Source organism: Plantactinospora sp. KLBMP9567 (assembly GCF_033446045.1).
Lineage (GTDB): Bacteria > Actinomycetota > Actinomycetes > Mycobacteriales > Micromonosporaceae > Plantactinospora.
Map to the genome: position 1 here is coordinate 1 of NZ_JAWQRR010000052.1, position 57,671 is coordinate 57,671.

At 70.4% G+C, this 57,671-nt stretch carries 46 protein-coding genes and 6 pseudogenes (1 of these 52 running past the window's edge); 28 read left to right on the forward strand and 24 right to left on the reverse strand.

Annotated elements, in window-relative coordinates; all coding sequences use genetic code 11:
• The coding region (locus R6Y94_RS38065; RefSeq protein WP_318401506.1) for a response regulator transcription factor at positions 1–625 on the reverse strand (625 nt) is incomplete at its 3' end.
• A gap of 516 nt (positions 626–1,141) precedes the next feature.
• On the opposite strand from R6Y94_RS38065, the pseudogene R6Y94_RS38070 reads away from it, so the two are divergent.
• The 3 genes and pseudogenes from R6Y94_RS38070 to R6Y94_RS38080 all read left to right on the forward strand — a co-directional run.
• Positions 1,142–1,372 (forward strand): annotated as a pseudogene (locus R6Y94_RS38070) (hypothetical protein); the annotation flags it as partial.
• An 840-nt stretch (positions 1,373–2,212) separates the two neighbouring features.
• On the forward strand, positions 2,213–3,934 hold the full coding sequence (locus R6Y94_RS38075; RefSeq protein WP_318401507.1) for an NAD(P)H-dependent oxidoreductase subunit E: 1,722 nt from the start codon (positions 2,213–2,215) through the stop codon (positions 3,932–3,934).
• Positions 3,935–3,942: 8 nt separating this feature from the next.
• The gene (locus R6Y94_RS38080) at positions 3,943–6,297 is read left to right on the forward strand and encodes a molybdopterin-dependent oxidoreductase (protein WP_318401509.1); all 2,355 of its coding nucleotides are present in this window, start codon (positions 3,943–3,945) and stop codon (positions 6,295–6,297) included.
• On the opposite strand, the pseudogene R6Y94_RS38085 reads toward R6Y94_RS38080, so the two are convergent.
• Positions 6,269–8,165 (reverse strand): annotated as a pseudogene (locus tag R6Y94_RS38085) (heavy metal translocating P-type ATPase). The gene R6Y94_RS38080 and the pseudogene R6Y94_RS38085 overlap by 29 nt on opposite strands.
• Positions 8,166–8,638: 473 nt before the next feature.
• On the opposite strand from R6Y94_RS38085, the pseudogene R6Y94_RS38090 reads away from it, so the two are divergent.
• Positions 8,639–8,895: pseudogene (locus tag R6Y94_RS38090) on the forward strand (hypothetical protein); the annotation flags it as partial.
• 153 nt (positions 8,896–9,048) lie between these two features.
• Here R6Y94_RS38090 and R6Y94_RS45455 read toward each other — a convergent pair.
• Positions 9,049–9,150 carry an FAD-dependent monooxygenase gene (locus R6Y94_RS45455; RefSeq protein WP_412102977.1) on the reverse strand — a complete coding sequence of 34 codons (102 nt, stop codon included), beginning with the start codon at positions 9,148–9,150 and terminating at the stop codon, positions 9,049–9,051.
• A 64-nt stretch (positions 9,151–9,214) separates the two neighbouring features.
• Positions 9,215–9,259 (reverse strand): annotated as a pseudogene (locus R6Y94_RS45460) (hypothetical protein); the annotation flags it as partial.
• Between the two features lie 305 nt (positions 9,260–9,564).
• Between R6Y94_RS45460 and R6Y94_RS38100 the strand changes: the two are divergent.
• The 8 genes from R6Y94_RS38100 to R6Y94_RS38135 all read left to right on the forward strand — a co-directional run bounded on the left by R6Y94_RS38100 (position 9,565) and on the right by R6Y94_RS38135 (position 16,235).
• Positions 9,565–10,254 (forward strand): MarR family transcriptional regulator, encoded by a 690-nt coding sequence (locus tag R6Y94_RS38100; protein ID WP_318401510.1) that lies wholly within the window; start codon positions 9,565–9,567, stop codon positions 10,252–10,254.
• A complete protein-coding gene (locus R6Y94_RS38105; RefSeq protein ID WP_318401512.1) occupies positions 10,247–10,909 on the forward strand; it encodes an arsenate reductase ArsC in 663 nt (220 codons plus the stop codon). The genes R6Y94_RS38100 and R6Y94_RS38105 overlap by 8 nt, the downstream gene beginning before the upstream one ends.
• A gap of 364 nt (positions 10,910–11,273) precedes the next feature.
• Complete coding sequence (locus tag R6Y94_RS38110; RefSeq protein WP_318401514.1) at positions 11,274–12,236, forward strand: PstS family phosphate ABC transporter substrate-binding protein; 963 nt, start codon at positions 11,274–11,276, stop codon at positions 12,234–12,236.
• 5 nt (positions 12,237–12,241) lie between these two features.
• Positions 12,242–13,183: a phosphate ABC transporter permease subunit PstC gene (pstC, locus tag R6Y94_RS38115; RefSeq protein WP_318401516.1), complete on the forward strand. Its 942-nt coding sequence runs from the start codon at positions 12,242–12,244 to the stop codon at positions 13,181–13,183.
• A complete protein-coding gene (gene pstA / locus R6Y94_RS38120; RefSeq protein ID WP_412102974.1) occupies positions 13,180–14,112 on the forward strand; it encodes a phosphate ABC transporter permease PstA in 933 nt (310 codons plus the stop codon). The genes pstC and pstA overlap by 4 nt, the downstream gene beginning before the upstream one ends.
• Positions 14,113–14,118: 6 nt before the next feature.
• On the forward strand, positions 14,119–15,015 hold the full coding sequence (gene pstB, locus R6Y94_RS38125) for a phosphate ABC transporter ATP-binding protein PstB (RefSeq protein WP_318401517.1): 897 nt from the start codon (positions 14,119–14,121) through the stop codon (positions 15,013–15,015).
• Positions 15,015–15,800, forward strand: coding sequence for a response regulator transcription factor (locus tag R6Y94_RS38130; protein ID WP_318401519.1), 786 nt, complete (start codon positions 15,015–15,017; stop codon positions 15,798–15,800). Before pstB ends, R6Y94_RS38130 begins: the two co-directional genes overlap by 1 nt.
• A gap of 66 nt (positions 15,801–15,866) precedes the next feature.
• Entirely contained in the window at positions 15,867–16,235 is a 369-nt protein-coding gene (locus R6Y94_RS38135) for a metalloregulator ArsR/SmtB family transcription factor (RefSeq protein ID WP_318401521.1), read from the forward strand.
• An 87-nt stretch (positions 16,236–16,322) separates the two neighbouring features.
• Here R6Y94_RS38135 and R6Y94_RS38140 read toward each other — a convergent pair whose 3' ends face one another.
• The 3 genes from R6Y94_RS38140 to R6Y94_RS38150 are packed head-to-tail and all read right to left on the reverse strand — an operon-like array spanning position 16,323 to position 20,075.
• A complete protein-coding gene (locus tag R6Y94_RS38140) occupies positions 16,323–16,982 on the reverse strand; it encodes a response regulator transcription factor (RefSeq protein WP_318401522.1) in 660 nt (219 codons plus the stop codon).
• Positions 16,979–18,070 (reverse strand): sensor histidine kinase, encoded by a 1,092-nt coding sequence (locus R6Y94_RS38145; RefSeq protein WP_318401524.1) that lies wholly within the window; start codon positions 18,068–18,070, stop codon positions 16,979–16,981. Before R6Y94_RS38145 ends, R6Y94_RS38140 begins: the two co-directional genes overlap by 4 nt.
• Before the next feature lie 4 nt (positions 18,071–18,074).
• Positions 18,075–20,075 (reverse strand): alpha/beta hydrolase, encoded by a 2,001-nt coding sequence (locus tag R6Y94_RS38150; RefSeq protein WP_318401526.1) that lies wholly within the window; start codon positions 20,073–20,075, stop codon positions 18,075–18,077.
• A 495-nt stretch (positions 20,076–20,570) separates the two neighbouring features.
• Here R6Y94_RS38150 and R6Y94_RS38155 point away from each other — a divergent pair, with 495 nt between their 5' ends.
• The 4 genes from R6Y94_RS38155 to R6Y94_RS38170 all read left to right on the forward strand — a co-directional run bounded on the left by R6Y94_RS38155 (position 20,571) and on the right by R6Y94_RS38170 (position 22,123).
• Positions 20,571–20,681: a hypothetical protein gene (locus R6Y94_RS38155; RefSeq protein ID WP_318401709.1), complete on the forward strand. Its 111-nt coding sequence runs from the start codon at positions 20,571–20,573 to the stop codon at positions 20,679–20,681.
• A gap of 111 nt (positions 20,682–20,792) precedes the next feature.
• Positions 20,793–21,101: a hypothetical protein gene (locus R6Y94_RS38160; protein ID WP_318401528.1), complete on the forward strand. Its 309-nt coding sequence runs from the start codon at positions 20,793–20,795 to the stop codon at positions 21,099–21,101.
• 5 nt (positions 21,102–21,106) lie between these two features.
• The gene (locus R6Y94_RS38165) at positions 21,107–21,709 is read left to right on the forward strand and encodes a reverse transcriptase/maturase family protein (protein WP_318401711.1); all 603 of its coding nucleotides are present in this window, start codon (positions 21,107–21,109) and stop codon (positions 21,707–21,709) included.
• A 90-nt stretch (positions 21,710–21,799) separates the two neighbouring features.
• Complete coding sequence (locus R6Y94_RS38170; RefSeq protein ID WP_318401530.1) at positions 21,800–22,123, forward strand: group II intron maturase-specific domain-containing protein; 324 nt, start codon at positions 21,800–21,802, stop codon at positions 22,121–22,123.
• A gap of 554 nt (positions 22,124–22,677) precedes the next feature.
• Here R6Y94_RS38170 and R6Y94_RS38175 read toward each other — a convergent pair.
• Together R6Y94_RS38175 and R6Y94_RS45465 are read right to left on the reverse strand one after the other, a co-directional pair.
• Complete coding sequence (locus R6Y94_RS38175) at positions 22,678–22,830, reverse strand: hypothetical protein (protein WP_318401532.1); 153 nt, start codon at positions 22,828–22,830, stop codon at positions 22,678–22,680.
• Positions 22,831–22,885: 55 nt separating this feature from the next.
• Entirely contained in the window at positions 22,886–23,344 is a 459-nt protein-coding gene (locus R6Y94_RS45465; RefSeq protein ID WP_412102975.1) for a hypothetical protein, read from the reverse strand.
• An 823-nt stretch (positions 23,345–24,167) separates the two neighbouring features.
• Between R6Y94_RS45465 and R6Y94_RS38185 the strand changes: the two genes are divergently transcribed.
• A complete protein-coding gene (locus tag R6Y94_RS38185; RefSeq protein WP_318401534.1) occupies positions 24,168–25,673 on the forward strand; it encodes an alpha/beta hydrolase in 1,506 nt (501 codons plus the stop codon).
• Between the two features lie 515 nt (positions 25,674–26,188).
• Here R6Y94_RS38185 and R6Y94_RS38190 read toward each other — a convergent pair.
• Entirely contained in the window at positions 26,189–26,794 is a 606-nt protein-coding gene (locus R6Y94_RS38190; protein WP_318401536.1) for a TetR/AcrR family transcriptional regulator, read from the reverse strand.
• Between the two features lie 160 nt (positions 26,795–26,954).
• Here R6Y94_RS38190 and R6Y94_RS38195 point away from each other — a divergent pair, with 160 nt between their 5' ends.
• Both R6Y94_RS38195 and R6Y94_RS38200 read left to right on the forward strand, forming a co-directional pair.
• On the forward strand, positions 26,955–27,923 hold the full coding sequence (locus tag R6Y94_RS38195; RefSeq protein WP_318401538.1) for an aldo/keto reductase: 969 nt from the start codon (positions 26,955–26,957) through the stop codon (positions 27,921–27,923).
• A gap of 253 nt (positions 27,924–28,176) precedes the next feature.
• On the forward strand, positions 28,177–28,917 hold the full coding sequence (locus R6Y94_RS38200; protein WP_318401540.1) for a GOLPH3/VPS74 family protein: 741 nt from the start codon (positions 28,177–28,179) through the stop codon (positions 28,915–28,917).
• A 165-nt stretch (positions 28,918–29,082) separates the two neighbouring features.
• Here the strand turns inward: R6Y94_RS38200 and R6Y94_RS38205 are convergent, their stop codons facing one another.
• The 3 genes from R6Y94_RS38205 to R6Y94_RS38215 all read right to left on the reverse strand — a co-directional run bounded on the left by R6Y94_RS38205 (position 29,083) and on the right by R6Y94_RS38215 (position 31,127).
• A complete protein-coding gene (locus R6Y94_RS38205; protein ID WP_318401542.1) occupies positions 29,083–29,253 on the reverse strand; it encodes a hypothetical protein in 171 nt (56 codons plus the stop codon).
• 123 nt (positions 29,254–29,376) lie between these two features.
• Positions 29,377–29,979, reverse strand: a complete 603-nt coding sequence (locus R6Y94_RS38210; RefSeq protein ID WP_318401544.1) for a response regulator transcription factor — start codon at positions 29,977–29,979, stop codon at positions 29,377–29,379.
• Positions 29,976–31,127 (reverse strand): sensor histidine kinase, encoded by a 1,152-nt coding sequence (locus R6Y94_RS38215; RefSeq protein WP_318401546.1) that lies wholly within the window; start codon positions 31,125–31,127, stop codon positions 29,976–29,978. The genes R6Y94_RS38210 and R6Y94_RS38215 overlap by 4 nt, the downstream gene beginning before the upstream one ends.
• Before the next feature lie 170 nt (positions 31,128–31,297).
• Between R6Y94_RS38215 and R6Y94_RS38220 the strand changes: the two genes are divergently transcribed.
• The 5 genes and pseudogenes from R6Y94_RS38220 to R6Y94_RS38240 all read left to right on the forward strand — a co-directional run.
• Positions 31,298–32,116, forward strand: coding sequence for an ABC transporter ATP-binding protein (locus tag R6Y94_RS38220; protein ID WP_318401547.1), 819 nt, complete (start codon positions 31,298–31,300; stop codon positions 32,114–32,116).
• A 26-nt stretch (positions 32,117–32,142) separates the two neighbouring features.
• Positions 32,143–32,862 carry an ABC transporter permease gene (locus R6Y94_RS38225; protein WP_318401549.1) on the forward strand — a complete coding sequence of 240 codons (720 nt, stop codon included), beginning with the start codon at positions 32,143–32,145 and terminating at the stop codon, positions 32,860–32,862.
• 326 nt (positions 32,863–33,188) lie between these two features.
• Positions 33,189–33,353 carry a hypothetical protein gene (locus tag R6Y94_RS38230; RefSeq protein ID WP_318401551.1) on the forward strand — a complete coding sequence of 55 codons (165 nt, stop codon included), beginning with the start codon at positions 33,189–33,191 and terminating at the stop codon, positions 33,351–33,353.
• A gap of 167 nt (positions 33,354–33,520) precedes the next feature.
• Entirely contained in the window at positions 33,521–33,706 is a 186-nt protein-coding gene (locus R6Y94_RS38235; RefSeq protein ID WP_318401553.1) for a hypothetical protein, read from the forward strand.
• 122 nt (positions 33,707–33,828) lie between these two features.
• Positions 33,829–34,717, forward strand: a pseudogene (locus tag R6Y94_RS38240) (IS1380 family transposase); the annotation flags it as partial.
• Between the two features lie 116 nt (positions 34,718–34,833).
• On the opposite strand, the gene R6Y94_RS38245 reads toward R6Y94_RS38240, so the two are convergent.
• A complete protein-coding gene (locus R6Y94_RS38245) occupies positions 34,834–35,391 on the reverse strand; it encodes a GNAT family N-acetyltransferase (protein WP_318401555.1) in 558 nt (185 codons plus the stop codon).
• Positions 35,392–35,541: 150 nt separating this feature from the next.
• Here R6Y94_RS38245 and bla point away from each other — a divergent pair, with 150 nt between their 5' ends.
• Together bla and R6Y94_RS38255 are read left to right on the forward strand one after the other, a co-directional pair.
• Positions 35,542–36,447 (forward strand): class A beta-lactamase, encoded by a 906-nt coding sequence (gene bla / locus R6Y94_RS38250; protein WP_412102976.1) that lies wholly within the window; start codon positions 35,542–35,544, stop codon positions 36,445–36,447.
• Between the two features lie 330 nt (positions 36,448–36,777).
• Positions 36,778–37,830, forward strand: coding sequence for an SDR family oxidoreductase (locus R6Y94_RS38255; RefSeq protein WP_318401559.1), 1,053 nt, complete (start codon positions 36,778–36,780; stop codon positions 37,828–37,830).
• A gap of 366 nt (positions 37,831–38,196) precedes the next feature.
• Here the strand turns inward: R6Y94_RS38255 and R6Y94_RS38260 are convergent, their stop codons facing one another.
• Together R6Y94_RS38260 and R6Y94_RS38265 are read right to left on the reverse strand one after the other, a co-directional pair.
• Entirely contained in the window at positions 38,197–38,589 is a 393-nt protein-coding gene (locus tag R6Y94_RS38260) for an ester cyclase (protein ID WP_318401561.1), read from the reverse strand.
• Between the two features lie 274 nt (positions 38,590–38,863).
• Positions 38,864–39,220 (reverse strand): annotated as a pseudogene (locus R6Y94_RS38265) (transposase); the annotation flags it as partial.
• A gap of 384 nt (positions 39,221–39,604) precedes the next feature.
• Here R6Y94_RS38265 and R6Y94_RS38270 point away from each other — a divergent pair.
• On the forward strand, positions 39,605–40,189 hold the full coding sequence (locus tag R6Y94_RS38270; protein ID WP_318401563.1) for a dihydrofolate reductase family protein: 585 nt from the start codon (positions 39,605–39,607) through the stop codon (positions 40,187–40,189).
• A 334-nt stretch (positions 40,190–40,523) separates the two neighbouring features.
• Here the strand turns inward: R6Y94_RS38270 and R6Y94_RS38275 are convergent, their stop codons facing one another.
• The 4 genes from R6Y94_RS38275 to R6Y94_RS38290 form a co-directional block, all read right to left on the reverse strand.
• The gene (locus R6Y94_RS38275) at positions 40,524–41,531 is read right to left on the reverse strand and encodes an RNA polymerase subunit sigma-70 (protein ID WP_318401565.1); all 1,008 of its coding nucleotides are present in this window, start codon (positions 41,529–41,531) and stop codon (positions 40,524–40,526) included.
• A 96-nt stretch (positions 41,532–41,627) separates the two neighbouring features.
• Positions 41,628–41,879, reverse strand: a complete 252-nt coding sequence (locus tag R6Y94_RS38280; RefSeq protein ID WP_318401567.1) for a hypothetical protein — start codon at positions 41,877–41,879, stop codon at positions 41,628–41,630.
• Between the two features lie 183 nt (positions 41,880–42,062).
• Positions 42,063–42,851 (reverse strand): transposase, encoded by a 789-nt coding sequence (locus R6Y94_RS38285; protein ID WP_318401569.1) that lies wholly within the window; start codon positions 42,849–42,851, stop codon positions 42,063–42,065.
• A gap of 117 nt (positions 42,852–42,968) precedes the next feature.
• On the reverse strand, positions 42,969–44,900 hold the full coding sequence (locus R6Y94_RS38290) for a sigma-70 family RNA polymerase sigma factor (protein WP_318401571.1): 1,932 nt from the start codon (positions 44,898–44,900) through the stop codon (positions 42,969–42,971).
• A 129-nt stretch (positions 44,901–45,029) separates the two neighbouring features.
• On the opposite strand from R6Y94_RS38290, the gene R6Y94_RS38295 reads away from it, so the two are divergent.
• Entirely contained in the window at positions 45,030–47,540 is a 2,511-nt protein-coding gene (locus tag R6Y94_RS38295) for a S8 family peptidase (RefSeq protein WP_318401573.1), read from the forward strand.
• A 178-nt stretch (positions 47,541–47,718) separates the two neighbouring features.
• Here R6Y94_RS38295 and R6Y94_RS38300 read toward each other — a convergent pair whose 3' ends face one another.
• The 4 genes from R6Y94_RS38300 to R6Y94_RS38315 all read right to left on the reverse strand — a co-directional run.
• Positions 47,719–49,659, reverse strand: coding sequence for a hypothetical protein (locus tag R6Y94_RS38300; protein WP_318401576.1), 1,941 nt, complete (start codon positions 49,657–49,659; stop codon positions 47,719–47,721).
• Positions 49,656–53,663: a DUF5682 family protein gene (locus R6Y94_RS38305; RefSeq protein WP_318401578.1), complete on the reverse strand. Its 4,008-nt coding sequence runs from the start codon at positions 53,661–53,663 to the stop codon at positions 49,656–49,658. Before R6Y94_RS38305 ends, R6Y94_RS38300 begins: the two co-directional genes overlap by 4 nt.
• Positions 53,660–54,850 (reverse strand): AAA family ATPase, encoded by a 1,191-nt coding sequence (locus tag R6Y94_RS38310; RefSeq protein ID WP_318401579.1) that lies wholly within the window; start codon positions 54,848–54,850, stop codon positions 53,660–53,662. Before R6Y94_RS38310 ends, R6Y94_RS38305 begins: the two co-directional genes overlap by 4 nt.
• Positions 54,851–54,954: 104 nt before the next feature.
• Positions 54,955–57,671, reverse strand: the 3' portion of a protein-coding gene (locus R6Y94_RS38315; RefSeq protein ID WP_318401581.1) for a hypothetical protein. Its footprint extends 2,320 nt past the window's final position; the window shows 2,717 of its 5,037 coding nt (coding positions 2,321–5,037); the start codon falls outside the window, past its right edge; it ends in the stop codon at positions 54,955–54,957.

The window sequence follows — 57,671 nt, forward strand, 5'->3', positions numbered from 1 at the left end:
CGAGCAGCCGGGTGGCCAGCACCGCAGCCTGGGTGCGCCGCTCCAGGCCGAGCTTGGCGAGCAGGCTGGAGACGTAGTTCTTCACGGTCTTCTCGGCCAGGAACATCCTGCCGGCGATCTCCCGGTTGGTGAGCCCCTCCGCCACGTACTCCAGGATCCGGCGCTCCTGCTCGGTCAACGACTGGAACTCCCGCGGCTGTTCGACCCCGCTGCGAATGCGTTCGAGGACCCGGGCGGTGACCGCCGGGTCCAGCAGCGACTGGCCGGCGGCCACCCGGCGGACCGCGTCGACCAGGTCGGTGCCGCGGATCTGCTTGAGGACGTACCCGGCGGCACCGGCCATGATCGCCGCGAACAGCGCCTCGTCGTCCTCATAGGAGGTCAGGATGAGGCCCTTGATCGTGGAGTCGATCGCCCGGACGTCCCGGCACACGTCGATGCCGTTGCCGTCCGGCAGCCGTGCGTCCAGGATCGCCACGTCCGGGCGGAGTGCTGGAATCCGGCGCGCCGCCTCCTGCGCCGAGCCGGACTCGCCGACCACCTCGATATCACCGTCGCTCTGCAGCAGTTGGGCCAGGCCACGCCGGACCACCTCATGATCGTCGAGCAGAAAGACACGGATCATCCCTCCTTCCTACCCGATCCATCTCCTGGGCCGACAGGGCCGAAGGTCCCGGACGGGCGAGGACCGTCGCAGGGGACTGCGGCCCGTCAGGAAGGGACCTGCGGCCCTGACGGCACCCGGTGGCCCGGACACACCGTTGGGCAGACAACCGTAGCCGACGGCCTCGCCACCGCACCGCCGAGCGATCCGATCGAGCTGGAATGGCCCCGCTGGCTGCTACGCAACCTGCTCGCCGACATCGGCGAGCCGTACCTGGTAATCCGGCTCGGCTTCGCCGCCGCCGCCGATCCGCCCCCGCAGGTACCGCGCAGGGATCCAGCCGAAGTGATCGACTTCGCCGACTGAAGTGCTCCCGAGTCCCGCGAACAGTGGCGATGGATCCGCTCGGCGACGGCAACAACCGGGCTCAGGCCAGCCACAGCCATGACCCGAATCGACGGCAGCGCACACGGGACCTCGGGCACGCCGCCGACCACGACCCACGGTCACGCCAGTAGTGATGATGAGACTGCAGTCGCCCTGCTGGCCGGGATCGGCCTGCGCATCACCGCCGTGGCCGGCGGCATCCTGTACGTCATGATGTGGACCGTCGTCCTACCTCCCGAGAACAACCCGTTCCTGGACGACCACCTCATCAACGCCGCGGTGCTGGCCGGTCTCGCACTGCTCGGAGCCGGTAGGATCTGGGGACTTGGCAAGGCATGGGAGAAGCTGCCGATCGTGCGACGCCAGCCCTGGCTCAAGTGACGATGCTTCTCGACTTCGGCGGGTACCACCGGCAGGTGGTACCCGCCGAAGTCCGTGGAGGGGCCTCATCCCCCCATCCGCACCACGTCCCTGACCACCGGTCAGGTGGAGTACTTCATCAACCCCGGCGCTGGGCAGTTAGTGCCCTCGCCAAAGGCGAACAGCGACACGGTGTATCTGACCGGCACCCAGGGCCGTGGCCATCGACGTTCCGGCCAATGATCAGGCGACCACTGGCGCCGTGGTGACCATTGCGACCGCGCCGAGGTGCGGCCGGCGCGGATCACCAGCAGTCGCACGATCATCTACACCCCGCGAGCCGACCATGGGTCAGTGATCCGTTCACCTAGTCAATTCACCGAGGGCATCCGGCGCTCCAACGCGACGGTCTATCTACGGAGGGATTCCTCTACGTAATTCTCCGCGTGGCGGGAATGCCAGCGAAGATCTGCCAGCAGCTCCACGACCAGGTGGGTACGGTCCTGGCCACCTGCGTTCGTCGCGCCACCGGCCGCGTCCGCCATCGCCGTTCTCCCGTTCGAGCAGGTCATGCCAGCAGGGCCGGTGCCGCATCTGTCGGCCCAGCCTCGCCCTGGGTCATCGCCATCGCTCATCTCCGTCCGCTGATTCGGAGCAGACCGGGTTTGTGTCATTTTCTCAGAGGATGGGCCTGTAGTACCAAGAGTCCACTAGTTGGCCGTAGGCATGAGACGGGCGTTTCGGTTCGGGACCGGACGTCGTGAGGGTCGGATCTCTTTCGGGGAGTTGCCGCTGGGTATCCCTCCTCGGCCGCCCTGGAGTCGTAACTTCGAGCCGGGGCGACGTGACGCGGGGGATATGGTGGCCGAACCGAGGGAGGCGTTCGTCGGCCTGCAGGCGCGTCTGGGCCGACCGGGCACCTCGCTGCTGGAGCGGCTGCGCAGGGTTCAGCGCGAGCGGGGCGGCATCGACGCCGGTGAACTGACACGGCTCGCGGGCGAGTTCGGGTTGCCGGTCGCGGCGGTAACCGGGACGGTGTCCTTCTACGCCGACTTCGCCGAGGGCTGCCGTGGCCGGCGGCACGTGCGGGTGTGCGAGGGTGCGTCGTGTTTTGCCAGCACGGGAGGGCAGCACATTCGGGACCTGGAGCGGGTGCTGGGCGTGCGCCGGGGGACGTGTGCCTCAGATGGGTCGGTGTCGTTGCAGGCGGTGCGCTGCCTGGGGTATTGCTACGACTCCCCGGCGGTGCTTGACGGCGAAAGGCCGGGCACCGGCGGGGACCTGGGCGGTCTACTCGACGGGCCATCCGGTGCCGGTAGCGGACCCGACGCGCCGGTCCGCACCCCACCGCCGATTCCGTACGAGAGCCGGGTCGACCCGCCGGTCGTGCTGGCGGGGCTGCTTGGCGCCGAGGGCGAGTGGCAGGTGTGGCCGGAGGTGGTGACCAGCGGTTCACCGGAGCGGGTGAAGCACGAGGTCGCGGCGTCTGGGCTGCGGGGCCGGGGCGGGGCCGGTTTCCCGACGGCGAAGAAGTGGTCGATGGCTGCAGGCGAGCCCGGGCCCCGGTATGTGATCGCGAACGGTGACGAGGGCGACCCCGGTTCGTACTGTGACCGGTTGCTGATGGAGCGGGATCCGCATCGGATCCTGGAGGGGCTGGCGTTGGCGGCCTTCGCAGTCGAGGCGCATCACGGGCTGGTGCTGGTCCGTTCGGAGTACCCGGCCGCCATCGCCCGGATGTGCGCCGCGGTGGCCGAGGCGCGGGAGGCAGGGCACCTGGGCCGGCAGATCTACGGCTCGGGATTCGACTTCGACGTGGAGGTCGTCGAGGGCGCCGGATCGTACGTTGCCGGGGAGGAAACGGCGTTGATGCACGCCGTTTCCGGGCTGCGTGGCGACGCTCGCCCCCGGCCCCCGTACCCGACCAGCAAAGGGTTCCTCGCCCGGCCGACTGCGTTGAACAACGTGGAGACGCTGGCCGCCGTTCCATGGGTGGTGCAGCACGGCGGGGACGCGTACGCCCGGCTCGGGCATCCTGACGAGCCGGGCACGAAACTGGTCTGCCTGAGTCAGTTGTTCCGTCGGCCTGGGGTGTACGAGGTCGAGTACGGGGTGCCGCTGCGCCATCTGGTGGAGGAACTCGGTGGCGGTCTGCGTGACGGCCACATGCTGCGGGCGGTGCAGGTCGGTGGACCGCTGGGCGGGTTCCTCACCCCGGATCAGCTCGACCTGCCGCTGCTGACCAAACCGCTGGCCCAGGCCGGCGTGCCGCTGGGACACGCCAGTCTGATCGCGTTCGACACGGAGATGCCGGCTGCGGCGATTCTGCGGCACGAGTGGGCGTTCGGCGCTGCGGAGAGCTGCGGCGCATGCACCCCATGCCGGGTCGGCACCCGTCGGGGCCTCGAACTTGCCGAGCGGATCGGCGAGCCGGGCCAGGCAGCGGGAGTGCTGGCACGGCAGGAGCCACTGCTGGAGGTGCTCGACGCTGCCAGTCTCTGCGCGTTCGGGCGTGGGGTGGCGTGCGCCGTGCGCAGCGTGAGCCGGGCCTACTCCGACGAGCTCTCCCGGTCGGCGCCATGATCCGACTCATGGTCGACGGCAGCCCCGTCGAGGCGACCGAGGGGAGCAGTGTGCTGGGCGCCGTTCGGGCGGCCGGGACGGGCCTGCCCGGGTTGTGCTTCGACGATCGGACCTCGCCGCAGGGCTCGTGCCGGGTTTGCCTGGTCAGCGTGGACGGCGGCCCGCCGGTGACCTCCTGCACCATGCCCGTCCGGGAGGGCATGGCTGTGCGGACCGGCGACCTGCGGGCGGCCAGCGCGGCGCGGCTCGCGCTGGAACTGCTCGTCTCCGAGCAGCCGGCACGGGCGTTCCAGACCCCGGCCGACCGCAGCGAGCTGGTTCGCGCCTGCCAACACTTCGGGGTCACCGAGAGCCAGTTCCACGGTTCCGGCCACGCCCGGGGCGTCGACCACTCACACCCGTACGTGAAACTCGACCGCGACCTGTGCATCGCCTGCGGCCGGTGTGTGCGGATGTGCGCGGAGGTGCAGGGCACCTTCGCGCTCTCCCTGGCCGGGCGGGGCTTCGACACCGTTGTCGTGGCCGGCACCGGCGAGGAGTGGATCTCCTCGCCCTGCGTGGCCTGCGGCGGCTGCGTCGACACCTGTCCGACCGGGGCGCTGGCCGAGCCGGGGCTGCTCGATCCGGCGCCGATCGACCACACCACCACCACGACCTGCGGTTACTGCGGCGTCGGCTGCTCGCTGCGGGTGCACGTACGCGACGAACAGGTCGCCGCGATCACCCCGGTCCACGGTGCCCCGGTCAACCGCGGCCACGCCTGCGTCAAGGGCCGCTTCGCGCACGCCTTCACCCGCTCCCGCGACCGGCTCACCACGCCGCTGGTCAGGGAAGCCGGACGCGGCTCGCCGCTGCGACCTGCCACCTGGGAGGAGGCTCTCGGCACGGTGGCGGCACGGCTGACCGCAGTCCGTGACCGGTACGGCGGCGAGGCGATCGGAGTGATCTCCTCGGCGCGGGCCCGACCGGGGTCCAACGTGGCCGTCTTCAACGGCATCGCCCGGGCCCTGCTCGATCACGGCCACGTCGACCAGACCTTCGTCAACGACCGGGCCAGCGGGTTCGCCGAACTCACCGAACTGCTACGCGACTACCCGCTCGACCGCGCCGCACAACTCGCTGGCGTCGACCCCGAAACACTGGACGGGGCCGCCCGTCTCTACGGCGGCGCCGAGCGGCCGACGATCGTCTACGGCCTCGGGATCACCGAACACGCCCACGGCACCGACGGCGTCCGCACCCTCGCCAACCTGGCCATCCTCAAAGGCGCGGTTGGCACCCCCGGCGGCTGCGGGGTACTCACCCTGCGCGGCCAGAACAACGTCCAGGGTGCCTCCGACATGGGCGCCCTACCAGACCTGCTCCCCGGCTACCAGCCCGTCACCGACCCGGGGGTGCGGGCCCGCTTCTCGCACGCCTGGGACGCCGAATTGCCCGACCGGCCCGGGCTGCGAATCCTGGACATGTTCGACGCCGCCACCACCGGCCGGCTCCGGGCGCTGTACGTTATCGGCGAGGACATCGCCCAGACCGACCCCGACACCCGACGCTTTCAGGCGGCGCTGGCCGCCTGCGACCTGGTCGTCTGCCACGACCTGTTCCTGTCCCGCACCACCGAGCGCGCCGACGTGGTCTTCCCGGCCGTTTGCTTCCTGGAGAAGGGAGGCACCTTCGTCAACTTCGAACGCCGCATCCAGCGAGTCCACCCGGCCCTGCCACCACCCGGACAGGCCAAGACTGACTTCGAGATCCTCCACCTACTCGCTGCCGCGCTGGGCGCCGATCTCGGCTGCCCGACCCCGGCCGACGCGATGGTCGAGTGCGCCAGCCTGACCCCGACCTTCGCCGGGATCTCCCACGCTCGGCTCGATCGAGACGGGCCGCTGCACTGGCCCTGCCGCGGACCGGACCAGCCCGGGGAGGCGAGGCTCTACCTCGACCGGTTCGCCACCCCGGACGGCCGGGCGGCACTGGCCGCCCGCCCATACCTCCCGCCAGGGGAGCAACCCGACGAGAGGTTCCCGTTCGTGCTGGTCACCGGCCGCCGCCTGCCGCACTACAACAGCGGGTCGATGAGCCGCCGCACCCCCAACCTCGACCTGTTTCCCCGGGAGGTACTGGACCTGCATCCGGACGACGCGGCCCGGCTCGGGCTCGCCGACGGCGACCTGGTCGACGTGACCAGCCGCCGCGCCCGGGTGACCTTTCCGGTCAGCCTCACCGACACCGTCGCCCCCGGCCAGGTCTTCACCACCTTCGCCTTCCCCGACCGGCCCACCAACGCCCTCACCTCGGACTGCGCCGACACCACCACGGGCTGCCCGGAGTACAAGGTCACCGCCGTGTCCCTGCGCCCCCGGTAGCCGGCGCGCCTACCCGACCCAGCGCCCGGGCGAGCCGGGTACCGCCGCCGAGGGCACGCAGCGCGTTGAGGATCACGACCACGTCGATACCCTCCTGCAGAAACGCCCCGGCCACCGGAGGAAGCAGCCCGAACGCGGCGGCGACCATCGCCACCACCGCCATCCCCATCCCCGCACCGGCGGATTGCACCGCGATTGTGCGGGACCGGCGGGCGATCTCCACTGCGTCGGCCAGCCGGTCCAGCCGGTCCACCGACAACACCGCGTCCGCCACGTCCGCAGAGGCGGTCGCCCCGGTCGCCCCCAGCGCCACCCCGACACCGGCGGTCGCCAACGCGGGCGCGTCGTTGATCCCGTCGCCGACCATCACCGTCACCGCCTGCTCGGACTCGGCTCGCACCCGGGCGACCTTCTCCTGCGGTGAGCAGCGGGCCACCACGTCGTCCACCCCCACCGTCCGGGCCACCCGCTCGGCGACCTCTGGCCGGTCCCCAGTCACCATGATCAACCGTTGGAAACCGGCCTGCCGCAGCCGCCGTACGGTGTCGCCCGCGTCTGGCCGTATCGGGTCACGGAGGAGCACCGCCCCGGCGAGCGCGCCGTCCAGGCTCACCCACACCGTCGAGAGGCCGTCTGACTCCGCGCGCCGCCGCTCGGGTACGGCCCAGTCCGGCAGGTCACCCGAGTGCTGTCCGACCCGTACCAGCCGTCCGTCGACCCGGCCACAAACCCCCTGTCCCGGTTCCTCCGTCGCCGCCTCGGGCGCCACCAGCCGCATGCCCCGATCACTTGCCGCCCGCACGATCGCGCTGGCCAGCACGTGGGAGGAGAGCTGTTCGACCGAGGCGGCCAACCGCAGCACCTCGTCGGGGTCACCACCCGGCATGGCCGCCACCCTGGCCGTCTGCGGGCGCCCGGCGGTCAACGTCCCGGTCTTGTCCACCAGCAGGGTCCGGGCCCGGCCCAGCAGTTCCAGTGCACCACCGTTGCGGACCAGCACCCCGCATCGCGCCGCGCGGGACAACCCGGCCACGATCGCGATCGGGGTGGCCAGCAGCAGCGGGCACGGAGTCGCCACCACCAGCACCGCCACCGCCCGCACGAACTGTCCGGAGACACCCCACGCGATACCGGCCAGGGCCAGGGTGAACGGCACGAACGCCGCCGCGTACCGGTCGGCCAGCCGTACCATCGGCGCCTTCTCCGCATTCGCCTCCTCCGCCAGCCGGACGATCCCCGCGTACGTGCTCTCGGTCGCCGTGGCAGCGGCTCGCAGTCCGAATGCCGCACCCGCGTTGACCACCCCGCTAGCCAACCTTTCCCCGGCCCGGCGCTCGACCGCCTGGGACTCGCCGGTCACCGCAGACTCGTCCAGCGTCGCCGCGTCCTCGGCGAAGCCGTCCACCGGCACGACCTCACCCGGACCGACCAGCAACCGGTCGCCCTCGAGTACCTCGTCCACGTCAATGTCCTGGATCCCGCCGCCGGGGGCGCGGCGCCGCGCCCGGCGGGGTGCTCGGGCCAGCAGTTCGTGCAGGTCCCGGGTCGCCCGCCCCTGGGCGTAAGGTCTCCAGCGTGTGCCCGCTGGCCAGCATCAGCGCCACCACCGCCCCGGCCAGGTACTCGCCCACCAGAAGGGAGGTGACCAGAGCCAGGGTCGCGATCACGTCCACGCCGATCCGATGCCGCCGCAGAGACTGGATCAACCAGCGCAGCGTCACCAGTAGCGTGGCTAGCGCGGCCGACGCCCAACACACGTTGGCGGGTCCGCGGAGGTCGGCGAGCCACAAACCCGCGCCCAGTAACACCACCACCGTCAAGGTGGCCAGTGGCGCGAACTCCCGCTCCCGGTGCCAGCGTCCCTTCATCGACTTCCCGTTCGCGCTTTCCACGTTTCCCCCAGTTGAGGCACCCGACGGCAGCCTTCGTGGTGTCGGTAGGACGGCAGGAACCGGGCAAGAGGCCGGACCGAGCGGGCCTCGCTGCTTCGCGCACGGCATATCCAGCATCTCAACCAGGGGGACCCGACTCGGGCAAACAGCCGAACCGCGCGACGAACCTGCCGCACCTCGGCAGCACGGATCTGGTGTCCAGTAGAGCGGCCGGACGCCACCACTGCGGCAGGTCGCCGATGTGGCGGTGACTGGCGAGCAGGACGTTCGCGATGGCGACGCCGTTGCGCTTGCGGTCATGTTCCACGGCAGGCGATGTCGTTGCGGGTGCGCCGGAGGGCTCTGTTGGAAGCCTCCGCCTGCCTTACGGCGTCGTGACGATCGCGCCGCTGCTCGGGCAGCCGATCGCGCCGGAGGACGTCGCCGGCGTCCGACGCTGTCGGTGAAGCCCGGTCCGGGGTGGCGGACCGAGTGAGGCGGCGTCGCTGCTGCTGGACCGCACGGTCGTGGCGCGCGGCGGTCGCCGGTCCGGGCCGGCGGAAGCGACCGACCTGCAGCGGGGGTGGCCCGGCTCGATGGTCTGCCGCTTGCGATCGAGCTGGCTGCGGCCCGGCCTCGGGTGCTGTCGGCCAGCCAGCTTGCCGAGCGCCTCGACGACGTGCTGGGGACCCTAGACGCGTCTTGGGGAAGGAATCTGCAGCCAGCTACGTTGGTGATGGCCGCTCGATAGCTATCCAGCACCCCACCATTGAGCTGCCCGTCACTGGTCGCCGGACCGAAGTGGCGCGGGGGCGACCCACCGGCACGCGACGATCCAGGCGACGGTGACCTGGTCATACCCGCCCTACCGGGGGTGCGTTCAGTCTCGTAGATGGTTCAGCAGGTCCGGCACCGCCACGCTGCGGACCGCAAAGGCGAGTTTCCAGCCGAGATTGACCGCGTCCTGGATCCCAGTGTTCATGCCCTGCGCGCCGGCGGGGGCTGTGGATGTGCGCGGCGTCGCCGGCCAGGAACAGACGTCCGGAGCGGTACTTGGCAACGTCTCGCTTGTGCAGCCGGAAGTTGGCCATCCACAGTGGATCACGCAGCCTGAGTCAGCCAGCGGTGTACGTGTCGCTGAGGGCCTGCACCTGGCCGAGGGTGACCGGCTGATCGGGTGGGCTGGAATCTGCGTGGGGCCGCGTCGCCAGCATCCGCCAGCTTGCTGGTGCGTCACCAGGGCCAGACAGGTGGGCCAGTGCCCACGACCAGCACGTCGATATCCGACCCAACGTGACCCGGGTCACGGTTGTCCACGTCCACCACGCTACCGCTCCCGCACCACACCGGCTGCCACGCCATTGACAGGCAAAATCGCTCAACTATCATTGACTCAATGAACGCTGATGAATCTTCCTTGGAGTTGCGGGCCCGGGTGCACGCCGCGTTGGGCGACCCAGCCCGGCTGGCGATCGTCGACACACTCATGCTCGGCGACGCCTCACCCGGCGAGGTCGGCGAGGCTCTGCGGATGCCGACGAACCTTGTCGCCCACCACCTGAAGGTGTTACAGGACAGTGGCCTCGTTGTCCGTTCCCGGTCCGAGGGCGACCGGCGACGCAGCTACCTCCGACTCGTCCCGGAAACCCTGTCGGCGGTCACGGCGCCGCCCGCCCCGGAGGCCGTTCGGGTGGTGTTCGTCTGCACGCACAACTCCGCTCGCTCGCAGCTGGCCGCCGCCCTGTGGGCCAGCCGTAGCCGGGTGCCGGCGGCGTCGGCGGGCACCGAGCCCGCCGACCGGGTCCATCCCCGGGCGCTGCGGGTCGCCCGCCGCCACGGCCTCCGTTTGGACCCCGCCCGCACCACCCACGTCAACGATGTGGTCCGCGACGACGACCTCGTCATTGCGGTGTGCGACAACGCGCACGAGCACCTGCCCGCCCGCGCCCGGCCACGGCTGCACTGGTCGGTGCCGGATCCCGCCCGGGCCGACACCGACGACGCGTTCGAGGCCGCGTTCGCCGACATCGCCACCCGTGTCGAGCGGCTGGCCCCCATCCTGCTTCCTGGAGGCGACCATGACTGACCTCACCGCCCACCGCCGCTCCGACGTGTCGATCGACCAGCAACTCGCCCTGCACACCGCCGCCGTGCGGCTCGGCGACGAGTTCAGCGGCGTCTACGGCACCGAGACGATCGAGCGGTTCCTGTACGCCAGCTACGACCAGTTCGCGCTGGCCAGCACGGTTCCGCACTTCCTGCCGCTGCTCGCCGAACGGTTCGCCCGGCAGCGGCTGCACGCCCTGGCCCGGGTCGAGGGCCTGCGCCAGGATGGCCGGCCCGTCGTGTTGTTCCTCTGCGTCCACAACGCCGGCCGCAGCCAGATGGCCCTCGGCTTCTTCCAGCACCTGGCCGGCGACCGCGCGGTCGCCTGGTCCGGCGGCTCCGAGCCGGGCACCGAGGTCAATCCCGCCGCCGTCGCTGCGATGGTCGAGCGCGGCATCGACATCTCTACCGAGTACCCGAAGCCGTGGACCGACGAGGTGGTCCGGGCCGCCGACGTCGTGGTCACCATGGGCTGCGGTGACGCCTGCCCGATCTTCCCCGGCACCCGGTACGAGAACTGGGACCTCGACGACCCCGCCGGCAAGACCGCCGAGCAGATCCGCCCCGTCCGCGACGAGATCGAGCGCCGCGTCCGCCGTCTGCTCGACCAGCTCGGCGTACCGGCCAACTGCTGAGCCGTCCCGCGACCCGCACCGACGCTCGGTGCCGGGTCCACGACCAGAGCGGGCCGACGCGCCTCGATCCACACCGGATGGTGCCCGCACCCTCTTCGCGTCGGGCTCCGGCGGGCGGGTTCAGATGTGGGCGCCCACGGGTCGGCGAAGAGTGAACTGAGAATGAACGAATAACGACATCAAGTGAAGTCGCATGCCATCTGACCTGGTGATATAAACGGGTCTTTATGTTCATGTGCCGTTCACCTAGCAGCCGAACCCGGATCACATAAACAGCTTCTTATGGGCTGTGTCGGCGGGTTGCCGCCGGCCACGTGGGAGCGTCCGGCAGGGACACTGCCGGGCCGTCTGAAGAGGACGAATTGTGATCAAGACAGTGCGTGGACTGGGCGTCGCGTCAGCCGCGCTGGTCCTGACGGTGGGATTGGCCGCCTGCGGTGGCGGCGACAACGACACAGCGGGCGGGGACACCGCGGCCGAGTTGTCCGGTGAGGTGAAGGTCGACGGCTCCAGCACGGTGGGCCCGCTGAGCAAGGCGGCGGCGGACCTGTACGCCGAGGAGCAGGCGAAGGTGAACGTCACCGTCGGCATCTCCGGCACCGGTGGCGGATTCAAGAAGTTCTGCAACGCGGAGACCGACATCTCCGACGCCTCCCGGCCGATCAAGGACGAGGAGAAGAAGGAGTGTGACGCCAAGGGCGTCAAGTACGTCGAACTGATCGTCGCCAACGACGCCCTGTCGGTCGTGGTGTCGAAGGAGAACACCTGGACCGACTGCCTGACCGTGGCGCAGTTGAAGAAGATCTGGGAGCCCGGGTCGAAGGTCAACAACTGGAACCAGGTCGACCCGAAGTTCCCCAACGAGCCGCTGAAGCTGTTCGGCGCCGGTACCGACTCCGGCACCTTCGACTACTGGACCGACGCGATCAACGGCGAGGAGGGCGCGCACCGCACCGACTACACCCCCTCGGAGGACGACAACGTCATCGTCCAAGGGGTAAGCGGCTCCAAGGGCGGGTTGGGCTACTTCGGGTTCACCTACTACGAGGAGAACGCGGACAAGCTGAAGGTCCTCAAGGTCGACGGCGGGGCCGGGTGCGTCGAGCCCAGCATCGCCACCGCCCAGGACAACTCCTACAAGCCGCTGTCCCGGCCGCTGTTCATCTACGTCTCCGACAAGGGTGTCGCCAAGCCGCAGGTCAAGGGCTTCATCGACTTCTACATCGAGAACATCGACGAGGTGGTCAAGGAGGCCAAGTTCGTGCCGCTGACCGAGGCGCAGAAGACGACGCTGAAGTCCGAGTACGACTCGCTGCCGAAGGCCTGAGACCTGTGGTCACCATCCCCGGTCCCCGCGTCCCCGCCGCCGCCGTGCGGCGGGGGCGCCGCCACCCCGGTGAGCGGATCATCGAGACCCTCCTCGTCGTCGCGGCGGCCGTGTCGATCGCGACCACGATCGGCATCGTCGTGTCCCTGGCGGTGCCGACGGTCGAGTTCTTCGGCGAGGTCAGCCTCGTCGAGTTCGTCACCAGCACCCAGTGGACCCCACTGTTCGCCGACAAGAACTACGGCGTCGCCCCGCTGCTGGTCGCGACCCTGTGGGTGACCGCGATCGCCACGGTGATCGCCGTCCCGCTCGGGATCGGCGCGGCGATCTACCTGTCCGAGTACGCCCGCCCGGGAACCCGCAAGGTCCTCAAGCCGGTCCTGGAGATCCTCGCCGGCATCCCGACCGTGGTGTACGGGTTCTTCGCCCTCACCTTCCTCAACCCCGGCCTGATCGACCTGTGGCCCGGCGCCAGCAAACCCGAGTTCCAGAACCTCCTCGTCGCCGGGATCGCGATGGGCATCATGATCGTCCCCACCGTGGCCAGCCTGTCCGAGGACGCGATGAGCGCGGTACCGCACAGCCTGCGGGAGGGCGCCTACGCCCTCGCCTCGTCGAAGATGCAGGTCGCCACGAGGGTCGTCGTCCCGGCCGCGTTGTCCGGGATCGTCGCCGCGATCGTCCTCGGGGTGTCCCGGGCGCTGGGCGAGACGATGATCGTCACCATCGCCGCCGGGTTGAAGACCGCCGGCATCCCCGGCTCGCCGATCGAGGGCGCGGCGACGATGACCGGCTACATCGCCGGCGCCGGCCAGGGTGACCTACCGGTCGACTCCCTCGACTACCTGACCATTTTCGCCGTCGGCGCCACCCTGTTCGCGTTCACGTTCGTCCTCAACGCCATCTCCATCCGCCTGGTCCGCCGCTTCCGGGAGGTGTACGAGTGAGCACCAAGACCGCCCCACCGCCCCTGCACCGGACCGGCACACGGGACGCCGCCGAAGTCGCCGCCGAACTGACCGGCCGGCGTACCCGACCCGGCGAGGTCCTGTTCAAGCTCACGTTGCAGCTCTGCCTGCTGATCGCGTTCGCGTTCCTGATCGCACTGATCACCTTCGCCGTCTACAAGGGCTGGAACCGTCTCGACCCACGACTGTGGGAGAACATGCCAACCGGCCGCGCCTCCCGGGCCGCGCAGGCCGGTGTCCAGTCCGCGATCACCGGCACCCTGTGGGTGATCGGCCTGACCGCCGCGATCTGCCTGCCCGTCGGCATCGCCTCCGCGATCTACCTGGAGGAGTACGCCGACAACACCCGCTGGTACAACCGACTCCTGGAATTGAACATCCAGAACCTCGCCGGCGTGCCGTCGATCGTGTTCGGCATCCTCGGCCTCGGCCTCATCGCCCGGGTCATCGGCCTCGGCTTCACCGTCATCACCGCCGCGATCGTGCTGTCCCTGCTCGTCCTGCCCACCGTGATCATCGCCTCCCGGGAGGCCCTACGGGCGGTGCCGCAGTCGATCCGGCACGCCTCCTACGCCCTCGGCGCCACCCGATGGCAGACCACCTGGCGACAGGTTCTACCCGCCGGCATCCCCGGAATGGCGACCGGCGCGATCCTCGCCCTGTCCCGCGCCCTCGGCGAAGCCGCCCCACTGATCCTGCTCGGCGCGGTCACCTTCATCCGGTTCAACCCCGACAGCCCGCTGTCGAGCTACACCACCCTGCCGATCCAGATCTACAACCTGATCAAGGAACCGCAGGCCGAGTTCCAGGAACTCGCCGCCGCCGCGATCGTGCTGCTGCTGGTCATCCTCCTGCTGATGAACTCCGCCGCGATCGGAATCCGCAACCGCTTCCAGAAGCGCTGGTAGCCCGCGATGAGCAGCCCCAACCCGAAGGATCCCGCTGTGAACGACGCCTCCGCCAACACCCGCCCGCCGGCCGGGCCGGTGACCCTGACCATCCCCGACCCCAGCCCCCGCAAGCGGGACAAGGGCGAGCCGGTGCTGGACCTGCAGGACGTGTCCGTCTTCTACGGCGACTACCAGGCCGTCCGTGGCGTGGACATGACCATCGCCCGCCACGAGATCACCGCCCTGATCGGCCCGTCCGGCTGCGGCAAATCCACGGTGCTCCGGTCACTGAACCGGATGAACGACCTGATCCCCGGCGCCCGCGTCGCCGGCCGGATCGCCTACCACGGCCAGGACCTCTACTCCCGAGACGTCAACCCGATCGACGTCCGCCGGCTCATCGGCATGGTCTTCCAGAAACCGAATCCGTTCCCCAAGTCGATCTACGACAACATCGCCTACGGACCCCGAATCCTCGGCTGGAAAGTCCCCAACATGGACGCCCTCGTCCAGCAGGCCCTGACCCGCGCCGCCCTGTGGGACGAAGTCAAAGACAAACTGAAGACGTCCGCTCTCGCACTGTCCGGCGGACAGCAACAGCGACTCTGCATCGCCCGCACCATTGCCGTCAGCCCCGAAGTGATCCTGATGGACGAGCCCTGCTCCGCGCTCGACCCGATCGCCACCGGCAAGATCGAAGACCTGATGCACGAGCTGTCGTACAGCTACACCATCGTCATCGTCACCCACAACATGCAACAGGCCGCCCGCGTCTCGCACCGCACCGCGTTCTTCACCGCCGAAGTCGACCAGGCCGGTGTCCGGCACGGCCGGCTCGTCGAGTACGACGACACCAACAAGATCTTCACCAACCCCGTCGACAAGCGCACCGAGGACTACATCACCGGACGATTCGGCTGATGCCCGACACCAACCACCGGGACGACATCCCCGTCCAGCCCCAGGCCGGCACCCCGCCGGCCTGCCAGCCGCTGACCCCACGCACCGTCCGGGCCCGGTTCCTCCTACTCGTCGTCGACCCCGACACGGCCGCCTCGAAAGCTGTCGCCGCCGCTCTGCAAGACCGGCAGATCGACGTCGTCTGCACCGATGACCCCGCCGACGCGATGCTGCAAGCCGGCGCGCTGCTGCCCGACGCCGTCCTCACCGCCGCCCAGGTACCCCCCATGCGCGGCTCCGCGATCGCCCGCGCCCTACACACCCGCGGCTGCATCCCCACCCTCGTCGGCGTTGGTGAGGACGACGGTCCGGAGGCCAGCCTCGCGCTCGCCAACGGCGCCACCGCCTGCGTCCCTCGCCCCTACCGCATCACCGATATCCTGCCGATCCTCCGCGCGATCAGCCCCGACACCGCCGCCGACTTCCACGCCGCGATCCAGGTCGGCGCCCTCCGGCTCGACCCCGCCGCCGTCGAAGTCCGCTTCCACGGCCGACGCATCGAACTACCGCTACGCGAGTTCCAACTCCTGCACCTGCTCATGCTGCACGCCGGCCGCGTCGTCACCCGCGCCCAGATCAACCAACTCGTCTGGAGCCGCGACGACGAACCCTCCAACACCCTCAACGTCCACATCCGCCGCCTACGCACCCGCCTCGGCGACGACCTTCGAGACCCGAAAATCATCATCTCCGTCCGCGGCCTCGGCTACCGCCTCGACATCCCCGACACCCCAACCCACCCTTGATCGACGTCACTCGCTGTTCACTCTCCGGTCATCCGGCACCGGTCGGCGGCTCCATAAACTCGCTCCATGCCCGCTGCTGACCAGGCCACACACGCGCACACCTGCGCACCCGAACCGATCCACCCACCACTGGCCCGCGCGGACGCCGAACACATCGCCCGCCTCCTCAAAGCCCTCTCCGACCCCACCCGCCTACAAATCCTCTCCATCATCGAAGCCGCACCCGCCGGCGAAGCCTGCGTCTGCGACCTCACCGAACCGTTCACCATGACCCAGCCCGCGATCAGCCACCACCTCAAGGTCCTCGTCGACGCCGGCATCCTCTGCCGCGACAAACGGGGCAGCTGGGCCTGGTACTCCCTCAACCCCACCCAACTCGAACCCATCCGGCACCTGCTGCCCGGACCCCACTTCCTGCAACCCACCGGCGTCTAAGCCCCGGGCCAAAGGGGCAGATGTGGCGAGGACCGGCTGGTCCTGACCGTCGTACCCGACAACGGATTCGGCCCTGAAAGTCCGAGGTTAGGGGGCTACCAGGCCGGCCCGGTAGGCGAAGACCACCGCCTGGGCGCGGTCCCGAGCACCGATCTTGGCAAGTGTCCGCTTCACGTGGGTCTTCGTGGTCGACTCGGCGATCCCGAGCAGATCGGCGATCTCCTCGTTCGAGTACCCCTCCGCCACCAGGCACAGGACCTGGATCTCCCGCGAGGTCAGCCCGGACAACCGGCCGGCCGCTGCGGCGGCCGGGCCGACGGGGGACTGCCGGACGAAGTGCTCTACCAGGTCGCGGGTGACCGATGGGTCCAACAGCGTGTCCCCGGCCGCCACCGTCCGCACCGCGTCCACCAGCCGCTCGGGGGAGGCCCGCTTGAGCAGGAACCCGCTGGCACCGGCGCGCAGCGCGCCCCACACGTATTCGTCGTGGCGGAACGTGGACAGCACCAGCACCCGGGTCGGCACGCCGGCCGCGACGATCCGGCGAGTGGCCTCGATGCCGTCGACGCCCGGCATCCGGACGTCCATGAGCACGACGTCCGGGGTCAACGACCGGCACCGTTCGACCGCCTGCAGACCGTCAGCCGCCTGGTCGACCACCTCGATGTCGTCTGCGGCGGCGAGCACTACCTCGACGCCCGCCCGCAGCAGTGCGTCGTCGTCGGCCAGCAGCACCCGTATGGTCATCGCAGGGGGAGTACCGCCCGCACCCGGAAGCCACCCGTGGAACCCCGTCCGTGCTCCAGCGAGCCCCCGAACATCGCGGCACGTTCGGCGATCCCCAGCAATCCGCGCCCCGGCTGGTAGCCCGGATCCGGGCCGCGTCCGTCGTCGCAGATCTCCAGCTCCAGGCGTCGACCGTCCTGGCCGACCCGGACCCGAGCCGCACTCGCCTGCCCGTGCCGCAGCGCGTTCGTGAGCGCCTCCTGCACGATCCGGTACGCCGACAGGTCGAGGCTGCCCGGCAGCGGCGAACCGGCCAGGTCGACCTGCAGCGACACCTCCATACCCGCCTGGGTCATCCGCTGGGCGAGGCGCGGCAGCTCGGCGAGCCCGGGCCGGCTGGATGCCGCCTCGTCACCGTCCCGGAGGGCGCCGAGCACCAGATCCAGCTCGTCGAGGGCCTCTCGGCCGATCTGCTCCACGCCCCGCAGTATCTCCCGGGCCTGGTTCGGCGCGCGGTCCAGCACCACCCGTGCCGCGCCGACCCGGACCAACATGACGTTGACCGTGTGGCCGACCAGGTCGTGCAGCTCCCGGGCGATCCGGGTCCGCTCGCTGGTGACCGCTGACCGGCGCATCCGCCGCCGCGCCGCCGCCTGCCGCTCCCGGCGCCGGGCACCGCCGTAGCCGGCACCCCACGCCAGTAGCCACACGAACACCACCCCGGCCGGCGCGGACCATGGTGCCTCCACGCTGGTGAAGTACAGCAGCACTGCCGGTAGGACCAGCACCGGGCCCCACAGTGCCCGCCGCCGGGTTCCGTACAGGCCCAGGGAGTAGAGACCGATCAGGTTCACGTAGGGTGCCAGCGGGTCGGCCTGCACCCACAGCGCCTCGGCCGACAGGGCCGCCGACCCCAGCAGGTACGCGGCCAGCGGCACCCGGCGCCGGACGGCAAGGCACCCGGCAATCGCCACTGACAGCGCCAGCGCGGTCGGCAGCTTCTCGCCGAGCGCCGGCGCCACGGTGATCCGCTGGACGACCAGCGCCGCCAACGCGGCGCCTGCCAACGCGACGTCGACCGCCGGCACCCGCGGCAGGGAGACGGCCATGCAACTACCTCGGCACAGCCGGGGACTGACTCTCCCGGCGTATGTCGATGAGGATAAGCGCGAGGTTGGCGGTGATGGTCGCACCGACCACCGTGGTCACCAGGGCGGCGAGTCCCGCTACGGCGTGGAACCCGAGCCAGGCGCCAAGCAGCGACCCGGCCAGTGCCGCCGCCAGGCCCGCCGACCGGGTCCGGCGGGTCCGGTCCCGGTCGACCCAGGCTCCGAAGGTGGCGAGCCCGGCGGCGATGCCGATGGAGACCACCGCCAGCCACTGGCCGCCGACAAACAGCCCCGGGCACAGGCTGGAGCCGACCAGCACCGCGAGGGACCAGCCACCGATGCCCACGACCATCGGGGCGAGGCCGCGCAACCAGGCGCTCGCCCGGGATCCCAGGCGCCCCCGGCGGTGCACCCGCAGCGCCATCCCACCTAGCAGTGTGAGGGCAACCAGTGCGAGGCAAGCCAGGGTACCGAACAGGACCCATGCGATGGTGGACAGGCTGACGGTCCCGGCCTCGAACTCGGCCGGGCGGGTCTCGTACCGCGAGTCGTCCACCTCGCCGCGCTGGAAGTAGGCGCTCAGCAGCTGCGTGCTGGCGTCGGGCTGGTAGCTCCAGAAGTCGACTGTGTGCCCGAGCTCGGCCAGAATGACCTGCCGGCCGTTCGGCAGCGCGGGCAGCAGCTCGTCGGTGGCGAACTGTGGTGGCGTCGAAAAGTCGACCGTGCCGCCGACCAGGAGGGTCTCGACCTTGCTCGGCCGCACTTGCTGATAGTCCACATAGTCCGGGCTCGCCGGCCATCCGTCGGTGAGCCGGCCACCCGCCCACAGGAATTCGTTGGCGGCGTTGGCGAGAATCGAGTCGGCGGCGCCGCCGGTCGCGTAGTGCCCGTCGACCACCTCGGCGTCGATGACTCCGGAGGCGGCGAACTCGCCCCAGACGAACGTCCCCGGGAAGACCACGCTGGTCAGCATCGAGATGGCCCAGAACCCACTCGGGTCGCCGCTGGCCGCAGCCAGCCAGGCGTCGAACATGGTCGGCGCGTTCAGCGGAGCTGCCGCCTCGGTGGTGTGGTAAAGGCCGAACTGCGTCCCCGCCCGGACGTTGCCCTTCTTGATCGGAAGAAACATCCAGCGGTCGGGCAGGTCCGCCGAGACGGCGGCCATGGTGGCGGCGAGGTCATCCGTACGGGCGGCGCACCCGTCGTCGCGGGCACACAGCGCGGCGTAGTGGCCGAGCTGGTCGTCGGTGACCGCCGGATCCCACCAGAAGTGGCCCGGCGGGTTGACCGCGATCATCACCGACCGGTGGATCGACTCCGGATACCGCCAAGCGTAGATCATCGCGGCCCGGGTCCCTGCGCTCTGGCTCAGCAGGTGGATCCGCTGGTAGCCGAGGGCCTGCCGCGCCGCCTCGAAATCGTCGACCCGCTGTGGCAACGAGTAGCCATCGAGATCGACTCCCTCGCCGGTCAGTCGCCGCGCGCAGTCGGCGAACGCCTTCGCGTACCGGCGCATCGACTCCTCGCCCGTGAAGTCCGCTGACCGTTGCACCGCCGACTCGACCTCGGGGCAGTCGAGCACCGTCGACCCGTCGACGCCGCGATACCCGACCAGGACCACGTCGTGGCCGTCGGTCAGGCGGCTCGCCTCCGGAAACGACATGTTCGTTCCGCCGGGACCGCCCGCGAACCGGAAGATCGGCTCCGCGGGATCCCCACTCGTGGCCCGGATCCGAACCACCGGCAGCGCGATCAGGTCAGATCCGGGATCCCGCCGGTTCTCTGGGACCACCAGGGTGCCGCACTCGGCGTCCAGGCTCCCCGCCTCGGTGTCGAAACTGCACGGCTCCAGGGCGAGATCGCCGGCCCGGGCGCCATCGGGGACGGTCAGTCCGGAGCCGTCCGGCAGAGCGAGATATCCGAGGGCGAGCGCCGTCAGCCCGATTGCGACCAGGGCAGCCACCCTGGTCCGGGTGAAGACCTGCAACTGTGACCTGTGCACCATGGGCGGCACGCTACGGTGGAATCGCCCGCCCGGCGTCCCTCCACCGGGGTGGCTCCGGCTACCCCTCAGGGGGTAGCCGGCCCTCGCACCGGTCGGGGTGCCCCCTTGTCGGGCGGCGCAGCCCGCCCAGCACCATCGCCTCGACCACAGCCCGGTACGTGCAACGCCGCGAGCAGGGCGTGCACCCTCACGCCCCGGCAGGCACGTCGACCGTCTGGTCGACACCCTTGAAGCGCTTCCCGCCAGGATCGGCGCATCGATTCTCGCCGCGTGGAATGCCAAGGAAGACCTGCTCGACCTGCTCGCGACCGCCCGCACCCAACCCGACGGGAACACGTCCACCGACTGCTGCACCGCTTCTACACCCGCTGCGCCGCCGCCGACCTGCCCGAACTACACCGGCTCGCCACCACGATCGAAACCTGGTAGCCACAGGTCCACGCATTCCTACATACGGGGATCACGATCGCCGGGTCGGAAGGCACCAACCGCGTTATCAGGACCATCGCCCGAGACGCCTACGGCTTCCGCAACCCAGAAAACCAGCGCCTACGCACCTGCACCGCGACCACCCGACGCCACCGCGGACACCTCAGCCCCGCTTGACTTCGAACGGCCCGCATCATCAAACCAGGCGAGATACACCTGTACGCGGGCCCCGGCTCAAATCTGGTGGATATGGGCCGGGATGCAGTGCACGACCCCTCGTCGTTGTGGGTGGTCGACTCCGAAGCCGGTTTTGACGATTTGTTCAACCTTGTCACCGATCCCGGGTTCCTCGTGGTGGCCTGGGATCGGGTGCGGCACAACAAGGGAGCACGCACCGCCGGAGTGGACGAGGAGACAGCCCGTTACATCGAGGCGGTACGTGGGGTGGAAGGATTCCTCACGGAGCTACGAGAGGATCTCAAAGCTCGTGCCTTCCGGCCACTGCCGGTACGGCGACGGGCGATCCCCAAGGCGGGCGGCAAGGTCCGTTACCTGGGTATCGCAACAGTCCGTGACCGGGGGTGCAGGCACCTCTGAAGCTGGTGTTGGAGCCAATTTTCGAGGCGGATTTCCTCCCATGCAGCTACGGGTTCCGTCCGAACTGCCGGGCTCATGACGCGGTGGCTGAGGTGCACCACTTCGCGTCCCGATCATATGAGTGGATCGTGGAGGGAGACATCAAAGCCTGCTTCGACGAGATTTCGCACCCAGCTCTTTTAGACCGGGTACCGAAACGTGTTGGGGATAAACGTGTCATGGTCTTGGTGAAGGCGTTTCTGAAAGCGGGCATCCTCCTGGAGGACGGCACGCTTTCGGACACCGATGCCGGTACGCCTCAAGGGTCGATCCTATCCCCGTTGCTCAGCAACGTGGCCCTGTCGGTCCTGGACGAGCACATCGCCCAGGCACCGGGAGGACCCGCAGCCAGCCCGTATGAACGGGCCAAGCGTCGCCGCCAGGGTCTGCCCAACTATCGCCCCGTGCGGTACGCGGACGACTGGTGCCTGACCGTGTCAGGCACCAAGGAGCACGCCGAAGCGCTGCGAGACGACCTCGCCGGAGTCCTGTCCACGATGGGCCTGCGCCTGTCGCCGGAGCAGACCCTGGTCACCCGCATCGACGAGGGCCTCATGCTCCTCGGCTGACGCATCCAGCGCCACCGCAAACGAGGCACCGGCAAGAACTACGTCTACGTCTACCCGGCCAAGAAGTCGCTTACGGCGGTCATGGCCAAGGTGAAGACGACCTGCCGGGTGAACACGAACCTGCCGCTCGATGCCCTGCTGCACCCGCCCAACCGGATGCTGCGGGGGTGGACCACGTACTTCAAGTACGGCTGCTCACATGCGACCTTCAGCTACCTGCGTTCGTACCTGTGGAAACCGGTCGTCAGGTGGCAGGAGCGCAAGCATCGACGCACCCCGTGGAAGGAACTGCGTCGACGCTACGGCATCTGGCCCGCCGACGGTGCTGTTCGACCCGGCCAGAGTGCGCGCACAGCGCTACTACTACCGGGGAACACGTATCCCGACACCATGGCCGAGCACCACATGAGGTAATCACTGATCCCTGCCGGGGCTTGTGGAGAGCCCGGTGCGCTTGGCGGTGCACGCCGGGTTCGGGAGGCGGCTCGGGGAAACCCATCGGCGGTAACGCCGGCAGGGCGCCCCGGGTCGACCTCACCTGAACCGAGTGGAGGTGGGAGACCTTCACCTATGGCCGTCGCAGCGGCTGCGTGAAGCTGGGGGCAGCCTGATCCGGGGGGCGCCGGCCGGGGAGGGTGGGAGGCAGCCCTGACGACGACGGGACGTGCCGGTACTGCCAGACGGTGCGGGTCCGGCTAGCGAGACGAGAAGGTGTACTGACAGGAACCAGCGTTGACGTCCCTGAGGCCCCTCGGCTGAAGGGCGAAAGGTGGGCCGCAAGCGGCATGTTCCCGTCCGGGATGGCATGTTGCGCTTCGCCGCTTTGCTCCCGGCCGGTCATACCGCGCTTGGCCGCTTCGCTGTCGGCGCATCGGCCCGGTCGGCGCGGATGACCAGCAGGCACGATGAAGCCCGGTGCCCGTCGAGGTATAGCCGACACCGGACAGTCGATCGTTGTGATCTCGCTGTTAACCGCGTCGGCTCCGCCTGCGCCAGAAGACCAGTCCTGCGACGGCCGCCGCGATGGCGGCCAGGATGGTCCAGTCGCCCGCAACGGTTGCATCCGGCAAGACCGGCACCGGGTTCGACTCATGCTCGCCGCTCGCGGGCGCTGTGCTCATGCCGATACGGTATCGCAGTGGACGAAGGGCTGTGTGGGGCGCGTCTTGCGGCCCGCTACCACGACCCGGCGAGCAGCGGGCCGCCCACGTCGACCGTGGCAGGGTCTTGCGCTCTGGGGTCGGTGCTGGTGACGGCGGTGATGAGGTCGTGGGGCCGGCGGTTGGCGCATCGGATGGCGCGGGCGATGTTGGTTTCCCCGCTGAGTCGGTGGAAGCCGATCTCGGTGTTACGTAGGGCGGCCATGACAGCGGGTCCGTTGCTGGTCCGGGCTTGATGAAGATCTTCATGGAACGTTACGTCCCGGACATGGTGGAAGGCGGGGATTTCGTTGGACTTCGCGCTGATGGTGACCTGGGCCAGGACGATGCCGGTGCTGGTGTCCAGCGCGGACAGCAGATGCACCTGACCGCCGTCAGCGCGGCGGGCGCCGCGCAGGGTCTTACCGTCGATGGCGACTGTCAGGAGTCCGGCGAGCGGGTATCGCAGTCCGCGCCGTTTGCGGGGATCGGGCACCGCTGATAGCGCGTGTAGAAGTCCGGTTTGTTCACGGTCGGTTACTGGGTGGGCTGGGGTGTTGGTGTGGGTGGTGACTTCGGACAGTACTTGGATGGGGCATGCTGACATCGCGGGTGAGGGCCTCGAGGGTGTTCTGGGAGCGCCGAGAACTCCATGATCACCCAGGCGACCTCACCCGCCCTGGCCGCCTCCACAAAGGCCGATCACCTTATAACCCCAGCTCAAGCGGCCGTCCACCGAACCCGCAATGGCCCTGCCTCCCTCGGGTGGAACCGGGCACGTCCTGCACGTCCGGGTCGAACCAGCGCTCGCCGGTTTGTGCCCACTCGCTGAATCGCAGCGCTCGTAAGGTCAGTCACCGCCTCATTGTTCGCACGGTCCGGTGCCGTGAACAGTGACGGCACGTCACGTGTCGGCGTGACATGGCGCCACTGTCGGGTGGCTGCGGCGGCTGGTGGCCTGGAGGCATCGCGCCGGGCGCAGAGGAACAACCGTGACCAGTTGGCCGGGAGGCAGGCATGAAACGACGTCGAAGAGTGGGCTTGACCGTCGTCGGGCTCGCCGCGTCCCTGTGGCGCACCGGCCAAAGCGGTGGGGCACAGCGGCGGGCTGGCTCCCTCGACCGGCTGCAACGCACACGCTGACGCCGGTTGTGAACACCAGGTGCGGTCCAGACAGCCTCGACTTAGCAGAAGCGTATAAAGGAGTCCGTGGCGTGAGCAGAAGGACGAGCATTACGTCCCGCCCCGGCAGGGGTCGCCCGCCCCTACGGCGACTTGGTTTCGTGAGTATCGCCTTGGTGGCCTGTGTGGTTTCGGTCGTGGCGTGCACCTCCGGCGAGGAAGAGAATCCAGATCCGGGCGAAAGCGCGGCCAGCGTTGCGCTGGAGCGGTACTACACCCAGAAGCTGGAGTGGAAGGGCTGTACCGACTTCGCCACCAGCCCGCGTGAGGCGGAGGTCCTCGGGAAGGCTCCGGCCGAGTGCGCGTGGCTGAGTGTGCCGCTGGACTACGACGACCCTCAGGGCACCGACACGACCGTTGCGGTCCTGCGCTTCGCCGCCCGGGGAGAGTCGCAGGGCTCGCTGCTGTTCAACCCCGGCGGTCCGGGCGGCTCCGGCATTCTGGGCGGTCTGGGCGTCGCGGCTCAGATGACGAAGAGTCGCATCACCGAACGGTTCGACGTGGTCGGTTTCGACCCGCGTGGTGTCGGCGCGACCAAGCCCGCGGCCGACTGCTACACCGAGGGCGGCACGAGCCGGGGCGACGAGGTGTTCCCGCTGATGACCATGACCGCCTCGCTGACGGAGGAGGACACCCGGGCGGTGTTCGACCGCTGCGCCAAGGGATCCGGGGGTGTGCAGGCACTTACGCAGATGGGTTCGCGGACGACCGCTCGGGACATGGACGTGCTGCGGGCGGCGCTCGGTGAGGAGAAGTTGACGTTCCTCGGTCAGAGCTACGGCACCCGGCTGGGAGCGGTGTACGCGGAGCAGTTCCCGCAGCGGGTGCGGGCGATGGTCCTCGACGGTGCCTTCGACCCCCGCCTGGGGACGATCGAGCGCCGGCTCTCGGCGTACGAGGGCTTCCAGCGAGCCTTCGAGGCGATGGCCGCCGCGTGCGCGGCGAAGGCGACCTGCCCGTTGGGGACCGATCCGAAGGCGTGGACGTCGACGTTCCAGACGATCGTTGCGCCGCTACGGGGCAAGCCCGTGCCCGCACTCGACCAGAAACTCGACTTCGACGAGGCGCTCGGTGGGGTCATGGCGGGCCTGTACAGCCCGGACAAGTGGCCCGCGATCATGAGTGGTCTCGCGGAGGTGCGGCAGGGGCGTGGCGACACGCTGCTGGAGCTGACGTTCGACTTCGAAGGTGGTGAGCCCGACTCCGTGGTCAACGGCAACGCCATCGAGGCGATGTTCGCGATCAACTGCATGGACGAGCAACGGCTCACCCCGCAGGACGCCACCCGGCTGCGCGTGAAGACCTACGAGACGGCGCCCTTCATGAACCCCGGCGGAGACCCTGCGGCGGGCGCACGCGATGGATGCGAGTTCTGGCCGGCCCCACCGACGCTCGGTATCCCGTACGCGCAGAACGTCATGGGCCTGCCGGACACGCTGGTCGTTTCGATCACCGGTGACGCCACCACTCCGCACCAGGGTGCCGTCAGCCTCGCCGACACCCTGGGCAGCGCCCTGCTGACCGTCGAGGGGGAGGGACACACCATCGTCTCCTCCGGGAAGAACGAGTGCGTCGACACCATCGCCGCGGACTACCTCATCGACCTCAAGCTGCCGGCCAGCATGCCCACCTGCTCCATCTGAGCCCGACAACATGACGATCGAGACGAGCGCGGATAGGAGACGGCATGGCCTGGAGCATACGTGCGCTTGCGGAACTCGTCGGCACCACGATGAACACCATTCGGCACCACCACCGTCTCGGCCTGCTCGAGAGCCGGAGCGCCGATACAACGGATACAAGCAGTACGGGGCGCGGGATCTCGTACGCCTTCCGTGCATCGGACGGCTCGCCGATCTGGGGGTGCTGCTCTCCCGGATCGGTGAGGTGGACGGGAACATCGCCCCGGACGCGCTGAGCCAAGTCGACACCGAACTCGCGGCGGACATCGAGCGCCTGCCGAGAACTCGGTCGGACATCGCGGCCATCCTGCACGACAGCGCGCCGGCCGACACGTCTGCGGGGTTCGAGCCCCGTCGCATCAGGTCTGTCCGGGCACGACAGCTCGATGATCCACATTCACCCGCAGCTCCACGACGATCGTCATAGCTGTCGGGCAGCGCCGCCTCGGATGACCTCGAACGGAGCCACGCGGTCGCTACCGTGGCCAGCTGAGCATGGCCGTGTCGGCGATCTCCTGGAGCTCGTCGGGGCCGAGGCCACTGGCGGCCTGGACGGCGATGCCGAACCCCACCGTCATGATGTATCGGGCGAGTCGCGCCGGCTTGGCGTCACGCGGGAGGTCGCCCTCGTCGACGGCGCGCTGGAAGCGCTCCTCAAGACGCACGCCAGCGTCGTTGCGCCAGTCGACGAGCACCTCGCGGGCGGGTCGACCGTCGTCGCCGGACGCCAGCGCGCCCTGAACGGTCAGGCATCCGGAGGGGGCGTCGGGACGGGTCGTGGTCTGGACCGATCCACGGAGAAACGCCTCGGCCACTGCTCGCGCGGTCGGCTCCGTCAGGGCGTGCGTCGCGTAGGAGGCTGGCCCCTGCCCGTAGCGCTGGAGGGCCTTGCGGAAAAGCTGCTCCTTGTTGCCGAAGGCCGCGTACATGCTCGTCTTGGTGATCCCCATGGCAGCGGTCAGATCGGTGAGGCTCGCGCCCTCGTAACCTCGGGCCCAGAACACCTGCATGGCGCGCTCCAGCGCCTCGTCGATGTCGAACCCCCGAGGGCGGCCGATGGCGGCCTTCCGGAACCCACCCATACGGCCAGCGTACTCCTTGGTACAGAACCCGTACGGAGCGGCAGCCTGGGCAGATGCCCCTCAGCGGGTGTGTGACGGTGTCATTCAGTACTGATCGGTTCGGAAGTGCTAGAGTTCTGTACCGACCGAAACATAACTAGCAGGTGGGGAAGTCCGCACAATGAAGAACACTTCGCTCGGCGGCCTCGAGATCTCTCGCATCGGCCTCGGCGCCATGGGGATGTCAGCGTTCTACACCGGCGCCGGCCGGCTCGACGAGTCGATCCGCACGATCCGGCGTGCCCTGGATCTCGGAGTCACCCACATCGACACCGCTGAGCTTTACGGCCCCTTCACGAACGAGGAACTGGTGGGTCGTGCCGTGCGAGGGCACCGGGACGAGGTCGTGCTGGCCACCAAGTTCGGCCTCATCTCCCACACCGGCCGCTCTGGTCCGGACAGCACCCCGGCCAACATCCGGACCGCCGTGCAGGGGTCCCTACAGCGCCTGGGGACCGACTACATCGATCTCTACTACCAGCACCGGGTAGATCCTGACACGCCCATCGAGGAGACCGTGGAGACGCTGGCCGAGCTGGTGGCCGAGGGCAAGGTCCGCCACATCGGCCTGTCGGAGGCGGCCTCCGCGACGATCAGGCGGGCTCACGCCGTGCATCCGGTGGCCGCGGTCCAGACCGAGTACTCACTGTGGGCCCGCGACCCCGAGGCCGAGATCCTGCCCACCACACGCGAACTGGGGATCGGCTTCGTGCCGTACTCGCCGCTCGGGCACGGCTTCCTCGCCGGGAACATCCGCTCCCTCGACGGCCTCGACGCCGACGACTGGCGCCGTACCAACCCACGCTTCGTCGGCGACAACCTCGCACGCAACCTTCGCATCGTCGACGAGGTCCGTGCCGTCGCCACCGAGATCGGGGCCACACCCGCGCAGGTCGCCCTGGCCTGGCTGCTGGCCCAGGGCGACGACATCGCCCCCATCCCGGGCACCACGCGGATCGCCCGGCTGGAGGAGAACACCGCCGCTGACCGCCTTACGCTCACCGCCGACCAGGTCGCCCGGCTGAACAGCCTGCCCCCGGCCTCCGGTGATCGCTTCGACGAGGAAAACCTGGCCGCCATCGACCGCTGACCGAAGATGCGAGGGTCCGGCGCGCCAAGCAGGCAAACTGACCACCGGTGACGGCACCGGGTAATTCGGCATCGCGCCTGTCAAAGAGCGAGCACGTGAGGCGGCAGACGAGCATCGTCTCCTCTTACGGAACGTGACCGTGTTCCAGGAACAGGTCTCCGGTGAGGCGGAGTCGAGACGGATCTCGACCGTCGCACCTCTCAGTTCGAGGAGCATGCCGTGAGACCCATCGACAACAGGAAGGTTCGACCCGATGACGCAGCACCCTGGAGAACCCTTCGTCGGCGGCGGGACCGAGACGCCGGGCGAGGCGAAGCGGATCGAGGCTCCGACCCTGGCGGAGGATCTCCTGCTCCTCCTGTTCCAGCCGGGCACCGGGACCATCGCCGGAGAGAACACGCTCTTCTACACCCTGGCCGGAGCGGTGCTCGCAGATCTCGGGCTCGGCGATCACGTACGAACCGGTTCCGGCCGGGGCGGGACGGCGCGGGTGGAGGCCGTCGAGGATCACCCGCCGTCGGATGACATCCTGCGCTCAGCGTGGGACTACCTTTCCGCCAAGCCCCGAGGCGTCCAGACGGTGCTCGCGGCGATCGGACCGACGTTGCGTAGCCCGCTGCTGGAAAGGCTCATCGAACGCGGCGACATTCGCAGGGGAACCCGCAAGGCGCTCGGTCTGTTCCGCATGACCGTCCTCGAGGACGGCGGAAGCGGGCGTCGATCACGCCTCCTCGCCGACGTCCGCGACGTGCTCGTCGAGGGGGCCGAGCCGCAGCCTCGTGTCGCCGCGCTCACGGCGCTGCTGTCGGGAAGTGGCACACTGCCCCAGTTCCACCGCGAGATCCCCTGGACCTCCCCTGTGATCACCCGCGCCAAGGAACTCGAGAAGGGCAACTGGGGAGCCGGAGCCGCCGCCGAAGCGGTCGCCCGAACAGTCACGGCGACCATCGTCAACAACGCCGTCATCGCCACGGCCACACTTCCCCGGAACTAAGGATCGACCTCACCACGATTGTCCGAGGACGACATCCGCACCCATTCCGGTCCCACACCACTCTTCAACCGGCGCGACACCGCCCGTACTCCAGTCAGAGACACCCCAATTGACCATGCAGCGGCCCTGGGACATTGCCTGAGTCCGGCCTATTGGTAACCGCGCTCATCGGGTGGCTCCTGTCGTGCGGGTCCGCTGGCGTCTCGAGACGCCGTCGGCGGGCAGTTCCACGGGCGACGCGGCCCAGGACTGGTCGGGTAGGTGGCACAGGCGGGCCTCGGCGACGTCGAGCCGGCGCACGACCGCCTCCAGCCGGAACAGCTCCGCGTCGATCACCAGCGACGTTGAGCGGCCAGACCTCTCCGGTCTGCGCCTCGAACTCCTGCCGTAGCCGCAGGCCGCATTTCGGGCCCGCGCCAGCGCCAGCGCCGGATGACGGGGAGTCGTCCGGACCGTCGCTTACAGCCAGTCGTGTTCGCGGGCGTAGCGCGCCGCCTCGTGACGGGTGTGGGTCTGGGTCTTCTGCATGGCGTTGGAGAGGTAGTTGCGCACCGTGCCCTGCGCAAGGTGGAGCCGGCCGGCGATGTCGGCGACCGAGTAGCCAGAGCCGGTCTCCCGCAGGACGTCGAGTTCGCGGTCGGTCAGGGGGCAGTCGTCGATGACGGCCAGCGCGGAGACTTCCGGGTCGATCCAGCGCCTGCCGGTGTGCAGGGTGGCGATGACCGAGGTGATGTGGGCCGGCTCGGCGGACTTGCTGACGAAGCCCTGGACACCGAGTTTCAACGCCTTTCGCAGCACGCCCGGCCGCGCGTGCCGGGTCACCATGAGGATCACCTGTCCCGGGCGCGCGCGGCGGATCTGCGCGACCGCGCCGAGGCCGTCCACGCCCGGCATCTCCAGATCGATGACCAGCACGTCGGGTCGATGCCGCAGGGTGGCCTCGACGGCCGTCTGTCCGTCTTGCGCCTCGGCGAGGACGGTGATGTCGCCCTCCAGCGGCAGTAGTGCGGCCAGGGCTGTGCGGAGCAGCACCTCGTCGTCGGCGAGGACGATGGTCGTCATCGGTCGTGCTCCCACCCAGCCGCGGTGGTGCCGGCACGGGCGGACGGGAACATCGCGGCCGTCCGGAACCGCCCCTCGTGCTGTTCCACGGTCAGCTCACCTCCGTCACCGGACACTCGTTGTCGCAGGGCCGACAGCCCTCTGAGTCCCGGAAGTGAGTTGCCCGCCACCCCGTCGTTGACGATCGTGATACCCGCCTCGGAAAGCGTGATCTGCACCCGGGTGGCCTGCGAGTGCCGCAGGATGTTGGTGGTCGTCTCGCGCAGAACCTGGCCGAGCAGTTCGCCGGTCCGGGCGTCGGCCTCGGCCTGACGTGTCACCCGCACCCGGATGCCGGCGGCTTCGAACAGGTTCTTCGCGTTCTCGATCTCCGCCGAGAGGTTGAGCCGCCGTTGGGCGTAGGCGAGTTCCTTGGTCTGCGCGATGGTGTCGCTGACCAGGGTGTACGTCTCGCGTAGTTCCTTATCCGCCCGTCCGGCGTCGCGGAGCAGCATCTTCTGCGCCAGCGCGATCTTCAGCTTCACCACGTGCAGGGTGTGGCCCTGGATGTCGTGCAGGTCGCTGGCGAACCGGACGCGTTCCCGGACGACAGCCAGCTCCGCCTCGCGCTCCCGGGTCTGTTCGAGTTCCCGGATGAGGTCGTAGAACCGCTCGCCCGCTATCGTCATGACCGTCACCAGGACGGTGAGGGCAGTCGGGATGAGGACGTAGCTGACCAGGACCTCGCGTACGTCGTCCCGCTCCACCAGCAGGCGCGCCGCGCCGACGACGGCGACGTAGGAGAACAGCCCGGCCACCGCCAGGGCCCGGCGCCGCCGGACCTCGCGCAGGGCGAGGGAACCCACGGCGCAGAAACCCCAGTACGCGTTCGGGCTGCCGGTCAGCAGCACCCCCAGCGGCCACACGGCTCCCGCCACGATCAGGCCGGGCAGCGCGACCCGGGCGAGGTCGTTGGCCGTCCACCGTTCGAAGGCCACCAGGCCCGCCGCGACCCCCGGAGCCAGGACCATGACGTGCCACCAGGCATGCGCGTCGATGAACAGGAGGACTGCCGCAGCGATCATGAGCGGCGGCAGTGAGACCGCGAGATTGAGCCGGCGCAGCCGTCCCTGCGTCGACTCGGTGTAGCGCGGCGATCTTGCGGTCACCATCCCAGTATCCGGCTGTCCCCGGCCGCGACCAGTGACACCACATCACATGTACCTGTGACATGGTTGCACTGACGGGTGGCCGCGGGTCCCGCTGTCATGGATGCATGTCCAATGCACCAGTCATCGAAGTCGAGCGCCTGAACCTCACGTACGGCGACTTTCACGCGGTGAGGGATCTCTCTTTCGAGGTACGGCGGGGGGAGCTGTACGCGCTGCTCGGCACCAACGGGGCTGGGAAGACCTCGACGCTGGAGACCATCGAGGGACACCGGAGGCCGACCTCCGGCACCGTGCGTGTCTTCGGGCACAGCCCGCAGGACCGACGCGCCGTACGTCCCCGGATGGGCGTGATGCTCCAGGAGAGCGGGTTCTCCCCGGACCTGACCGTCCGCGAGTCCGTCGGTCTGGTCGGCCGGCTCACCCGGCGTACCGACGACGTCGACCGGTTACTCGACCTCGTCGACCTCACCGACCGGGCCGGCCGGAAGGTGTCCCAGCTCTCCGGCGGGGAGAAACGACGGCTGGACTTCGCGACCGCCGTCTACGGAACACCCGAGCTGATCTTCCTGGACGAGCCGACCACCGGCCTGGACATCCAGTCCCGCGACGCCGTGTGGGCGACGGTGGACCGGGTGCGTGAGAACGGCACGACCATCGTGCTCACCACGCACTACCTGGAGGAGGCGCAGCAGCGCGCCGACCGCATCGGGTTGATGCACCAGGGCACCTTCCACCGGGAAGGCACGGTCTCCGAGCTGACTCGCACCCTGCCGGCGGTCATCCGCTTCTCCCTCCCGACACCGACACCGGCACCGCCGTTGCCGGCTGTCGTAGACGCCGACGGGAAGGTCATGGTCGAGACCTTTGCTTTGCAGGAGGACTTGCACCTCCTGCTCGGGTGGGCGCAGGAGCACGCCGTGGAGTTGCGGGGTCTGGAGGCCGGGGCAACCCGGCTCGACGACGTGTTCCGCGCCATCAGCAGCTGATTCGTTCTCTCAAGGGGAGTGTCACCGTGTTGTCCATCGCTGCCAGCGAGCTGATCCAGATCTTTCGAAACCGGCTTGTGCTGATCACCAGCTTCATCATTCCCGTGGCGATCTGCGTGTTCTTCGTGCGTCAGCACAAGACCTTCGCGACCATCGGCAGCCTCGGCTACATCGCGGCGATCGTGATGTTCACCGCGGCCGCGTTCGGGTTCTACGCCACAGCCGTCACCACCCTGGCGTCGCGGCGTCAGAACCTTTTCCTCAAGCGGCTACGATCCACCGCCGCCGACGATGCCAGCATCCTCGCCGGTCTGCTGCTACCCGTCGTCGTCCTCGCCCTGGTGCAGGTAACCGCGATTCTGACCGCACTGGCCGTGGTCGCTGGTGGGCCGGCCAACGTCGTCCTGCTGGTGGTGGCGGTCCTCGCGACCCTGGCCATGATGATCGGCCTGGCCCTGGCCACCGCGGGACTGACGAACTCACCCGAGCACGCCCAGGTGACCACCCTGCCCGTCACCCTCGGCGTGATCGCCGTGGCCACCTGGGTGGGCATCAGCGGCACCGAGGACCTGACCCTGCTCAAGAGGGTCCTGCCCGGCGGCGCGGCCACCGAGCTGACCATGAACGCCTGGAACGGTGGAGTCGCGGTGACCGAATCCCTTGCCCTGCTCGCACCGACGCTGGGCTGGGTCGTCGTCGCCGTCGCCCTCGCCACCCGACTCTTCCGCTGGGAGCCCCGCCGATGACCGCCGCACCCGGGTGAACCACGCCACGTCCCACACCCAAGACTTGCATCTCACATCAACATCGGGTTTTACGATCAGGCCATGACATGGCTCTTCGACGATGTCTCCCTCGGCGTACTCCGCCTTCCCGACCGGATCGCGATGGCCCCGATGACGCGGGCGAGGAGAACGAGGTCGTCCCGCCACTGGTCGCCACTCGACTCGTCGAACATTGGACCGCGGTCGGCGATCTCGTCGATGACGGTCTACTCAACGACAGCCTGGGCCGGGTCGAGGAAACCGCATCCGTGCCACCCGCTCCGGGCCGACACCCGTACACGCATTCGATGATCAAGGCGCCGAACGGTTCGTCGATCGTCGAGTCGTACCGCGTCCAGCACATGGGGCACGCATGGCCGGGCCCGGATGGTGACGGCAGCTACACCGATCACGCAGGCCCCGACGCCACCGTCATCATCTGGGAGTTCGCCGAACGCCACCGGAGGCCCTGAAGAGCGCGGGACGCGGCCGGTTAGTTCCCGGACATCTGAGTTGAGGTGACCTTGGCCGCTGGGGGAGGAGTTCGTGCCAATGCTCGGCCGTCGCCGAGTGGATGCCGGATCGGCATCAACATCGTTAATTCGGTCTTCGACAGCACGCTCGACTCCTGTGAGGAAGGGTGATCCTCTGGATCAGGAACAAGCACGCCCGCATCGGCTGGAAGGAACTACGACGGCGCTTCTGCGCCGGCACGTGGTGGCCACGAACCGACAAGATCACGCTGTTCAACCCGGTGAGGGTGCGGACCACCCGCTACCGCTACCGGGGAACGCGGATCCCCAGTCTGTGGCCGACCACAGGTTGACGAGATCGACTGGCACGACCAGACGGGGCTTGTGGAGAGCCCGGTGCTCAGGAATGGGCACGCCGGGTTCGGAAGGCGGTCCGGGGAAACCCACAGCGGCAACGCTGCAAGGCGCCCCGGGCCGACCTTACGGCTACCACCCGCTGTTCTGTTTCCTCGACGGAACCCGTGAGGCGTTGTCCGGGCTGCTGCGGGAGGGCCGGGCGGGGTCGAACACCACCGCCGATCACATCACCGTGCTTGACCGCGCCCTGCAACAGATCCCCGACGCCTACCGCCACGGCACCGAGATCCTCGTCCGCTCGGACTCGGCCGGCTGCACCCAGGGCTTCCTGGCCCACATCCGCAGCCTGCGCGAACACGGCATCGACACCTCCTTCTCCGTCGGCGTGGCGATCACCGAACCCATCCGCGAAGCGATCCGCCAAAGCCACCGGCTGGATCCCGGCGATCAACACGGACGGCAACCTGCGCGACGGAGCCGAGATCTGCGAGATTACGGGACTGGTGCCGGCCGGCGGCTATCCCACGGGCACCCGGTTCATCGTGCGCCGCGAATGCCCCCACCCCGGCGCGCAACTGTCCCTGTTCGACAGCATCGAAGGCATGCGCCACCAGGTCATCGCCACCGACACCAGCCCCGGTGGCGGGTCGATCCAGTACCTGGAGGCCCGCCACCGCGCCCACGCCCGGGTGGAAGACCGCATCCGCACAGGTAAAGACACCGGCTTTGGCCGCTTCCCGTCCCGCGTTTTCGCGATCAACGCCGCCTGGCTGGAACTCGCGCTGACCGGCATCGACCTGATCACCTGGACCCAACACCTGCTCCTACACGGCGAACTGGCCACTGCCGAACCCAGGAAGCTGCGCTACCGGCTCTTGCACGTCGCCGGCCGGCTGACCCGATCAGCCCGCCGGACCCGGCTACGCATCGCTGAACACTGGCCCTGGGCCCGCGACCTTGTCGCCGCTTTCGACCGCCTCGCCGCGCTACCCCAACCGGTCACCTGACCCGCAGCCCTTACCCACCGCCTCGACCAGGACCTGGAGGACCCCCGACCGACCGCGTCGGGTCACCACCGCGCCCACACGCCGACACGACCAGCGAACAAGGACCACCAACCAGCTCAACCAGCTTGATCAGCAGTTGGTGAAAGACGCTGCATCCACAGCGAGCTGATGTACTGACCGTTCTTGACGGCGTACTCACCGAACATGCCGACCTCCGTAAAGCCGAACTTTCGATGCAGCGCCACCGACGCGTCATTGGGCATGGCTATACCGGCCAGGAAGACGTGAACCGGCTCGTCCGCCAGACACTCGAACAGTGCACGATACAACAAGGAACCCACGCCCTGGCCGCGGCAACTGACATCCAGCGCGATACTCACCTCGACCGTCTCCCGGAAGGCTTCGTGATTGCGGTAGCGCTGGCTGCAGGCGTAGCCCAAGAACAGATCGCCACGTCGAGCAACGAGCAGCCGGTAAGGCCCGGTCGAAGAGAACTGCTCAAACCAATCACGCCGCTCCGCCACGCTGACCGGCCGGGTATCGAAGGACGCGTGCGAGTTCGCCGCCACATAGTTGAGGACCTCCACGATCCCGGGCAAGTCAACCTCGGCCCCAGGCTCGATCACCACAGGGTTCAGGTCCGCAGACGCGCCTACACCAGTCCGTTGAGTCACCTCGACACCGTAATCCCGGCCACCCGACACACCCAGACCAGCCCACGACCACTGGCGCTGCGCCAGCCCGGTGATCGCCGCTCACCACGACCGTGATCTTCATACTGAAGGAGTGAGGTTAGCGGTCGGGTCCCCGCACGACAAGGAGCGATGATGGTTCTTTCGACACGACGTCTGGTAATCGCGGTGACAGCGGTCTCGGTCTTGGTTCCCCTGGGCGCATGCGGCACCGCCGACGCCGCTGAGCAGCCGACGTGGGACCGTCCGGTGACGGTCACCGCGTCCACCGCCGCCGATCGGGACCGGGAGTTCCGACGGCTGGAGGAGAGGTTCGACGCGCGGCTGGGGATCTACGCGATCGACACCGGTACGGGTCGGACCGTGGGGTACCGGGCCGAGGAGAGGTTCGCGTACGCCTCGACGTACAAGGCGTTGGCCGCCGCCGAGGTCCTCGACGAGACCAGGGACGCCGAGCTGGATCGTGTGGTGCGGTACTCGGCGGACGACCTGGTGACGTATTCGCCGATCACCGAGCAGCACGTCGCCGAGGGCATGACGCTGCGCGCACTCGCCGACGCCGCCGTGCGGTACAGCGACAACACGGCCGGCAACCTGCTGTTGCGCCATCTCGGTGGACCGCAGCGGTTCGAGGAGGAGCTGCGGAAGATTGGTGACAAGGTCACCGACGCGGCGCGCTACGAGACTGAGCTCAACGAGGCGACGCCGGGCGACAGGCGGGACACCAGCACCCCACGGGCGCTGGCCGGTGACCTGCGGGCGTACGCCGTCGCGGATGCCCTCGAGCCCGCAGACCGCGGCATCCTCAACGGTTGGCTGCGGGGCAACACCACCGGCGCCGCGCTGATCCGAGCCGGAGTCCCCGACGGGTGGGTCGTCGGGGACAAGACCGGGGCCGCCGGGTACGGCACCCGCAACGACATCGCGGTGATTTGGCCGCCGGATCGCGCGCCGATCGTCCTCGCCGTGCTGTCCAGCCGCGGTGAGAAGGACGCCATGATCGCCCAGGCGACGGAGGTGGTGATCGCCCAGCTGTGACGGGCTGGTGGCCGTGGGGTCCGGCGACGGGAAGTTCCTGCACAGAGAGAGTCCTCCCGGCCGGTAGCTCGGAGGACATCAGATTCGTGACGTGCTGTCACTGATGGTTGGCTGCGGGGCTGGTGTCATAGGCATGTCCACCACGCCGGCTGTCGAAGGGAGATCGACGTTGTCTCTGGCTTGCCGGGCGCCGGGCCCGCCTGATCTCCGACGTTCGTGCCGTGCTCGTCGACGGTGCGGAACCGCAGCCCCGGGTCGTCCCGCTTGGGGCGCTGTTCCCGGGAAGCGGAAGCCCGCGCCAGTTCCACCGCGAGATCCCTGAACCTCTCCGTGATCACCCGCGGCGAGCAACTCGAGCAAGGCAACGGGGGAGCCGAAGCGGTTACCCGCACCGTCACCGCAACCGTCAACAACATTGTTGTCGCGGCCGCGTATTCGCTCAGCAGTAATCGATGTTCCCACAGAGACAGGATTCGCATGGGCAGTTACGCAGTGACGGGTTCCGCATCGGGGATGGGCGCTGCGGTGACCGAGCGGCTGAGCGCGGGCGGACACTTGGTGATCGGCGTGGATCTGCACGAGGCCGAGATCATCGCCGACCTCTCGACAGGGGAAGGCCGCTCGGCGGCGGCCGCCGGGATACTCGAGCGGTCCGGTGGTGTACTCGACGGCGCGGTAGTCGCCGCCGGGATCGGGCCCGTGCCCGGTCCCGACCGCGTGCGGAGGATCGCCCAGATTAACTACCTGGGCTCGGTCGAGCTGCTGACTGCCCTGCGGCCGGCGCTCGCGGCGAGCGGTGCTGCTCGGGCCGTGGTCTTTGGCAGCAACTCGCCCACCGTCATGCCTCACGTGCCCCGGATGGTGTTCCGTGCCATTCGCGCCGGCAAGATCGAACAAGCGGTGCGGAGGGCGCGGATATTCGGGCGGGCCGCCCCCAACTTCGCCTATGCGGCGTCGAAGCTCGCGGTGACCGACTGGGCACGGCGCGCGGCAGTAACTCCGGCGTGGGCCGGTGCCGGGATCAGGCTCAATGTGATTGCCCCGGGACCGGTGAAGACGCCGCTGCTCGATGAGGAACTGGCGGATCCGGTCGCGGCCAGGGCGTTCCAGTCGTTCCCCAACCCGATCGGCGGAGTGGGCGACCCCGGCCACCTCGCCGACTGGGTGATGATGATGCTCTCGCCCGCGGCGGCGTTCATGAGTGGCAGCGTCGTCGTCGTCGACGGCGGCACCGAAGCATGGTTCCGCGCCGGCGAGTGGCCCCGGCCCGTCGCGATCCGGCAGATGCCCCGCCATCTGTGGCGTTGGCGAGCCTTCTCCCGGCTTTCGTCCACGGATCGCGCTGAACCGTCGAGCAGGCATCTTCCCCCGTCTTTCCACTGACCTGCCTGGAACTCCGCGTTTGTGGCTTGCAACGACGCACCGGCGCAGCTCGGCTGCAGCTTTCGCCTCCGCCGACGGCTTTCGGGTGTACGTCGCGTCTTACGCCGATCGAGTCGTTGGGCTGGCTGTTGGCACAGCGGAGAGCGTTGCCTGGCGCTTCACTGGGTGGCGTCCCACCTAGCCATCACACCTGGTCGGTGCCGCGTTGCGGTCAGCGCGAGCCAGACCGGCCTGGTAGGCGCGGAGCGGTCGTAGGGACGTCCTGCCGATCTCCGGGTGAGAGTGATGTGGTCCTGGCTGTGCCTTGCGTTCGACTTCCCGAGCCGGTGCTGTCGGCGGCTCGGGAAGTCGAACGCGAACGGCGCCTCAGCTGCCGAGCTGTCGCTGCACTGCCTGGGCGTCGATCAGGTAGTTCATCTCGTAGAAGCGTCCGTCACGGACCTTGTGGAAGGAGTACTCGGCAAACTCCAACGTGGCGCCGGTGGGGGCCACGCCGAGCCACTCCTTCGTGTGCGTGCCCTTGTTGAACAGACGGGCTGCCACGCGGTCACCGTCGATGGCGATGTCCTGGACCCGCCAGGTGAAGTCCGGCACGGCATCGCCGTGCGCCTTCAGCTCCGCGATGATGTCGTCCCGCGTGACCGGATTGCCGTTCTCGATGAGCTCGTCGTGAACGAACTCGGTCATGCGGTCAAAGTCATGAGCGTTGAGTGCATCGATGTAGCGCTCGAAAACCTCGCGCACTTCAGACTCAGACATGATGTTCTCCCTCTCCCCAGGTCGGGGTTGTGTACTCGGATGGTGATGACGTGCGACGCCCTTCCACGATCTCGCCGTGGGTGGCCATCTCTGAAGGGCACAACCTCGGGGCCCACGACTTCTATTCCAATCGGTACAGAACCCGACCGAGGTGCCCGGTCGCGGAGGTGCGGCAGGGGCGCGGCGACAAGCTGCTGGAGCTGACGTTCGACTTCGAGGGCGGCGAGCCCGACGCCGTGGTGTACGGCAACGCCACCGAGGCGGCGTTCGCGATCAACTGCGTGGACGAGCAGCGGCTCACCTCGCAGGACGCCACCCGCGGCTTGGTCGCGAACTCGACCTCGTCCGGGACCGCCGCACGTCGGCACCGATCCCGATCGCCGGTCCACGACTTCGGCAGGTACAACTCCCGATCGATCAACACCCGACCCTTGACCGTGGCGTAACACAGGAACGTGCCGATCTGGCAGTTTTCGGTCTTGCCCGCCGTACCCGAATACTGCCGTTGGACCCCCGCCGAGGCGCGGCCCTTCTTGACGAACCCGGTCTCGTCGGCGACAAGCACCCCGGACGGATCGCCGATCTGCTTTACGACGTAGTCGCGCACGTCATCGCGAACCGCGTCCGGGTCCTACGCCGCGCTACACAACACGCCCTGCAACCCGTCCGGTGCGGTTCGTGTTCGCCGACGGCGTGTTCGCCGGGCCGCCTCTGCTTGACTGGGCCCACACGATCCTGCGCACCAGGCTGCACATCGTGCGCAAACCCGCCGATCAACGCGGCTTCGTCGTCATCCCGCCGCTGGGCCGCGATCAACACCATCACCGGCAGGATCGCCCGCGGAGGGCCGCCACCCGGCATCAACGACGTACCTTCACCACCGCAAGTCGACCTTCTCGAACACGCTGTCAGTCCGGAACGCGAGGACTACCTGCGGACGCAGATCGCGCACCGATTAGGTTTTCGCGCCGTGCCCGTCTGTACGTCTGAGATCGACTCACGGGAGGCTGACGCCATGCGGAAACTGACCTTTGGCATGAATGTGACCCTGGACGGCTACATCGCCGCGCCCGGCGACGACCTCGGCTGGAGTGGGGGTGAGGGACCGGACTCGTCGTCGAGCGACGAGCTGTTCCAGTGGTGGTCCGACCGGGTGGCGGCGACGGGCCTGGCGCTGTATGGGCGCAAGCTGTGGGAGACGATGAGTTCCCACTGGCCGACCGCCGACCAGCAGCCCGGCGCCACACCGGCGGCCATCGTGTTCGCCCGCCGCTGGCGGGACATGCCGAAGGTGGTGTTCTCGTCGACGACCAGCACGGTCGACTGGAACACCCGCCTGGTCACCGGCGACGCGGTCACCGAGATCACCCGGCTCAAGGCCGAGGACGCCGGCCCGATGGAGATCGGCGGCGCGACGCTCGCCGGGGCGGCCATGCGGGCCGGGCTGATCGACGAGTACGTGCTGGTCACCGTGCCGGTCCTGGTGGGCGGCGGCACGCCGTTCTTCACCGCGCTGGACAGCTGGGTGAACCTGACCCTGGTGGAGACCCGGACGTTTCCCGGCGGCGTGGTGCTGACCCGATACGAGACGAGGCGATGAGCACGGGCCAGACGATCGGCTCGTGAGGCCAGGTCGAAGTCATTCCTGGCGTGCTCACCGTGACCCTCGGCCATGAGGGAACCTTCCCCGGTACCTTCCTTGCGTTCCGAGCGAGCTGTTGACCGACTCGCTGGAGATGAGGACGACGGCCTCGTTGATCGTGACTATGTTCTTCGGGCATACAGAAGCCCCGCCGGCAACGCTGTCAAACGCCGGCGGGGCGGTGGTGTTCGCGTTGTCGCGTTGGTGTTCAGTTGGTCGGGTGCTCATTCCGCGGTGACTTCGGTGCGGCCGGCCCGTGCGCTGGACTCGTCGACGATGGGGACATGTGTGATCACAGTGTCGGGGGCAGGTCCAACCATGGTTTGTCGGTGGCGTCGAATCCGGTGAGCTCGGCGATCTTCCCGTCGACGATGTGCAGGACCGCGATGGCGAATAGCCGGTACTCCGGGGCGTCGGGGGTGCGGAGGTACAGCGCGGCGGCAGGCATGCGGTTGACCGTCGTGGCGATACCGCGCCAGTCGTCGTAGCCGGGCTGGAAGAGCCCACCGGAGACCCAGCCGTCCACCGCGTCCTTGGCCGTCATGATCACGGTGCCCTGCTCGGGCAGCATCGCGAAGCGCAGGTCGTCGCGCAGCAGGGACATCAGCCCGTCGAGGTCGTTGCGCTCATGGGCGTCCATGTAGGATCTCACCACGCCGCGCTCGTCGTTCGACAGCTCGTGGGTGGCGGGACTGCGCCAGTCGAGGCGGCGGTCGGGCAGCTGCTCGCGCATCGTCACGCGGGCCCGCTGCAGTGCGCTGGTCACCGATGCGACGGTCAGCTCGAGGGCGTCGGCGGCCTTCGACGCCGGCCAGCCGAGGACGTCGCGCAGGATGAACACCGCCCGCTGCCGCGGCGGCAGGTGCTGGACGGCGACGATGAACGCCAGCTCGATCGTCTCCCGCGCCACCACCGATTCCTGCGGGTCCTCGGGGAGCATCCGGTCGGGGTACGGCTGCAGGTACAGCACCTCGGAGCCGGAGTCCGACAGCCCGGACGGTACGGGTGTGCGGTCATTGCGCTTCGCCAGGAAGTCGAGGCAGACGTTCGTCGCGATCCGGTACAGCCAGGTCCGCAGCGCGGCGTGGCCCTTGAACGACTCCCGCTTGTTCCACGCTCGCAGGAACGTCTCCTGCGTCATGTCCTGGGCGTCCGCGTAGTTCGCGAGCATCCGGTAGCAGTGCACCTGCAGCTCACGCCGGTGGCGCTCCGTGATGAGCGCGAACCGCGCCGTATCGCCTGAGCGAACCGCCGCGATGAACGTGGCCTCGTCGGCGCCCAGCGGTCTAGCGTCGGTCATGGTCATCAATCCTTCCACCGGTGCGAGGGGGCCACCAGAACTGACGACGTGGCGGAGGATTTCTGATCGGTGAAGCCGCTGACACTGGGCCGTTCGTCAGGGCGGATGGGTCGGGTCGATCCAGTTCCCGGAGTCGTCGTCTGACGGGTCCGGAGGGGTCGCGTTGGGGTGGTTTGTGGATGGTGGGTCGAACCAGGTGTCCCAGCAGAACGAGAATGCGCAGTGCACGAGGGTTTGGTGGTGGCGGATCGCGATGGCGGAGCGGACTTGGAAGTCGGCCCAGCCGAGTTCGTCTTTGACCTGTTTGTAGCTTTGCTCGATCCAGTGCCGGATGCCGTAGAGCCGCACGACCTCGGTCAGGCCGGCCGGCTCGTGTGCCGCGTCTGGGATGTCGTGGGGGCCGCCGGGCCGGGGCAGGTTGGTCGCCAGGTACCAGGTGGCCTTGTCCGGCAGGGTCTGCGGGTCGGTGGTCGCGATTACCAGGCGGGTGTGCCCGTCGGGTCCCCACCAGCCCAGTCGGGCGTCGGTGGCTCACCAGGTCTCGGTGCGCCCGTCACGGAATCGGCGCGCGACCGGGTGCCAGCAACCGGGATCGTCGGGGCCGCCCCACGGCACGGCCCGAGCCGCGTCTTTCGGCGTGTAGGCCTCGGCGCCGTACTGCCACGAGCCGCGCGACGGCTTGAGGACCATGACGAAACCGAGCCCGCTACGACTCAGCTCTCCTCGCAGCGAATCGTGATCGCCGTAGAAGCTGTCCGCCACCACCGCCCGGCAGACCACGCCGGCCGCGAGCGCTTTGCGGATCAAGTCGGTAGCGATCTGCAACTTGGTCCGGAACTGCGGGTCGGCCTGCTTCTTCACGAAATGTGATGCCGGGGTGTAGGGCTCGGCGTGTAACGGGTAGTACACGCGCTCGTCGGCCCACACCGTCGTCACGGTGACGATGCCGTTGCCGGTCTTGCCGTACCGGCCCAGCGACTGCCGCCCGACATGCGCCGGGGCGGTCCCGTCTTTACGGTCACCGGAATCGTCAATCGCGATCACACCACACCCGTGCGGTGCTGTCGCCGGGTCGTTGATCAGCAGTTCCAACCGTCGACGGTTGACCTCATCGGGATCCCATCTGGACTGGGACAGGAAGTGCTGCAGCCGTTGCACCGCAGCGTGTTGAGCTCCCTTGACCGGTTCAGACCCGGCCAGCCCGGTCAGCGTCTTGTTGCGGTCCCGCGGCGCCAGCAGACCGGTTAGATAGTCACGAAACCCACGCCGCTGCGCCAGCCGGGAAAACAACTCGTTGAAACAGGCCGCGTAGTCCTCCAACGGACCCGCAGCCGGCGGACACACCGTACGAACCACCCAGCACCCCACCGCTCGACAAACCATCTGCCGAACGCAACGCCACAGAACCACGAAGGTTACGAAGGTGACAAAATACCGCTAGCCCGGCCGTACGCACGGGTTGGTGAGCCGGTACGTGGGGGTCTCTGCGGTACGGCCGTCGCTGGCCGTCGCCCGTACCGTCCAGGTCAGCGTCGACGCGCGCAGCCGTCCCACGGTCCCCCGGGCGGCGGACCCGTCCACGGTCATGGCCTGGCTGGACGTGGCGGCCCCGGCTGGCGTCCAGCGCACCTGTGCGGCCCCGATCGCAGCACTGGCGGTGGCCTGTACGACCAGGCTGTAGGTGTCCTGACCACACCGGACGTGCGCGCTCGCCGTAACCGTGAACGCGATGGCCAACTGCGGCCCGGCGGTCGGCCGTGGCGCGGTTGGCCGGGGTGCCGTCGGCCGGGACGCGGCCGGTTCCGGCGCGGCCGGCGACCTGGGCGGTGCGGCTGACTCGGCCGAACCGGTGCTCCCGGCTGCGGCGCCTGGCGTGCCCGGGGTGACGGACGGGCCGTCGGTGCCGACCGGGCCGGGCGTCGACGTCGGTCGGGCTACCGGACCGGCAGCGGGGGTGGTGACCGCCGGCAGCGACGGCCCGCCGGCCGGGGGACCAGACCTCTCGACCGGTACACCGGAGGTCGCCGCCGCCTCTCCGGCGGTTGGTCGGTCAGGCCCGAACGCCCAGACTCCCACGGCGAGGACTACCAGCAGGCCGGCGGTCGCGGCCAACCGCCGTCGGCGCCGCCTACGGCTCGCCACGTCGGAGCTCGCACGGACGGGATGGGCCGCGGCTGTCGGCGCCGCCGCGCCGCTCGCCGGCCGCGCAGTCGGTCCGTCGGCCAATGCTGGGATGGGCCCATCGCCGGACCTCGCGCTCGCCCCCTGCGCTGGCCCGGCATTCGCCTCGTCCCCGGACGCCTTGCCCGGCGCATCTAGGGGTTCCTTGCCCGGTTCGTCTCCGGATTCCTGGCTCGGCTGCTGCCCAGATCCTGGGCCCGGTTCGAGCGCTGTCGCGTCGTCCGCCGGGGTGGTGGGTCCGGCTGGCGGCGCGGCGGGAGACGGCTCGAGTCCGGCCTGGCCGCCGGTCGCGTCGTCGCTGGCCGCGTGGCCGACTCCGTCCGGCGGGCGGGCTGGGACATCGGTCGCGTCCGCTGACTCGTGGACCGCGTCTGCCGGACCACCGTCGCCGTCCGCCGGGGCGTCGGTCGCGCCGGTCTCGGCCAGGCTCGACCACACCGTGTCGGCGACGGCGAGGAACGCAGGCGCCGTGTACACGGACAGCAGTGCCGCCGGGTTGAGCTGTTCGCGTCGGAGCAGACCACAACTGGCGCAGCCGTCGATGTGCCGCGAGACCCGCTTGCGCAGGATCGGTGTGAGCCGGCCCTGCCAGCCGTCCAGCAGGTCGGCCAGCGCCGGGCAGTCCCGGGCGCCGCTACGGGCGACGAGCAGCGCGCCGAGCGCCCGTTCGAGTTGTGACCGGGCCCGGGACAGCCGCGCGTGTGCGTGGTTGGTGGGCACTCCGAGCGCCGCGCCGATGTCGACGGCGGACAGGTCGTGCCGGATCGCCAGGTGGACCACCTCGCGGTCGCCGGGGTTGAGGGCGGCGGTCGCGAGGTGTACGAGGTCGCGCACCTGGTCGGCGTTGACACCGGTACCCGGGTCGGCGGTGTCGGCCACCGGCTCGTCGGCCTCCTCCAGGGGCGAGGAGCGGGACCGTTCCCGCAGTTGCCGGAGGCACTCGGTGCGCACGATCGCGTAGAGCCAGGGGCGCAGCCGGTCGGGGTCGCGGAGCTGGTCGATGCGCTGGCCGGCGACGAGGAACGCGTCGTGCAGCGCGTCCGCCGCCGCCTCCTGCTCACGCAGCATCGCCCGGGCGTACGTGTAGAGCCGGTCGGCGTACCGCCGGTACAGCCCTTCCAGACCGGCCCGGTCGCCTCGACGCATCGCCTCGACCAGTGTCCGGTCGTCCGGTGCCGCCGTATCCATCAGTGCTCCACCGCTCGTCGACCGGTCCAGTAGAACGAAGAAAAAACTTCCTGGGGTCTTTCTGTTGGCATGCCGACCCGCTCGGGCTCCTACCGGTGTCACCGCACCGACGAGATCGAGGAGACGCCCATGACTGTGACACGTTCCGCCCGCCATCCGGTCGCCGGCCCACGCCGGCTGCTGGCCGCCGCCGTGGTGGCGGTGCTCGCCGGTGGGCTCGTCGCCAACACCACCGCGGACGCTGCCGCCGCGGCGACGGTACCCGGCGGCCCGGCCAGCACGACCCGCGAGGAACCGCTGGCCTTCCGGGTCGACCAGCGGCTGTCCGCACCACGGCTGCCGCTCGACCCGGTCGGTCGGCTTGGCACCAACCGGGAGATCGGGGTAGTGGCCGGACCAGACGGCGCACCGGCCGGCCTGGTACTCGACGAGGTGATGGTGCGGGTGGCCGACCAGGCGGCGTTGGATGCCTTCCTGGCCCGCTGGGACGGGCAGGTGCTCGACTCGTTCGCGCCGGACGAGCAGGGTCAGGACCATCTGGTACGGGTCGACGCCAGCCTCGCCGACCCGGCGGGACTGGTCGCCGACCTGCTTGCCGCCGAGCCGGGTCAGTCCGGGGCGTACCGGGTCGGCGACGAGCGGACCCTGCGGCTTCTCGCGCTGGCCGCAGCCGAGTGGCGGGCCGGGACCGAGCTGGTTCTCGACTGGCTGGTGGAGCCGTCCGGCATCGCCGGAGGCGAGGTGTTCGAGGCTCCCGACATCGCGAAGAACGTCTTCGACTGGTCGTACATGCGCGCGGGCGGGGCGATGGACATCGGGGTCGCGCCGGCCTGGCAGCTACTCCAGTCCAAGGGCAAGCTGACCAAGCAGGTGACGTACCTGGTGCTCGACGGCGGGTTCAAGTCCAATGCCGACTTCCCGACCAAGGTGTCGCTGCACGGGGCGGAGTGGGGCGAGCCCAACGTCAACGACTGCACCGGCGGCGCTGCCTGTCCGTGGCACGCCACCGACGTGACGCTCGCCGGGATGGGGCGGGTCGACAACGACTACGGCACCGCCGGACCGGCCGGACCGGTGGTCGAGGAACTCGTCGCTGTCCGCAACGGGATCGACTACTGGACGGTCCTGCGCCGGTTGGAGAAGGCTGCCGAGGCGACCCACCCGGACGTGGTCAACCTCAGCTTCAGCCGTCAGGTGAACATCGGCAAGGCGTGGGCCAGCCACTTCACGGACCGGCGGATGAAGCGCGTCCGGGACACCGGGGCGCTGATCGTCGCCTCCGCCGGCAACGACAGCCTGAACATCGACGCCGCCACCCTGCACGTACCGTGCGAGAGCCCCCAGGTGATCTGTGTGGGCGGCATGAACACGGACGCGACGGTGTCGGGCGGATCGAACTTCGGCACCAGCGATCTCGACACCTCGGTGGAGATCTACGGCCCGATGTGCGTCCGGACCCTCGCCGACCCCGGCAACCCGGCGAACAACGCGACGAAGAGCACCTGCGGCACCAGCGTGGCCGCGCCGTTCGTGGCCGGGGTCGCCGCCCTGGTGCGGGCCGCCGATCCGACCCTGACCTCCGCCGAGGTCCGCGACATCCTCAACAGCACCGCCCACGTCGGCGGGCTCGGTGCCAAGGTGACCGGCAGCCAGCGCCGGGTCGACGCCCTGTCCGCCGTTGCCAAGGCGCTGGGGGTCAAGGTCGAGAAGCCCTCGGTGAGCATCACCACGCCGAAGACCAAGCAGCAGTTCGGCGTGCACCAGTCGGTGGACCTGTGGGGTACGGCGACCGACTTCCTCGGCAAGGAGATCCCGCTCACCTGGACCAGCAACCTCGACGGCGAGCTGGGCGAGGGGTCGATGACGTTCGTGCCTTCGCTCTCCGCCGGCACGCACGTCATCACGGCCAACGCCACCGACAGCCTGGGCCGCACCGGGTCGGCGGCGGTCACCGTCACGGTGCTGGACAGCCCGACCGAGGCGGCCATCGTCTCGCCGCCGGCCGGGCTGACGCTCGCCGCCGGTCAGTCGGTCAGTCTGGTCGGCACCTCCGTCGACCCCGACACCTTCAACCCGGTGCCGGACGCGGAGACGTCCTGGACCGTCCGCCGGGGCGACACGGTGGTACTCCAGAAGTCCGGCCACCAGGCCAGCCTGCCGGCCAACCTGGTGACCCCGGGGACGTACACCGTGACGTTCACGGCGGGCGGGCCCAGTGCGCAGCGCGTGTTCATGGTGGCGGCGGTGCCCGCCGGGCAGTCCCGGCCGACCGCCACGATCGTCCAGCCGGCGTCGGCGCTGAAGCTGACCAGCGCCGGCGAACCAGAGCCGATCGCGTTCGCCGGTACCGGCACCGACGCCGAGGACGGGGCGATCGCCGGAACCCGCTACCGGTGGACCGCGTACGGCAACGGTGGGGTCAAGAAGGTGCTCTGCCAGGGCAGCGCGGTGCCGACCGGTGGGCCGCTCGACAACGACGTGGTGTTGCCGAAGAGTTGCGCGGACTTCACCGCCGAGCTTGTGCTGCTGGAGAGTGGAAGTACCACCACCACCTGGTCGGTGTGGCTGGAGGTCTTCGACTCGACCGGGCTGGTCGGGGTGGACTCCGTACCGGTGGAGATCCTGGCGGTCACGCCCTGACCGCAGGTTCGTCCACCACCGCACGTCCCGGCGGCACCTGGAAGATGTCCGCGTACCCCGCCCGGGCAACCTGATCGACCGTACGGGCCCGTGGTTCCACACCACGGGCCCGGGCGTCATGTCGCCGCGGGATGGCACCGATCCGGACGGTGTCGAAGCTCGGTCGGTCGTGAACAGTTCAGCCGACGGGTGGGTCGGTCCAGGAGGACCGGATCAGCGTCCGCTCGGTGGCGGCGAGGTGGGCGGTCGCGGCGAGCCAGGCCCAGGCGTACCGGTCCGGGTCGGGATCGGCGAGTCGGCCGAACACGTCCCGGCCACGCCGGTCGGACTCGTGGGCGAGCGCGGTGGCCACCGTGGCGGCGGTGGTGAAGCCGGCCCGGCGCAGCGGACCGGCCAGCTCGGCGCCCTCGCTGCGAGCCGCCTCGCCGACGGCGCGCCGACCGCCGGAGACGGCCAGTTCCACCAGCCGGCGGACCCGCCACAGCGGGGACTCCGCAACCGCATCGACGCCGGCGGCGAGCACCGGTTGGGCCATCGCGGTAGGGTCCCGCGGCGGGAGGTGGCCGCCCTGGAGTTGGTCGTAGCCGAGGTCGGCCCGGCCGTGCCAGTCCGGCGGCAACCGCAACGTCGTGACAGCACCGGGCACCGGGCCGACCGCGAGCGGGTGCAACGTGCTGGGCCGGGCCGGGTCCAGCCGGCCGACCACCCGGATCCGCAGACCCGGCCAGGAGGCGAGCCGTCGTAGGTTCGCCACGTGGGCGAGCGCCGGGTGGGGGTTGACCGGCACCAACCGGATCACCGGCCCGTCCGGCACCGGCGTACGATCCGGCGGCCCGGCCTCGGTGCCGGCGGCCAGTTCGCGGGCCAGCACCTGGTCACCGACGGCACCGACCACCACCAGGTCACATCCGACCAGTGCCGTTCCGGCCCGGCCCGGATCCTCCGGGTCGTCGGCGGCGAGTTGGGCGGTCACCACCTCGGCGAGCGGGCGGGCGAACAGCTCCGCCAGCGGGCCGACGGACCAGTCGGTCCCGCCGAGCGGAGTGGCCCGGACCCCCTTGCCGGCACCGAGCCGGCCGTCGGGGGAGACGGTGGTACCGGTGATCCGCAGACCGCCGCGGGCCAGCACCGCGTGGTTGACCGCGATCGCGCCCATCTCGGTGACCGCCCGGGCGCAGTCCCGTGCCCGGTCCGGGCCGCCCGGTTTCACGTCGTTGAAGGAGAGTTGGCGCCCGTCGGCCGCGATCAGGTGGGTGACCACTCCGGCGTACCCGGTCGTGCTGATCACCGGCTCCCGGCAGACGCCGTACACCTCCAGGGTGCCGTCCGGCTGGTAGGTCCGGCGGAGGACGCCGACCAGCGTTGGATCGGGGTCGCCGGCGGCGAGCCGGCCGGCCACGTACAGCAGGTCGTGCAGCACGTCGACCAGCTCGGCCAGCCGGTGACCGGCCTGTCGTTCCCGGTGGGCGCGCAGGCCGCGTACCGCCCGTAGCGTGGCGCTCTCGGCTCGGGGTAGTCCGGCCAGCCGGGCACTGTGCGCGGCGCGCAGCAGTTCGGCCTGGGGAACCGCGCCGACGGCCGGCGCGCCGGCCGCGAGCACCGCGGCGGCGGCCCGCCACAGCGCGGTGGCGGCGGCCCGTTGCGCCTTTGTCGGCGCCGTGCTCCGGCCGGCGGGCGCCCCGTCCGCGCCAGCCGATTTTCCGGTACGCCCGGACCTGCCCCTACGCCCGGTGGGCGCGCCGGTGCCGCCCGGGGTGGACGACGTGGCGGTGCGGGACGCCGGGTCGGGGTGCGCGGCCGGGTCGGCGACCGGAGAGGCGACCAGGATGGCGGTCCGGTGCAGGCAGCGGGGCGCCAACAGGCAGCTACACCGTGCCTGCTCCGGGTCGGTGACCGCGCCGGTCGGTCCGGGCGTCAGGGTGACCAGGGCCTCGGGGCCGCAGTAGACCGACACGCCGCCGTCGATCCGGTCGGCCGGTACCCCGGCCAGCCGTTCGATGGTGGCGTCCAGCCGCTTGTGCAGCCGGGGTGGCAGGGCCGCCACCGCCGCGGCGGCGACCCTCGGCAGCACCGGCGGCAGCCGGTCGGCGTCTGTGGTGGTGGGCGTGCGTGGCGTCAACGTGATCCTCCGCGTACGCGGTCGCCCACCCAGCGGGCGAGTTCGAGCGGGCTGAGAGCGGCGACCGGCATCCCGGCCGCGACGAGCTGCTGGGCGACCGGTACCGAATAGCAGGGCACTCCGCTGTCGTTCAGCGCGGCACAGCCGAGCAGGTGTACGCCGGAACTGGCCAGCGTGCGCACCTCGCCGAGCAGCCCGGCCAGCGGGTACCCCTCCTCGAAGTCGCTGACCACCGCGACGATGGTGCGGCTCGGCACCGTCACCAGTGCGCGGGCGGCGGCCAGCCCGGCGGCGATGTGCGTACCGCCGCCGACGCGTACCTCCAGCAGCAGTGACAGCGGGTCGTCGACCCGGTCGGTCAGGTCGGCCACCATGGTGGAGAAGGCGAGGAAGTGGGTGGACAGCGTGGGCACCCCGGCCAGTACGGCGGCGGTCAACGCCGACCACACCACGGACGCCTCCATCGAGCCGGACACGTCGACCACCAGCACCAGCCGCCAGTCGGCCTCCTTGCGGACCCGGGTGTGGAAGACCGGGCGTTCCGGCACCACCACCGTCCGGCCGTCGCCGAGCCGCTGGGTGTGCGCCAGGTTCGCCCGCAGCGTCCGGGCGAGGTTGATCCGGCCGCCGGGACGGCGGGACGGGCGCGGGTTGGTCAGCCCGGTCAACGCCGGGCGCAGCTGGGTGGCCAACTGCTTGGTCAGCTCGTCGACGAGCCGCCGGACCAGCGGCCGTAGCTTGGCCAGGTGCCCCTCGGGCAGGCCACCGGCCAGCGACAGCACCGAGGTCAGCAGTTCCATCGAGGGGCGTACCGCGGCCGGGTCGAGTTCGGTGAGCACGTCGGTACGACCGTTCTCGGCTGCCCGGGCGATCACCTCCTCACGTACCGAGGCGCCGAACAGCGCCTCGAGTTCGTCGGCCCACTCGCGCGCGGTCGGGAAGGAGGCTTCCTGGCCACCGCCGGCCGCCTGGCCGAGGTCGATGACGCCCTCGCCCTGGCCCGCCCCGTACAGCTCGTCGAGGGCGCGCGCGTAGCGGCGGGCGTCGGTCGGCAACCGGTCGGACTGACGGCCGAGCAGCAGTCGCCAGCGGTGGGTGGGGGAGAGCTGGGCGGCCGACGTGTCGTCCGAGCCGGGTTCGGCGTCGGTGCCGGCCGGGGGGTCGGTGCCGGTCGGCGTATCGAGGGCGTCGGTGCCGGTCGGCGCATATGCGGAGCCGGCCGGCGCGTCGGCGGAGTCGGTCGGCGTGCCCGGGATCGGGATGTTGCGGGCGACCAGGGCGGCCCGGCCGGCCCCGTCGGCGGCGGCCCAGCGGGCGAGCAGTTCGGGCGAGGCGGGCAGGGTCAGGTCGAGCCGGTCGGCCAGCCGATCGGAGACGGTGTGCAGCAGTCGGTCCCGGGCCGCCGGGGTGAGTACGTCGAACCCGCCACGCAGCGCCGGCAGCCGGTCCAGGAACTCGGTGTCGGTGAGCCGCTCGATCCGCTCCAGCAGCGGGTCCAGCGCGCCCGGGGCGGACTGCAGCAGCGGGTGCGCCGCGGTGAGCAGCCCACCGAGCAGCCCGCGCAGGTGTCGTCGGGTATCCGGTCCGGTCGCCGCGTCGACCCAACCGGCCACCCGGCTGCCCAAGGTCTCCAGATCGGCCAGGTCGAGCAGCACCCGGGCGGCCAGGGCGGCGCCCTGGATCAGCGACGAACCGGTCCGGGCCAGCTGACCGAGCGCCTCGTCCAGGCGCAGCCCGATCCGATCCTCGCCGGCCCGCACCGCCAGGTCGACCAGTGCGGCCGCATCGGCCGGAACGTCGCTGCCGGCCAGGCCGGGCAGCCCGCGTACCGCGGCGTCCAGCAGTACGACGGCCAGCTCGGCCGCCCGGGCCCGGCCGGCGGAGGTGGTGCCGGGCAGGTGTTCCCGGCGCAGCGCCTCCAGCAGGTCCAGTGCGGCCAGCAACTCGGGCAGGGCGCCGGTGTCCGGCAGCACCGTGGCGGCCAGTTCGAGCCGGTCGGTGACCATCTCGGGCAGGTCGCACCGGGCGGCGTCGCGCAGCCCGGTGAGCAGTTGCGCGGCGGTGGAGCCACCGTCGGCGGCCTCCCGGTGGAACCGTTCCCGCAGGGTACCGGCCGCGGCCAGCGCAGCGGTCACCCCGCGTACGCCGACCAGGTCCAGCCGGGCCGCCACGGACGGCGTCCAGGCGAGCTGCCAGCGGGTGGTCAGGGCGGCACCGTCGCCGGTGCCGGAGACCGCGATCGGCTCGCCGTAGCCGACGCCGCAGAGCTGGAGGCGTTGCAGCAGGATCTCCCGCCGCCCGTCCAGCTCGGTGCGCAGCGGGTCCAGCCGGAACTCGCGGGACTTCGGGTTGTCCGGGCCGGGCAGCCGCAGCGCGCTGAGTTCCGCCTCGACCGCGGGGCCGAGCCCGGACCGGGGCGTACCGGGGGCGATGCGGCCCCGCTCGGCACCGACCAGCACGGTCTCCAGCGCGGTGGCCAGTGCTCGACCGCGGCCGAGCAGTTCACCCTGGCCGAGCACGGTGGTCACCGCCTCGAGCACCTCGCCACGGCCGGGGGCGGGCAGGTTCCGCAGCCGGGCCAGGTCGTCGGCCAGCCGTACCGTCTCGGCGGCCTCGCCGGTTCCGGCGGGATGGCCGGCCGAGCGGAGTTCCCGGCACAGGTCGGTGACCGCCCGGGCGGCGGCGGCCCGGATCCGTTCCGGGTCGCCGCCGGCGCTGAAGACGGACTGCTGCCAGCGCGGGTCGCGGATCCCGGCCGGGTAGCCGGAACGGGAGTCGAGCAGGTCGAACGCGTACGGCACCAACGAGGTGATCGCCGTACCGTCGCCGTCGTCGCCGTCGTCGCCGTCGTCGCCGGTGGTGGCCGGCCGGGGCCGGGTCGTCACGGACCGGACCGGAGCGGACGGGGCGGCGCCGGTCCGGGTGGGCGCGGCCGCCGCCGGATCGCCGCCGATCGGGCCGGGCGTCCGATCCCCGCCATCGTCCACGGTGTACTCCGGGGCAGTGCCGCCGACCGTGCCTGCGGCCCGCGTCGGGCGGTCGTCGGCGCCGACGTCGGTCGACGCCGCAGCGAGCAGCGCCGGGGCGTGGAAGGCGCCGACGACGGCGGCGACCCGCCGACCGGTCGAGCCGGCCTCGGCCAGCACCCGACGCATGTGCCGCTCGCGCGCCAGGTCCCGGGCCGGCACGTCGTCGCCGCTGGCGCTGTCGGTACGCATCGCCCAGCCGACGCCGAGGGCCGCCCGGCGGACCGCCTCGGGCGGGCAGCCCGGGGCACGCACCTCGACCACCCGGTCCCACAGGTCGTCGCCCTCCCGGCCGGTGCTGCTGGCGCCCAACGCGGCGGCGTAGCCGGACCGGCGCGGGCCGGACACCGGTGCACCGGTGTCCGGGGCGGGATCGCCACCGGCAGCCGATTCCGACCCGGCGGTCGATTCCGACCCGGCGGTCGGCTCTGAACTCGCGGCCGACTCGGACCCGGCGGCCGGCTCGGTGTCGGCGTCAATGGCCGGGTCGGCGTCGATGATCGGGTCGGTGTCGGTGTCGGTGTCGGTGGCCGGGGCGGTGGCGTCTGCGGTCCAGCCGGGGTCGGTCAGCGGCAGGTCGCAGCAGACCACCTCGACACCGCGCTGCCGGGCCCAGCGGATCGCGGCCAGTTCCGGCGAGAAGTCGGCGAACGGGTAGAAGCCCATCGGCCCGTCCGTGCCGTGGCTGCCGACCAGGGCCAGCGGGGCCCGGGCGGCGGGGTCGGACAGATACGGCAGCCAGTGCTGGAAGTCGGCCGGCAGTTCGACGCAGACCACCTCCGCCCCAGCGGCGTCCAGCAGGGCCGGGACCATCGCCGCGAGGGCCGGGCTGTGGTGCCGCACCCCGATCAGGTACGGCCGGACCGAATCGGCGAGCGTCTCGACCACGGCTCGCGGATCGGCCGGCGCCGGATCGACGGTCCGGGGTACGGCGGCCAGGGCAGCCGCACCGATGGACGAACTGGAGAGGGTCGTCACCGCAGGCTCTCCCGCAGGTCCCAGAGCCGGCGCCACATCGCCGAGCCGTCCTCGGCGCGGCGGCGCACCGGACCGTCCCAGTAGCCGAGCAGCCGGGCGTGGTCGTTCTCGTCGTCCTTGCGGACCACGCCGAGCAGGTGCCCCGGGACCAGGTCGAGCGCGTCCCCGGCGGGCAGGTACGCGGCGGCCAGTCCGAGCGACACCGCCACCTGCACGGCCTCGGCGGTCGACATCACCGTGCCGGGCCGCTCCACGTCCCAGTTCTCGCCCGACCGGCCGGAACGCAGGTCGCGAAACACGGTGACCAGTGCGTCCAGCACCGCGTCGTCCACCGTGTACGCCGCGCCGGCGCGCTGCACGGCGGCGGTGGCCTGCCGGCGGACCAGGTCGGTCTCGGTCTCCGCGTCGGAGATCGGGTGGATGGTCTCGAAGTTGAACCGGCGCTTGAGTGCCGAGGACATCTCCGACACGCCCCGGTCCCGCAGGTTCGCGGTGGCGATCACGGTGAACCCGGGCATCGCGCGGATCAGACCGTCCCCGGTGCCGACCAGCTCCGGTACGTTCATCCGCCGGTCGGACAGGATGGACACCAGCGCGTCCTGGACCTCGGGCAGGCAGCGGGTCACCTCCTCGATCCGGACCACCCGGCCGGTGCGCATCGCGGTCAGCACCGGCGAGTCGACCAGCGCCTGCGGGGTCGGGCCCTGGGCGAGCAGCAGGGCGTAGTTCCAGCCGTACCGGAAGGCGTCCTCGGTGGTGCCGGCGGTGCCCTGCACGGTCAGCGCGCTGGTGCCGCAGACCGCCGCGGCCAGCAGCTCGGAGAGCATCGACTTGGCGGTACCGGGCTCGCCCACCAGCAGCAGCCCTCGCTCACCGGCGAGGGTGATCACACACCGCTCGACCAGGCTCCGCTCACCGACGAACTTCGCCGGGATGGTCATGCTGGCCGGCAGCTCGGTGCCGTCCGGACCGGTACGCCGGTCGGCGGGCAGCTTCAACACCTCGCCGTCGCTGCCCTGGACGAAGGTGACCACGGCACGCGGGGTCAGCGCCCAGCCCGGTGGCCGGGCTCCGCCGTCGTACGCGGCCAGGAAGGCCAGTTCGTCGGCGTACCGCTGTTCGGCGGAAAGGACCTGGGCGGCGGTCTCCGGCACCGCGGTGGGGCGGACGTGTTCCGTCACGGTCACGGGATTCCTCGATCTCTCTGTGGTTCGGATGGGACGTGCGGGACAGGGACGGCGCCGCAACGGCCGGGTCGGTCGTCGCGGACGCACCGCCTGCGGGGTTGACGTCAGCGGCGGGTGCGGCCGGTGGGCAGGCTGTCGAAGCGGGGCCGCTCACCGTCGCGGATGCGTTGCCAGGCCCGCCGGTAGAGTTCGGCGGCCGGTTCGAGCGGCACGGTCACGCCGAGCCCGGCCGTACCGTCGGGTGCGAGGTCGAACAGGGCGACCTTCCAGCCCTCGATCGGTGCCTGCCCGCTGCCACGCTCCAGCCATCGACCGGGCAGGAACAGCGACCGGCCGGCCCGGGACCGGGTGGCCGCGACGACCAGGTCGGTGCCAGCCAACTCGGCGCGAGCCGCCTTCAACCGTGCCGGCTTCCAACCGGTCCACTTCGCCGTGTTGCGGTCGGTCGGATCCGGCATGGCCAGCAGCATCAGGTACACCGCCGCCGCGTCGACGCCGAGGCCGTGTTCCGTGCTCACCTCGGCCACCAGGTCGGGCACCGACCGGGTCGGATCCTGCGGCCACCACGTCCCGACCTCCGAAAGCGCGCCGCCGACCGGCTCACCCGGGTCGCCGAGCAGCGCCGCGAACCGCGGGTCGCGGACCAGCCGCAGCGCCACCTCCGTCGGGTACGGCTTGGCCGCGTCCCCGCGCAACGCGGGCAGGTACGGGTCCGTCCCGTCGGCGTCGAGCAGGTCCGGCCGCAACGCCGGGGACGGCCGGTCGTCGTAGGTGGCCAGGACGATGGCACCGTACCGTTCCCAGCCGGGGCCGGTCTCCGACGGAGTGCCCGCCACCTGCCGGAACTCGGACAGCCCGACGTACTGGTCAACGTCGAGCAGCAGTTCGCGGTTGGCCAGCCGGTCCCGGATCGCGGCCAGCGCGGCCGGCAGCGCGGCCCGGCACGGGTCGCCGGCCGGCGTGTGGTGGGCCACCCAGGCGGCCAGGGAGACCGTGGAGCGCAGCACCTCACCGGTGAAGCCCACTGCCCGGCCGCCGACCTGCCGGGCCCGGTCGCCCTTGATCCGGAAGACCAGGTCGGTGCTCAGCTCGGCCGAGCGGGCCGGGTCGAGCAGCGCCGGCAACGCCTTCGCGGGCCCCCAGCCGGACCGGACCGCGCGGACCGCCTCGGCGAGTAGCTGTTCGGGCACCACCACCCGGCGTCCCAGGGCGGTGTTCCAGACCGCCGCCGCGGCGGCCACGTCCGGACCGTCGGTCCACAACCGGGCCGGGTCGTCCGGCAGCAGCGCCGAGACCACGGCACGCCGCAGCTCCGGCCCGGCCTCGTTCAGCATGCCGAAGGCCAGCTTGACCTCGCCGACCTGCTTGACCCCGAGCGCCTTGCGCAGCTCGACCGGCACGGTGTTCGCCGAGTCCGCGTACGGCAGGCCGGCCAGCACCAGCTTCGCGGCGGTCGGGGTGACGCCGGTCAGCTCGGCGAACGACTCGGCCGCTTCCGGCCGCCAGGGTAGCGGCCCGCGCGCGGTCCATTCGGTCAGGAAACCGTCCAGCCAGCCGGCCGGCCGGCCGTCACCGACCGACGCCGAGGACTGCACCGTGTACGGCTCGGGCACGGCGAAGACACCGGCGGGATCGTGGTAAAGCGCACCGTGGGTGTAGCCGGTGGACGTGCCGCCGGAGTTGAGGACGGCGATGAACGCCCCGTCGGAGACCGGCAGGAGGCCCGGCCCAGGGTACCGGCGCGTCCCGTCGGGCATGGTCAGGTCCTCGTCCAGCAGGTGCAGCGTGAACCGGCGCCACCGGGACGGTTCGGCCGCCCCGCTCAGGTCGAGCCGGTCGAGCTCGGTGAGCAGAGCACGCAGCGTCTCCCGGTGTTCGTCCGGGGTGACCGCCGCGACGGCCCGGTAGGCGACTGCCGCGACACCGTCGAGCAGGGGCGACCAGTCCAGAGCGCTCGGCAGCGACGGTCCGTCGAGGTGCAGCCGTACGGCGGGTTCGCTTCCGGTGGTGGCGGCCCGCTGGGTGGCCAGCGCATGGAACTGGGTGAAGACGTGGGGCGAGCCGCTCGCCCCGTAGACCGAGCCACGGAGACCGTCCAGCACCGACGCGAGCTGCTCGTCGGTGGGGCCGGTCGCGATGGCCACCGGCGGCACCGCCTTCGGGGCGGACAACGAGGTGTTGAGCCGCTCGGTCACCGCTTCCAGGTCGGTGCACACCCGGGCGGCGAGCCGCAGCATTCCGACCACCCCGGCCAGCATCGCCTCGTGGCCGACCGCCGGCAACGTCGAGCGGACCAGCTCGACCAGCGCGTCCGTGTCGTCCTCGTCGGCGGTGGCCCCGGTGGTGGCTGGTCCGGAGCCGCCGACCGGTGCGCCGACCCCGGATGCCGGTACGGCGGTGCGGAGGCCGGTGGTGGCGTGCGGGGCCCTGGCCGACCCGGCGCGGGTCGAGGCCTGGGCCGCGGCTCGCGCAGCCGCTTCGGCGAGGGCGGCGCGGCGTTCGTCCAGCGCGACCTTGAGCAGCGCGGCGGCGGTGTCCCGGTCCATCCGGCGCAGGGCGGCGGAGCCGGCCGGGTCCCGAGGCAGCATGTTGCCGAGGAACGAATGTCCCGGCGGCGGAACCGTGCCGGAGGCGTAGGCCCGGCTGGACGGCGGCCCGGCGGCGGCCGACACCACCCCGTCCGGGTCGACCAGGACGAAACCCTTGAGGACGGCCCGCGGTCGGTCGTCGCCGGGCAGCACCAGCGCCGCGATTGGCTCCTGGCCCGGGGCCACGGTGACGGTACGACCGGCCAGGTCCTCGCCGCGTACCGAGCCGTCCG

What these genes read in the sequence shown, in the direction of transcription:
- R6Y94_RS38105 (WP_318401512.1), top strand. Translation starts at nt 10,247, where the DNA reads ATGACTGACCTCACCGCCCACCGCCGCTCCGACGTGTCGATCGACCAG.
- R6Y94_RS38195 (WP_318401538.1), top strand. Translation starts at nt 26,955, where the DNA reads ATGAAGAACACTTCGCTCGGCGGCCTCGAGATCTCTCGCATCGGCCTC.
- R6Y94_RS38190 (WP_318401536.1), bottom strand. Translation starts at nt 26,794, where the DNA reads ATGGGTGGGTTCCGGAAGGCCGCCATCGGCCGCCCTCGGGGGTTCGAC.
- R6Y94_RS38290 (WP_318401571.1), bottom strand. Translation starts at nt 44,900, where the DNA reads ATGGATACGGCGGCACCGGACGACCGGACACTGGTCGAGGCGATGCGT.
- R6Y94_RS38275 (WP_318401565.1), bottom strand. Translation starts at nt 41,531, where the DNA reads ATGACCGACGCTAGACCGCTGGGCGCCGACGAGGCCACGTTCATCGCG.
- pstB (WP_318401517.1), top strand. Translation starts at nt 14,119, where the DNA reads ATGAGCAGCCCCAACCCGAAGGATCCCGCTGTGAACGACGCCTCCGCC.
- R6Y94_RS45455 (WP_412102977.1), bottom strand. Translation starts at nt 9,150, where the DNA reads ATGAACACTGGGATCCAGGACGCGGTCAATCTCGGCTGGAAACTCGCC.
- R6Y94_RS38135 (WP_318401521.1), top strand. Translation starts at nt 15,867, where the DNA reads ATGCCCGCTGCTGACCAGGCCACACACGCGCACACCTGCGCACCCGAA.
- R6Y94_RS38145 (WP_318401524.1), bottom strand. Translation starts at nt 18,070, where the DNA reads ATGGCCGTCTCCCTGCCGCGGGTGCCGGCGGTCGACGTCGCGTTGGCA.
- R6Y94_RS38140 (WP_318401522.1), bottom strand. Translation starts at nt 16,982, where the DNA reads ATGACCATACGGGTGCTGCTGGCCGACGACGACGCACTGCTGCGGGCG.
- R6Y94_RS38230 (WP_318401551.1), top strand. Translation starts at nt 33,189, where the DNA reads ATGATCAAGGCGCCGAACGGTTCGTCGATCGTCGAGTCGTACCGCGTC.
- R6Y94_RS38100 (WP_318401510.1), top strand. Translation starts at nt 9,565, where the DNA reads ATGAACGCTGATGAATCTTCCTTGGAGTTGCGGGCCCGGGTGCACGCC.
- R6Y94_RS38295 (WP_318401573.1), top strand. Translation starts at nt 45,030, where the DNA reads ATGACTGTGACACGTTCCGCCCGCCATCCGGTCGCCGGCCCACGCCGG.
- R6Y94_RS38080 (WP_318401509.1), top strand. Translation starts at nt 3,943, where the DNA reads ATGGTCGACGGCAGCCCCGTCGAGGCGACCGAGGGGAGCAGTGTGCTG.
- bla (WP_412102976.1), top strand. Translation starts at nt 35,542, where the DNA reads ATGATGGTTCTTTCGACACGACGTCTGGTAATCGCGGTGACAGCGGTC.
- R6Y94_RS38150 (WP_318401526.1), bottom strand. Translation starts at nt 20,075, where the DNA reads ATGGTGCACAGGTCACAGTTGCAGGTCTTCACCCGGACCAGGGTGGCT.
- R6Y94_RS38260 (WP_318401561.1), bottom strand. Translation starts at nt 38,589, where the DNA reads ATGTCTGAGTCTGAAGTGCGCGAGGTTTTCGAGCGCTACATCGATGCA.
- R6Y94_RS38210 (WP_318401544.1), bottom strand. Translation starts at nt 29,979, where the DNA reads ATGACGACCATCGTCCTCGCCGACGACGAGGTGCTGCTCCGCACAGCC.
- R6Y94_RS38175 (WP_318401532.1), bottom strand. Translation starts at nt 22,830, where the DNA reads ATGAGCACAGCGCCCGCGAGCGGCGAGCATGAGTCGAACCCGGTGCCG.
- R6Y94_RS38130 (WP_318401519.1), top strand. Translation starts at nt 15,015, where the DNA reads ATGCCCGACACCAACCACCGGGACGACATCCCCGTCCAGCCCCAGGCC.
- R6Y94_RS38270 (WP_318401563.1), top strand. Translation starts at nt 39,605, where the DNA reads ATGCGGAAACTGACCTTTGGCATGAATGTGACCCTGGACGGCTACATC.
- R6Y94_RS38200 (WP_318401540.1), top strand. Translation starts at nt 28,177, where the DNA reads ATGACGCAGCACCCTGGAGAACCCTTCGTCGGCGGCGGGACCGAGACG.